We start from the raw sequence: 56,433 nt of genomic DNA, 5'->3' as shown, positions 1-56,433 counted from the left end.
GGCAGGTGCAGGGCACCCACTGGTGCCCGGTCCAGCGGCCGCGCTTGTCGTGGACGTCGCGCCGCAGCTCCGCGTAGCAGGTGTTGGTCTCGGTGTCGTGCTGGCTGAGCGTGTGGCCGCACCCGCACAGCGGCGCGGGCGGTGCCGGCGGCGCGGCCGGCCGGCGGCGGCTGAGCCGGCCACCCAGGAAGCCCACCGCGAGCAGCGCCGCGCCGACCAGCAGGCTGACAGGTTCCACCGGTGCGCTCCTCCCGATCGCGGCCCCTCGACGGTAGCGCGGGAGGGGCGGGGACCGGGTGGCCCACGGCAGGCCCACGTCGCACCGGGTCGAGCCGGCCGGCCGCCGGTGCCGGCGGTTTCCGTTCCGCGCGGCCGGGCACACCCCGCTCGTGCCGTCCTACGCCGTGGGGTCAGCCCGACCGGGCCGCTGGTCGCCGGGCCGACCGGTCGAGCAGAGCCGCCCCTGGCACGCCGTGGAGGCACACCGCCCGGCGGGCGAGCTCGACGGCGAGGTGGAGCTGGCGGTCTGCGGCGTGATCGTCCAGGTGGAGGGGGCGCAGGACTGGGAGCGGGTCGGCGCCGGCCGGACGACGTGCCGCGACTGCCGGCAGCTGACCGCCGCCGGCCGCTCGCTGCACCCCGTGCGCTGAATCCTCCGGTGGCGTCCTCCGGCGGGCGGGGCGCTCCGGCGGGCAGGGCGCTCCGGTCGGCGGGGCGCTCAGGCCCGGGGTCAGCGGCGCTCGGGCCGACGGCCGCTGATCGCGGACAGGCCGGTGATCTCCCGGCCGATGATCAGCGCCTGCACCGAGTCGGTGCCCTCGAAGGTGAAGATCGCCTCCATGTCGGCGTGGTGGCGGGCGACGTGGGAGTCGAGCAGGATCCCGTCGCCGCCGAGGATGTCCCGGGCGTCGGCGACGATCGCCCGGGCCTTCGCGGCGTGGTTCATCTTCGCCAGCGAGGCCATCGCCGCGGTCATCCGCCCGGCGTCGGCCAGCTTCGACAGCCGCCAGCACATCAGCTGCATGGCGGTGATCTCGGCCAGCATCCGCGCCAGCTTGTCCTGCACCAGCTGGTAGCCGGCGATGGGCGCGCCGAACTGCTCGCGGCGCAGCGCGTGCGCCAGCGCCAGCTCGTAGGAGGCGGTGGCCAGCCCGAGCGCCCGCCAGGCGACGGTGTAGCGGGTGCGGTCGAGGACCGTGGAGACGTCCTTGAACGAGCGGCAGTTGGCCAGCTTGTCCTCCGCCGGTACCCGGACGTCGGTCAGCGTGATCTCGGCCTGCCACACCGCCCGCAGCGCGGTCTTGCCGGTCATGACGCGGGCCTGGTAGCCCGGCGTCCCCTTGTCGACGACGTAGCCGCCGACCGCGCCGTCCTCCCCGCGGGCCCAGATGACCACGTGGTCGGCGATGGTGCCGTTGCCGATCCACTTCTTCTGCCCGTTGAGGACGAAGGCGTTGCCGTCCCGGCGGGCGGAGGTCTCGAGGGCGACGGCGTCGGAGCCGTGCCGCGGCTCGGTGAGCCCGAAGGCGCCGATCCGCTCCATGCGGGCCATGGCCGGCAGCCAGCGCTGGCGCTGCTCCTCCGAGCCGAGCAGCGCGATCGACTGCATGGCCAGGAAGCTGTGGACGCCGTTGAAGGTGCCGACGCTGCCGTCGGCGCGGGCGAGCTCCGCGGCGACCAGCCCGGCCGAGACGCTGCTCATCCCCGGGCAGCCGTAGCCGGAGATGGTGCCGCCGGCGATGCCGAGCTCGGCGATCCTGGGTACCAGCTCGACGGGGAACTCGGCGCGCTCCCAGTAGTCGTTGATCCGGGGGGTGACCTCCTTCTCGCCGAAGGCGCGCACCCGGTCGCGGATCTCGACCTCCTCCGGTTCGAGGAGCTCGTCCAGGGCGTAGAAGTCGGGGCTCGGCACGCTCACCGGCCCGACGCTACGGCGGGAGGGCGCCGGCCGCTCGTCGCGCCGTCCTCGTCGGACCGGGCACGGTGCGCCGACGGTCCGGTCCCGCCCGTCCACAGCCCGCCGGCCGGTCCACAGGTGTCCCCTCCCCGGGGCCTGCCGCCGCGGTCGGCCGCCAGGCTCGGTGCATGGACGAGCCCACGCGCCCCGAGGTGCTGATCTCCGACGCCGGCGGGATCGCCGCCGCCCTGCCGCACCTGGTCGGCTTCCACCCGCACGAGTCGCTGCTGCTGGTGGCCCTGGGCGGCCCGAGCGGAGGCCGGGTCGGGCTCACCGTCCGCGCCGACCTCCCGCCTCGGGGGCGGTCCGCGGCCGTCGCGGCGGCGCTCGCCCGCAGCGTCGCCACCGACGACCCCGGCAGGGTGCTCGTCGCGGTCGTCTCCGAGTCGGCCGACGAGTCAGAACCCCTCCCTGGGCAACCGGTCGGGGAGGTCGTCGCCGGGCTCCCGCACCGCGACGTCGTGCACGAGGCGGTCGTCGCCCTCGCGGAGCAGGGCATCCCCGTGCACGACGCGATCCTGGTCCGGGCCGGCCGGTGGTGGTCCTACGACTGCCCGCACCCGTGCTGCGAGCCGGGTGCCGGGGCGCCGCTCCCCGGCGGGGCGAGCGAGCTGGCGGCCGCCTCGGTGGTCAGCGGGGTCGTCGTCGAGCGCGACCGCGCGGCGCTCGAGGCCCGGATCGCCCGCCTCGACGGCCCGGCCGCGGCCGCCATGGAGACGGTCACCTGGCGGCTGGTCGACCACCGCGCGAGGGCCGCGCGGGCCGACCGGGACGCCGAGGCCCGCCGCTCCTGGGACACCGTCGTCCGGAGCGTGCGGCGGTGCCGGCCCGGTGCCGCGGACGCCAGCCGCCTGGCCGACGGGGACGTCGCCGGCGTGCTGTGGGCGCTGGCCGACGTGCGGGTGCGGGACCGCGCGCTCACCCTCGCCCTGGGGGACGACGCCGCCGCGGCCGAGGTGCTGTGGACCGAGTGCACCCGGCGGGCACCGGCTCCGCTCGACGCCGCGCCGGCGACCCTGCTGGCGGTCAGCGCGTGGCTGCGCGGGGACGGCGCCATGGCCAACGTCGCGCTGGATCGGGCGCTGGACAGCCGCCCCACGTACGAACTCGCCCGGCTGCTGGCCCGGGGGCTGGCCGCCTGCCTGCCACCGGGCGAGCTGCGGGCGGTGATCACCGCGTCGGCCGCCGAGCCGGACGCGGTGTGGGCGGCCGGGTGAGCGCGGTCAGAGCAGCTCGGGGCGCTGCCACTCCCGGCCCAGGACGTGCTCGGCAAGATGACCCGGCCACCTCAGAGCAGCTCGGGGCGCTGCCACTCCCGGCCCAGGACGTGCTCGGCCAAGAAGGACAGCACCGTCTCGTACCAGATGCGAGCGTTACCCGGGGTCAACACCCAGTGGTTCTCGTCGGGGAAGTACAGGAACTTCGACTCCACGCCCCGCTTCTGCAGGTCGTACCACAGCCGCAGCGCCTCGCCGATCGGCACGCGGTAGTCGCGGTCGCCGTGGATGACCAGAATCGGCGTGCGGATGGCGTCGGCGAAGCGGTGCGGGGAGTTCTGCTCGTAGCGCTTGGGCCGGGCGAGCGGGTCGCCCCACTCCTTCTCCCAGTAGTAGGCCGCGTCGGTGGTGCCGGTGAAGGAGTCGAGGTCCCACAGGCTGGCGTGGGTGACGATCGCCCGGAACCGGTCGGTCTGGGTCGCCACCCAGTTGGCCATGTAGCCGCCGAAGGAGCCGCCCATCGCCGCGGTGCGGGTGGCGTCGACGTCGGCGCGCCGCTCCACGGCGTCCACGGCGGCCATGAGGTCGGTGTAGGGGGCCTCGCCCCACTGGCCCCAGCCGCGGCGGACGAAGTCCTGGCCGAAGCCCTGCGACAGCGCCGGGTTGGGCAGCAGGACGGCGTAGCCCCGGGCCGCCATGACCCAGGGGCACCACCGCCACGACCACGAGTTCCAGCTCATCAGCGGCCCGCCGTGGATCCACAGCAGCAGCGGCGCCGGGTGCTCCGCCGACGCACCCTCGGGCAGCACCAGCCACGACTGCACCCGGCTGCCGTCGGCGGCGGTGGCCTCGACCTCCTGCAGGGTGCCGGGCAGCGCGCCGAGGGAGCCGGGGTTCGGCAGCGGCTCGGGGTGCTGGCCGGTCGCCTCCGGATCCAGCCGCACCGGCGCCGGCGGCTCGTCGACGGCCGACCGCAGCGCGTAGAGGGCGCTGCCGTCGCGGGCCACCTGCAGGTCGCTGTGGGCGCCGTCCGCGGTCAGCCGCACCGGCGTCCCGCCGTCAGCCGGTACCCGGAAGACCGCGTGCCGCCCGTCGTCGTCGGCGAGGAAGTACACGGCCGCCCCGTCGGCGCTGAACTGCGGCGCGCTGGGCCAGCGGTCGAAGCCGGCGGTGAGCTCGCGGACCGCGCCGGTGGCCACGTCGACGTGCAGGAGGGTGTAGTCCGGCGGCTCGTCGTAGGTCGACATCGCCTCCCGCACGCACACCACGGCGGCGCCGTCGGGGGAGAAGCGGGCGGAGTGGACGTCGGCCAGCGGGTCGTCGACCAGCACCCGCGCCTGGCCGGTGGCGGTCTGCAGGAGGACCAGGCGGTTCCGGCGCCCGGCCGGCCCGTCGGGCACCGTCTCGCTGCGGACCAGCAGCCGGCCGTCGGGGGAGAGGTCGAGGTCGTCGCCGGCGCCGTCGGGGGGCGCGGCGTCGGGGGTGAGGTCGCGCAGCTCGACCGGCGGCGGCTCGGTCCCGGCCGGCGCGTCGGCGGGCAGCCGGCCGACCCAGAACAGGTGCGGCGCCGTGGGGCCCAGGTCGGCGTCCCAGTGCCGCACCGGGTAGGCCTCGTGCAGGATCGCGGTGACCCCGGCCTCCTTGCGCCGCGTGCGGCGTGCGGCGTCCGCCTCGACGTCCGCGGCGCCGGGCACGGCGGAGGCGCGCACCACGACCTCGCCGGTGTCGGCGGCCACGGCCACGCCGCCGATCCCGCCGGGGTGGGTGAGCACCGCGTGGGCCTCGCCGCCCTGGGCGGGCAGGTTCCACAGCGCCGGCTTCGGGTCCTCGGCTCCCTCGCCGGTCCCGGACCCACCCCTGACCGCCGGGTCGGGCCGGGCGGAGGTGAACAGCAGCGAGCCGTCGGGCGCCCACACCGGCGCGGACTCGCCCGGCGCGCTGCGGGTGAGCCGGCGCGCGGGGCGCCGTCCCTCCGGGTCGACCTCCCACAGCGCCGACTGCCACTTCGTCCGCTCGGGGTCGAGCGTCTGCACCGAGACGGCCAGCCGGCGGCCGTCGGCCGACAGCGCCAGGCCGGTGACCCGCGGCAGCGCCACGAACGAGGCGAGGTCGGCGAACGGGGACGCCGGCGGTGCGCTGGAGGCCCCCTCCGGAGGCGCGGCGCCGGGTTCGGGCCGGTCAGGCACAGCGGTCACGCGGGGGCCTCTCCTCGTCGGGGCCTGGCCGAGCCGGGCAGGGCCGTCGGCTCCAGCGCAGTGGCCCCCGTGCAGCGAGAAGGACCCCGTCCTCCCCGCCCCTCACGAGCTCGGTGGAAGGACCGCCTCCTCCCCACCCCTCGCAAGCTCGGGGCGGGACCCGGGAGGCGGCCGGGACGGGGCCTGGCGCGAGCTCGCGAGTGGTGGGGGGCACGGGGGTCCTCTTTCACCGGCGGGGGGCCGCCTCGGCGGGGGTGAGGTCGTCGTCCAAGGCGCTGACGAACACGTACCGGGCGACCCCGGCCGGCAGCGGGTGGCCGTCGAGGCTGACCGAACCGCCCGACAGCTGCGCGACCGCGACCACACCCGGCCGCAGACCGCGCTCGGCCAGCACGCGCATGAGCTCGGCGTCCTCCTGCAGCTGCTCGCTGATCCGCTTGATCTGCACGCGGCACCCCTCGGGCGTGGCCGTGGTCGACAGCAGCGTCAGCGAGTCGAGCCTCGCGGAGGTCTCGCCCCCGAGGGCGTCCAGGCCGGGGATCGGGTTGCCGAACGGCGACTCGGTCGGGTGGCCGAGCAGGGTGAGCAGCTTGCGCTCGACGGCCTCGCTCATGACGTGCTCCCAGCGGCACGCCTCCTCGTGGACGTCGGCGTAGTCCAAGCCGATGACGTCGACCAGCAGGCACTCGGCCAGCCGGTGCTTGCGCATGACCGCCGTGGCCAGCTTGCGGCCGGACTCCGACAGCTGCAGGTGCCGGTCGCCTTCGACGGTCAGCAGCCCGTCCCGCTCCATCCGGGCTACCGTCTGGCTGACCGTGGGGCCGCTCTGGTGCAGCCGCTCGGCGATGCGGGCGCGGAGGGGGACGATCCCCTCCTCCTCCAGCTCGAAGATCGTGCGGAGGTACATCTCGGTGGTGTCGATGAGGTCGTTCACTGGTCTCCTCCGTGTCCTCCCAGATGGTACGGGGGAGGGGGCGGTGTGCCGGGTCGCGCACGGGCTGGTCACGCGCCCCGGAGCCGCGGGCCGGCGGTAGCGTCACCGGGCAAGCGCCGCGTGCGACAGCGAGGAGATCCGGTGAGCGACTCGGTCGCGGTCGTCTGGGACGACGCGCTGCTCGGCTACACGATGGGCGGGGACCACCCGCTGCACCCGGTGCGGCTGGACCTCACGATCCGGCTCGCGGACTCGCTCGGCGTCCTGGCCACCGACCGGCTGGAGGTCTTGCGCCCGACCCCGGCCGGCGTCGAGCTGCTCACCCTCGTGCACGACCCGGCCTACCTCGACGCGGTCGAGCGCGCGCCGACCGACCCGGATGTCGGCCACGGCCTCGGCACCGCGGACAACCCGGTCTTCGAACGCATGTACGACGCTGCTGCGCTCATCACCGGCGGCAGCGTGCTCGCCGCGCAGCAGGTGCACAGCGGCCGCGCCCAGCACGCGGTCAACATCTCCGGCGGACTGCACCACGCCATGCGCGACCGCGCATCGGGGTTCTGCGTCTTCAACGACGCGGCGGTGGCCATCCGGTGGCTGCTCGGGCAGGGGCACCAGCGCATCGCCTACGTCGACCTCGACGTCCACCACGGCGACGGGGTGCAGGCCGCCTTCTACGACGACCCGCGGGTGCTCACCGTCAGCGTCCACCAGACGCCGCTGACCCTCTTCCCCGGCACCGGCTACCCGGAGGAGACCGGTGACCCGCAGCAGGCGCTCGGCAGCGCGGTCAACCTCGCCCTGCCCAACGGCACCGACGACTCCGGCTGGCTGCGTGCCTTCTCCGCCGTCGTCCCGAGCGTCCTCAAGGCGTTCCGGCCGGAGATCCTGGTGACCCAGTGCGGCTGCGACGCCCACCACGAGGACCCTCTCGCCGACCTGGGGCTGACCATCGACGGGCAGCGGGCCAGCTACCGGGCGGTGCACGACCTGGCCCACGAGATCTGCGACGGCCGCTGGATCGCCCTCGGCGGCGGCGGGTACGGCCTGGTGCGCTGCGTGCCGCGGGCCTGGACCCACCTCATCGCCGAGGCCGCCGGCGCGCGGCTGGACCCGGCCACCGAGATCCCCGAGTCCTGGCGGGCCGACGTCGTCCGCCGAGGGCTGCGGGCCCGCCCGCCCACCCACATGACCGAGGGCGGCTACACCGGCTTCGCGCCCTGGGACCCGTTCACCGAGTCCCGCGTCGACCGGGCCATCCTGCGCACCCGCCGCGCCGCGTTCCCCTACTTCGGCCTCGACCCGGACGACCCCCGTGACTGAACCCACCACCCAGGAGCAGAGCACCCAGAGCCCCCCGGCCCTCTCCGACGAGCCCGACGCCCCGCCTCCGCCCCCGGCTCACTGGGAGGCCGACGTCATCGCTGCCGACGGCGGCACGGTGCACCTGCGCCCGATCCGGCCCGACGACGCCGAGCGCCTGGTCGGCCTCGTGGAGCGCAGCTCCGACCAGACCCGCTACTACCGCTTCTTCGGCCCGATGAAGCGGCTCTCGGACCGGGACCTGCACCGCTTCACCCACGTCGACCACGACTCACGGGTGGCGTTCGTGCTCGTGCTGGGCGACCAGGTGATCGGGGTCGGGCGCTACGACCGGTACCCGGGGACGGACGACGCCGAGGTCGCCTTCCTCATCGAGGACGCCCACCAGGGCCGCGGCCTGGGTCCGGTGCTGCTCGAGCACCTGGCCGCCGCGGCGCGCGAGAGGGGCGTCCGCAACTTCGTCGCCGAGGTGCTGACGCAGAACAACCGGATGGTGCGGGTCTTCCTCGACGCCGGCTACACCCCCGAGCGCTCCTACGACGAGGGCGTCGTCCACCTCACCTTCCCGATCGCCCTGACCGAGACCGCGCTCGCGGTCGCCTACGAGCGGGAGCAGCGCAGCGAGTCCCGGTCGATCGCCCGGCTGCTCACCCCGTCGTCGGTCGCGGTGGTCGGCGCCAGCAACGACGAGGAGAAGATCGGCTCCGCCGTCCTGCGGCACCTGCTCGCCTACGGCTTCCGCGGTCCGGTCTACCCGGTCAACCCCGGCACGCGGCACGTGCACGGGGTCCCGGCCTACGCCGGCATCGAGGACATCCCCGACGACGTCGACCTCGCCGTCCTGGCGGTGCCGGCCGACGAGGTGGCCGGCGTGGTGGAGGCGTGCCGGCGCAAGCGGGTCCGCGGGCTGGTGGTCATCTCCGGCGGGTTCGGCGAGTCCGGCCAGGAGGGCCGGGTCGCCGAACGGGAGCTGGTCGCGTCCGCGCGCGCCTCGGGCATGCGGGTGGTCGGGCCCAACTGCCTCGGCATCGTCAACACCGACCCCGCGGTGCGGCTCAACGCCAGCCTGGCGCCGCGGGTCCCCGGCCGCGGGCGGGTCGGCTTCTTCGCGCAGTCCGGTGCGCTCGGCTCGGCGCTGCTGGAGCAGGCGCGCACCCGCAACATCGGCCTGTCCAGCTTCGTCTCCGCCGGCAACCGGGCCGACGTCAGCGGCAACGACCTGCTGCAGTACTGGGCGACCGACCCGGGCACCGAGGTGGTGCTGCTGCACCTGGAGAGCTTCGGCAACCCGCGCAAGTTCGCCCGGCTGGCCCGCCGCGTGGGCCGCACCAAGCCGGTGGCGGCGGTCAAGAGCGGCCGGCACGTGCGGATGACCGCGGGGCTGGCCGGCACCTCGGTGACGGTGCCGGAGGAGTCGGTGGCGGCGCTGTTCGCCTCGGCCGGCGTGATCCGGGTGGAGACGCTGGCGCAGCTGTTCGACGTCGGCACGCTGCTGGCCCACCAGCCGCTGCCGGCCGGCGACCGCATCACGGTCGTCGGCAACTCCACGGCGATGGGGTGGCTGGTCTGCGACGCCGTCCTCGAGGAGGGGCTGCAGCTGGCCCACGAGGCGCCGACCGACATCGGCGCCGGCGGGTCGGCCGAGGCGTTCCGGGCCGCGCTGCAGGAGGCGGTCGACGACGAGGACGTGGACGCCGTGGTCGCGGTGTTCCTGCCCCCGGTGACGCGCCGGTCGGCTCCGGCCGAGTTCGGCGGCGCACTGCGGGAGGTGGCCCGGGGCGCGCGGAAACCGATCGTGGCGACCTTCCTCTCCACCGAGGGCATCCCGCCGGAGCTCGCCGTCCCGGGCGAGGACGGGACGCCGGCCCGCGGCTCGGTCCCCTCCTTCTCCACCCCGGAGCGGGCGGTGATCGCGCTGGCCAAGGTGGCGCAGTACGCCCGCTGGCGGCGCCGTCCGGTCGGCGCGGTGCCGGAGCTGACCGGCGTCGACGAGCCCGCCGCCCGCGACGTCGTCCTGCGCGCGCTGGCCGACGCCCCGGACGGCCGGCCGCTGTCCGACGAGGAGACGATCGCGCTGCTGGCCGCCTACGGCATCCCGCTGCTGGGCACCCACACGGTCACCGAGGTCGAGGCCGCCGTGGCCGCGGCCGAGGAGATCGGCTACCCCGTGGTGCTGAAGTCGACGGCGCCGTGGCTGCGGCACCGCCCCGACCTCGGTGGGGTCCGGCTCGACCTCGGCGACGCCGACGCGGTCCGTGCCGCCTTCGCGGCGATCCCCTCGGGCGACCCGGTGGTCGTCCAGGAGATGGCGGCGCCGGGCGTGGCGACCGCGGTGGAGATCGTCGACGACCCGTCCTTCGGCGCCCTGGTCAGCTTCGGCCTGGGCGGGGTGGCCACCGACCTGCTCGGCGACCGCGCCTACCGGACCCTGCCGCTGACCGACCTGGACGCCGCCGAGCTGGTGCGCGCGCCGCGGGCGTTCCCCCTGCTCAACGGGTACCGCGGGGCCGAGCCGGTCGACCTGGCCGCGCTGGAGGACCTGCTGCTGCGCGTGGCCCGGCTGGCCGACGACCTGCCCGAGGTGCTGCGGCTGACGCTGCAACCGGTGATCGTCGGCTCCGCCGACCCGGAGCACGGCAGACGGTCGCTGGTCGTCGCCGGCGCCACGGTGCGGGTCGGCCGGCCCACCGCCCGCGTCGACCCCGGCCCCCGCCGCATGCGAGCCGCGATGTGATCTGTCGTCCTCCCGACGACACCACTGCCGGGGTCGGTACGCCGTCCTGACTGGCGTTCGTGCCACCTGACCGGTCGTCGACGGCCGGTCAGGTGGCCGGATGACCAGCCCACCCGATCGTCCTCGCCCGGCCCGGGCCACGAACGGGAGGAGCCGGTCACCTCGCGGTGACCGGCTCCCGCCGTGGCCCTCCCGAGCAGCGGCCCTCGCCTGGCGTCGACCTGGTCCAGGGCACGGCCCTCTGGGCGGGACAGGACGGGCTCCTTCTCCGGTGGGGGCAGGGGGCCTTCCTCAGGCGAGATAGTCCCGGAGGGCGTCGGCGCGCTGGGGGTCGCGGAGCTTGGCCATCGTCTCCCGCTCGATCTGGCGGACCCGCTCGCGGGAGAGACCGAACTGCTTGCCGATCTGCTCCAGCGTCCGCGGCTGGCCGCCGTCCAGGCCGAAGCGCAGCACGACCACGTCGCGCTCCCGCTCCTCCAGCGTGGAGAGCACGTTGCGCACGTCGCCCTTCATCATCTGGAAGGCCACGGCGTCCTCGGCCACGGCGGCGTCGGCGTCCTCGATGAAGTCACCGAGGCGGGACTCCTCGTCGGCGCCGACGGTCTGGTCGAGCGACACCAGGTCGCGCGAGTACTCCAGCAGCTCGGCGATCCGCTCGGCGGGCATGTCCAGCTCGAGGCCCAGCTCCTCGGCGGTGGGCTCGCGCTCCAGCTCCTGGTGGATGCGGCGACGGGTGCGCACCACCTTGTTGACCTGCTCGGCCAGGTGCACGGGCAGCCGGATGGTACGGCCGGAGTCGGCCATCGCGCGGGTGATGGCCTGGCGGATCCACCACGTCGCGTACGTGGAGAACTTGAAGCCCTTGGTGTAGTCGAACTTCTCGACCGCGCGGATCAGCCCGACGTTGCCCTCCTGGATGAGGTCCAGGAACGTCATGCCGTGGCCGGTGTAGCGCTTGGCCACCGAGACGACCAGACGCAGGTTGGCCTCGAGCAGGTGCCGCTTGGCGGCCTTGCCGTCGACGGCCAGCGCCTTGTAGTCGCGCTGCAGAGCAGGGGTGAGCTGCCGCTCGGCGAGCAGCCGCTCGGCGTAGAGCCCGGCCTCGATCCGCTTGGCCAGCTCGACCTCCTGCTCGGCGGTGAGCAGCGCCGTCTTGCCGATGGTGTTCAGGTACACCCGCACGAGGTCGGTGGAGACCAGACCGCTCGTGTCCGGCTCGCGACGCGGCGAGCGGACCTCGAGGGCGTCGGTGGGGGAAGACTGCAGCAGCGTCACGATCTGTCTTCGTCCTTGCCTTCGGGTCGGATGCGTCGCGTCGATCGGCGGTGGGCGACAGCGCATCCGGGCGTCGTGGGTGGGGCCCCGCTCAGCCGGCTCGTCCAGCCGAACAGGCTCCGCTCGTGTGTCCGGTGTGGTACGCCCTGTCCAACGGCTCCGACCGGGTCGGGTGTTCCACGGATGCTCGGTTCACAGCAGACGCACAGGACGTGTGATGCGTCACCGGGGCCTACCCGCATCCCGCGCCGCTCAGACCTCCAGCAGCAGGGTCATCGGTCCCTCGTTCACCGACGAGACGAGCATGCGCGCGCCGAAGACCCCGGTGGCCACCGCGTTGCCGCGACGGCGCAGCTCGGCGACGACCTCCTCGACCAGCGGCTCGGCCAGCTCGCCGGGCGCGGCGTCGGCCCAGGAGGGACGGCGGCCCTTGCGGGTGTCGGCGTAGAGCGTGAACTGGCTCACCACCAGCACCGGCAGGCCGAGGTCGCCCACCGACCGGGCGCCGTCGTCGGTGGGGAAGACCCGCAGCTCGTGCACCTTGCGGGCCAGGATCCGCGCGCGGTCGGCGTCGTCGTCCCGACCCACCCCGACCAGCGCCAGCAGCCCTCGGCCGATCTCGCCGACGACCTCGCCGTCCACCGTGACCGTCGCCGTCGCGACCCGGCTCAGCACCGCACGCACCCGGCCATCCTCGCGCTCGGCTCGTGCCGGCCCCGCACCTGACTCCGGAAGGGGGCAGGGGGTACGAGCTCAGGGGAGGGAGATGGGGACGGCAGCGCGGCATCGCGTGTGGCGGGCACCACGGCGCGGTGACCCCCACGGGTCGTCTGGCGGGTCGACCGGTGGAGGTGCCGTGACCGCTCTCCGCGCGGCTGCGCCACCAGATCGAGCTCGACCTCGGCATGGACGTCTCCACCGACCGCGGCGCACGGTGGCTGGCCCAGGTCCGGTCCCTGGCCACCGACCCCGCCGACGAGGACCTCCTCGTCCGCCCGCCGATGGTGGCCGCACCGTTCCCCCACAGCGTGGCGAGCGGTCTGCTGCTGACCGCCCTGCACGAGCACCGCGACGAACTCGCCGCACGGGCGCCCGCCGCCGGCGCCTCGGTCGTGCGTCGGGCGCGCGACCACATCGAGGCCGACGCCGACCGGCGGCTCACCGTCGCCGACACGCCCGCACCTGCGGCGTCGGCGGGCGCTCTGGGGTCTGCTCGCCCGCTGCCGCACCGCCCTGGCCTGAGCTCACCTGGGCTGGCGGGAGGCCGGCGACCGCGGCCAGGAGGGCTCCCGCCGGTCGGGCGCCGGCGTTCCCGACCCCGACCCGCTGGCCCAGATGCAGCAGGTCAGGACGGCGGAGACGCAGGCGGGGAGGGCAACGGCGGGTTGCTGAGGAGTCGCGCCGAGGCGCCTGCACGGCCTCCGATCCGGTGGCACGATGGGCGCCACACCCCGGGCCGTGCCGGGACCCGGACGCCGTCGGGACGCCGGGCTCGGCAGCCTGCGGAGGGTATCCGCCGAGCACCGGTGCGCCCGGTCGGCGGAGGGAAGGAAGCCCGTGGCCTCGAGCCAGCAGCCCGGTCGCTCCCGCCGGTCCCAACCGGTGCTGATCACCGAGGCGCAACCCAGCCTGGCCGAGCAGCACGCCGCCCGGAAGCGGCGCTACGTGCTCACCATGGCCGTCCGCGGCGTCAGCCTGGTCCTGGCCGCGGTCTTCTACCAGACGCTGTGGCTGGCGCTCATCTTCGCCCTGCTGGGCACCGTGCTGCCCTGGATCGCGGTGATGATGGCCAACGACCGGCCGCCGAAGAAGAAGCTCGACGTCAACCGCTACAGCGCACCCCGACCCGACCGGATCCTGGAGAACCCCACCCGCCCGGGCCGGGTCATCGATCACTGAGCGGTCGAGCGCTGAGCGTCAGCGCGCCCCGGCCCGGCCGACCACGGCCGCCGCCCGCGCCAGGCCCGCCTCCAGCGCCGCGACCGGGTCGCCGTCCGGGTCGGCCAGCCAGACCGACAGCAGGCCGGCGGTGAAGGCGTCCCCGGCGCCGGTGGTGTCAACGACGGTCGCCGGGTGCGCCGGCCGGTGCACGAGCAGCTCACCCGAGGCCCACAGCGCACCGTCGGCGCCCAGGGTCACGACGGCGACCGGGTGGCGGGCCGCCAGCGCCCGGGCGGCCGCGGGGGTGTCGGCGCAGCCGGTGAGCAGCCGCGCCTCGGCCTCGTTCGGCAGCACGAGCGTGGCCGCGGCGGTGTCGGCCAGCCAGCGGTCCACCCCGTAGCCGGCCAGCGGGCCGGTCGAGGCCGGGTCCACCGAGACGGTGCACCCGGCCGCCGCCGCGGCCGCCAGCGCGGCCAGCCCCGCGGTCCGCGGCCGCGGGTCGAGCAGCGTGTACCCGGACACGTGCAGGTGCCCGCCGGCGGTCGGCGCGGGGACGTCACCGGGCTGCAGGGCCAGGTTCGCGCCGCGGTCGGCGAGCATGCTGCGCTGGCCGTCCGGCTCGACCAGGCTCACGACCGTCCCGGTCGCCGCGCCGGCCACGGTGCGCACGGCCGGGACCACCCCGGCGGCGCCCAGCTCGGCGACCAGCCCCGTGCCCGCGGCGTCGTCCCCGGCGCAGCCGGCGAACACCACGGGCGTGCCCAGCCGCGCGAGGTGGACGGCGACGTTGGCCCCCGCACCGCCGCCGCGGCCGCGGATGGCCGCCGGCCGGTCCGAGCCCGGCGCCGGCTCCCCGGACAGCACCACCACGACGTCGGTGACCAGGTCGCCGACCACCACGACGGGCGGCCGACCGCCGTCGATCACCGGCAGGTGGTCGGGGTGGACGGCGTGTCGGGCGGCCACGCGCCGATGGTCACGGCGCCGGCCGGCGGGCCAGCGCGGCCAGCGCGGCCGCGATCCGCCCGGCCAGCTCGGCGTTGCGCAGCACCAGCCGCACGTTGACCGCGAGGGTGGCGCCCTCGCTGGCCCGGTGCAGGTGCTCGAGGACGAACGGGGTGACGGCCTTGCCGCGCACCCCGGCCTCCTCCGCCGCGGCCAGCGCGCCGGTGATCACCCGGTCGTGCAGCTCCGGGTCGAGCTGCTCGTCAGCCGGGAGCGGGTTGGCGACGACGACCGCGCCGGGGGACAGGTCGCGGCGGGCGGCGAAGACCGCGGCCGCCTGGGTGGCGTCGTCCACCGACCAGTCGATGGTGCAGCCGGAGTCAGCGACGTAGAAGCCGGGGAAGGTCCTCGTCCGGTAACCGACGACGGTCACCGACAGCGACTCCAGCCGCTCGAGGGTGGCCGGGACGTCGAGGATCGACTTCACCCCGGCGCAGACGACGACCAGCGAGGTGCGGGCCAGGGCCACCAGGTCCGCCGACTCGTCGAAGGTCTCCGTCGACTCCCGGTGCACCCCGCCCAGGCCGCCGGTGGCGAAGACCCCGATGCCGGCCCGGGCGGCCAGCAGGGCGGTGCTGGACACCGTGGTCGCCCCGCTCAGACCCAGGGCGGCAGCGACCGGCAGGTCGCGGACACCCAGCTTGGCCAGGTCGGGGTCGGCGCACACGCGGTCGACCTGCGCCGCGGTCAGCCCGACGTGCGGCACGCCGTCCAGGACGGCGATCGTCGCCGGCACCGCGCCGCCGGCCCGGACGGCGGCCTCCACCCGGTCGGCCGCCGCGCGGTTGTCCGGTCGGGGCAACCCGTGGGCGAGCAGCGTGCTCTCCAGAGCCACGACCGGCCGGCGCTCGGCGAGGGCCGCCTCGACCTCGGGGGACAGTTGGACGGCGAGCGGAGAGGGAGCGACGTGCACCCTGACATCATGGTGGGCGGGGGAGCCGCTCCCGGGGAGCGGCTCCCGGCACCTGTCCCCGCTGACCTCCAGGGAGCACCGCGTGAGCAGCACCGACCTCCTCGAGAAGCCCGACGTCCGCGAGGGCGACACCGGCAACGCCAACGAGGTCTTCCACTACGTGCGCAAGAACCAGATCGCCGAGAGCGCGGTCATGGGCACGCTGGTCGAGGCCCTCTGCGGCGAGGTCTTCCCGGTGACCAAGGCGCCGAAGCCCGGCAGCCCGGTGTGCCCGGCCTGCAAGGAGGTCTACGAGCAGCTCCGCAAGGACTGAGAAAGGACCCCCCGCCCCCCACCGCTCGCACGCTCGCGGCGGGACCCTGCAGGGGGCCGCCCGTCCTCCCCGCCCCTCGCAGGCTCGGTAGAAGGACCCCCCGCCCCCACCACTCGCACGCTCGCGGTGGGGCCCTGCAGGGGGCCGGGGACGGGGCCGGAGCCTTGGGAGGCCACGCTGGGGGAGGCGGCCGCGGAGCCCGGGCAGGGCTCAGCGCGGGTCGGGACGGCTCCCGGCCGCGGTGTCGGCCGGCGAGCCGACCATGTCGGTGCGGGCCCGCTCCAGCTTCGCCGCCCGCCGCAGCTGCCGGCGCCGCTGGTGCCGGCGCGCCGGCGCCGGCCAGCGCTCCTGGATGGTCGCGTTCAGCTCGGCGCCCAGCAGCACCGCCATGCCGAAGAAGAAGCAGAACAGCAGCGCGGCGATCGGGGTGGCCAGCGCCCCGTAGGGCAGCGTGGCGGTGAGGATGTCGGCGGTGTAGGCGCGGGTCCCCACCGCGGCGACGACGAAGAACGCCACCGCCAGCACGGTGCCCGGCAGGTGCCGCCACCAGGGCAGCCGGCGGGGCAGCACCACGGAGTAGAAGCTGGTCAGGGCCAGCCCCAGGCCGATCAGCACCAGCGGCGAGTAGACGGCGTTGACCAGCACCGTCGCGGTGGCCTGCCAGTCGGCCGGCAGCAGCGAGACCAGCAGCCCGCGGCCCAGCACCAGCAGCGGCAGGGTGAGCACCGCGAGCACCATGCCGACGACGAACAGCCACAGCGCCATCAGCCGGGTGCGGATGGGACCGCGCACGTCGCGCTGGTCGTAGGCGATGACGACGGTGTTCATGAACGTCGCCGTCCCCGAGGAGCCGGCCCACAGCGACAGCAGGAAGCCGACGCTCATCACGTCCAGCCGCCCCGAGCCCAGGATGTCGTTGAGCGTCGGCTGCACCAGCGAGTCGACCACGTCCGGCGTGAGGGCCTGCGTCGAGGCGCGGATCAGCTGGTCCTCGATCTGGGCGACCGAGTCCTCGCCGATGAAGGTGCCGAGGTAGCCCAGCGAGCCGAGCAGCCCGATGAGCAGGGGCGGCACGGAGAGGATCTGCCAGAACGCCGCCTCGGCCGACAGCCCCAGGATGCGGTCGTGCCAGGCCTTGGCCACGGTGCGGCCGAGCACCTGCAGCGGCACGCGCAGGAGCGCCGGCCAGCCCGCCAGCCGCGGCGGGGCGGCCGGCGGAGGCACGGCGGTGGCCCCCGAGGGGACGCCGGCACCGTCCGGGTCGCTCCCGGCGCGGGCCGGCGACCCTCCGGGCAGGACGGTGCTCACCGTTCCAGTGTGCACGTCGGGGTCGCCGCGGACCCGGGGCCGGGCCGGCCGCGCTCCGGCGTCCCGCGGTCGGGCGACCGGTCAGGCCGGCGTGCGCCGCCCCGGACGGCGTCCGCCCGGCGCGGAGCCCGGCGCCGGGACGGTGCCCTGGGGGGCGGGCGGCGCTGCGGGGGCGGGCACCGGGACGCAGCGGATCACCGGTTCGGCGGCGTACCGGGTCCGGAAGTCCTCCCGGCGGATCTCCGCGCCGCTGGCCGGGTCGTGGAACACCCGGGTGACGGTGATGTCGAAGCCGTCCGCGCCGGCCTGCGGGGTGCAGCTGCCGTCGTCGGGCTTGTCCTGGACCACCGGCGTGCGCACGTCGTACCGGTCGCTGCTGATCGACTCGACGTCGTAGCGCTTGGTGCCGTAGAAGGAGACGGTGAGCGAGCCGGGCGTCCACTGGGTGTCGACGAGGACGCCGGTGTCGCTGTCGTTGCGCCACTGCAGGTCGATCGAGTCGTAGTAGACCGTCGCCTCGCGGCCGGCCGGGTAGCGGCTGATGTAGTAGCTGTGCGGCTTGTGGTAGACGTCCTGGAGGCCGGCGAAGAAGACGGCGTTGAACATCGTGGTCGCGAACTGGCTGACCCCGCCGCCCACGGCCTCGGTGAACTCGCCGTTGGTGATGACGGCGGCCTCGACGTAGCCCTGCGCCGTGCCGCGGGGGCCGGTGTGGCCGTTGAGGCTGAAGGTCTCCCCGGGGCGGATCAGCGCCCCGTCGACCTCGGCGGCGACCACGCGGATGTTCGTGCCGCTCGCGGCGCTGGTGAAGTTCGTCGTGAAGGTGCTGATCTGCTCGCGGATGCCCAGCGCCTCGGCCTCGGCGGTGGTGAACCCGGGCTGCACCGGCCCCAGCTGCGCGGTGACGGTGCGCGGCGCGGACCGCGGCAGCACCTCCCGCAGCTGGCCGGCCAGTGCGGCCGGGTCGACGCCGGTGCCGTCCACCGCCGGGACGAGGGTGACCGCGCCGCCGGAGACCTCGAAGCGGGCGTCCTGCGCGGGGGTGCCGAACCCGGTGAAGTCCTCGCCCATCGCCGCCTGCAGGGCGGCCGGGTCGACGGCGACGGCGAGCTCCCCGCTCTCCTGCGGGGTGAACACCAGCGAGGCGGCGAGGGCGCTCACCGGGACCTCCACCGAGGTGCCGCCGTCCTGGCTGGTGACGGTCACCGGGGCGGCCAGGCCCGGGGTGACCGTCTCGTCGAGGACCCGCTGGGCCTCCTCGGCGTCCACCGACACCTCGGTCGTCTCGACCGGCAGCTCGATGGGGGTGGCCGGATCGCCGCCGGAGGCCAGCGCCGCGGTCACGGCGTCGGCCGCGCCCGCCCGGTCGAGGGTGCGCCCGGCCACCGGTTCCACGACGTGCGGCGTCGTCCCCTCGACGACGATGGTGGCGTCGACCGGTGCGCGGTCGACCTGCTCGGCGAGAGCATCGATCTGGGCGGTGAGCGCGGTCTCCTCGCCGGTGATGACCGGCGCCACCTCGCGGTCGGCGAACAGCGAGGTCACGCGGGTCCACGGGTCGAGCGGTTGCTGGGCCGCGGCGTCGACGGTGCCGTCGACGTCCAGCGTGGTGCCCGCGGTCGCGGGGGAGAGGGTGGCCTGCACGTCGTCGGCCACCATGACGTGGTCGGCGACGACCCGCGGGGCGAGCTCGGTCTCCAGCCGCTCGGCCGCGGCGGCGGGGGAGAGGCCGCCGACGTCGACGCCGGCCACGACCGTGTTGCGGGGGACGTCGTCGCCGGCCGCGAGCAGGTCGATGCCGTAGGCGGCGGCGAGCACGCCGACGGCGGCGACGGGGGCGAGCACCGCCGGACGGCGCCACCAGCGGCGCCGGGGCGGCCGCGGTCCGGCCGGCGTGGCGCTGCCGCCGGCGTCCGGGCGGGGGGCGGCGGGCCGGGCGTGCGGCTGCTCCGTCGCGACGACGGGAGCCGTCTCCCCGGAGTCGCCGGCGGGAGGCGGTGCCTCGCCGGGGGCGAAGCGGATGTCCCGGGTCTCCCCGTCGTCCTCGTCCGGTTCGGGGATGTCGTCGGCGGGCGCGGTGGGCGCCTCGACGGCGCCGGCACCACCCGCCACCGCGGCCGGGTCGGGGCCCTCGCCGTCCAGCGGGCCACGGTCGTGCGGCACGGGACGGGTGTCGTCGGACAGTGGCGGCGCACCGATCCGGGCGGTCTCGTCCTGCTGGCCGTCGGGCTGGGACATGGGGGGATCTCCGGGTCGCCGTCGACCGGGGGTCCCCGGGAACGACAGAGCCGCCGGCCCCTCGTCCCCGGCAGGCGGGGAGAGACGCCGGCGGCGTCGAGTGAGGGCTTCATCGCTGTGCGCGACGATAGCGCCTCCGTCAGTGGGTGAGGTGCTGCTCGCCGTCGGTCTCGATGATGTCGACGGCGATGTCGCGCAGCTTGCCCTCGTACTCGCGGGCGTGGTGCCCGCAGAAGACGAGGTCGCTGCCGCTGGCGAGGACCACCCGCACCTTGGCCAGCGCACCACAGCGGTCGCAGTGGAAGGGAACGACGAGGTCGTCGGCGGGCGGGGTCGTCGTCAGCGTCTCGGTCATCTGGGTCATCACTCGCTCTCTACCGCACGGACCCGCTCCTCGCGGATCGGCCTCCTGCACAGCGCCAGGATGCACCCCTCTGTTCCCGATCCTGCCGACCGGACGGTGGACTCGCCGGAGCGGTGAGGCCGGGTCGTCGATGCGGGTGGGCGGGTCAGCAGGGACGTCACTGCGTGGTGCTGGTCTGTCGTGTCGGGCTCGTCGTCTTCGTGCGCCGGTCAGTGTCCGGCTCGTGGGTCCGCTGCTGTCTTGACGTCCTCCACGCTACGCCGCTTACCCGGCACGTGACGGCGTACACGGTCCGGCCGGCCCCTGCGGGTGAGATCGTGACCATCCCGAGATGCGACGGCGCCGCCGTCCTCCGCGCGGACGGGGCACTCGGGGACCGAGCCCACCCGCGCACCGCTCGACGACGAGCGTGCGCCCCTCCACGTGGACGCCGACCGCTGATCGCCCCCTGGTGCAGGAGCAGGACGGAGCCGAGCCGGCCGTTGCGGAAGGCTCCGTTTCGAGGCGCGTGGCCGGCGACGGGCGCCCGGGCTGCGGTGCCTCGACTGGCTGGGGTCACGGCTGGCCGCGCAGCCACTCCGGAACGTCCTCGGCACCCCGCGCAGGGCGCGGTCCTCGCCGAGTCGGCAGGGATGGGTCAGCGACGGCAGCGAGCGGACGGCGAGCCCGGCTCACGCCGACGGCGCCCAGCGGTCCGCCAGCGGCCTGCGGTCGCTTTCGCCTGTGCGCGGGCTTCAGCCGGCCGTCCACACGATGTCATCGAGAGCGCGACGCGACCGGGTCAGCAGCTCTGCGGGCTCGGGATCGATGGAAGCGGCGAGGGCCGGGGGAAGGCGGCCGACGGCGGCCATGGTGGTGACCTCCCAGTGGCTGGGAACGGCGAACTCGGCGGCCAGGTCGGCCCGGTCGAAGGCCCGGAACTGCCGTACGTGCAGGCCCAGCGCCTGGGCTTGCACGGTCAGGTGGGCGACGGCTTGGCCGAGGTCGTAGACGGCGAACTCGGAGAACTCCCAGTCGGTGCCCTCGACGAAGCGGTGGGCCAGGTTGGCGATCAGCAGGCTGGCCGTCAGCGCCCAGGCCGCGGAGCTGCCGGCCAGGTGACGGACGAGGCGGCGGTGCGTCCGGTCACCGCGGCGGCCGACGATGAACGCCCACGGCTGGGAGTTGCCCGCCGACGGCGCCCACCGCGCCGCCTCGAGCAGCACCTCGACCTCGGCGGGGGAGGCCTCGTAGGCCGGATCGAAAGTCGTGGGACTCCACCGGCCGGCCAGCAGCGGATGCAGCACCGGGCCCTCGGGCTGGTCGTTCACCAGCTCAGCGTTCCACGGCGCCGAGCGAGACCGCACGGCCGTCGAACCGGGCCGACTGCGCAGGCGTGGCGTCGGCAGCCTGGCGTCGGCAGCCTGGCCTCGGCCGGGCGGTCGGCTGTCGGCGAGCTCGGGGCGGTCGGCCCACGGGGAGCGTGGGTGGGCCAGGCGGGCCAGTGACGCGACCCCGCACCTTCAGGCCTGCTCGCCCTGGTGCTCCGCTGTGGCAGAGCATCGCAGGAGGGCCGTGGCGGCGACTGCTGCTGCGGCCGAGGCGGCCAGCCAGCCGAGGGGTGTTCCCGTCAGGGGCAGCGCTGCGTCCCGGGTGGCTGTGGCGACGAGCAGGATGGCGGCCACGCCGAGGGCGGTGCCGAGTTGGGCGGCGGTGTTGAGAACCCCGGCGGCGGTGCCCTGGAGCGTCGGTGTCGTGTCGGTGCCCAGGGACGTGGCGGCCACCGAGGACAGCCCCATGCCCCGTCCGGAGACGCCCACGGCGGCGGACAGCACCCACGGACCGAGCCCCCACCACGGCGTCAACCCCGGGATGCCCGATCTATCCCCGCATTGAGGAACGCAGCACTAGGCGATCGGCGGGGCCGCGCTCCGCTGCTGCTCCAGGCGCTCGATGTGCTCGGCCAGGGACAGCTGCTGGCCGTGCACCTGCACGGGCGTGTCGAGGGCCGCGGCAACCTCGTCCGCGGCGGGTAGCGCCTGCTGTTCGGCGGGCGGCAGCGTGTCGTAGGTGTAGGTGGACACCGCCATCGGTTGGGCGGTGTTGCCCAGGGAGTACCGCACCACCCGCTCGTTGCGGTCGGCGCACAGCAGCAGCCCGACGGTCGGGTTGTGCTGCGGCTTGGCGATGAGGTCGTCGACGACGCTGACGTAGAAGCCGAGCTTGCCGGCGAACTCGGGTGCGAACTTGCCGACCTTGAGCTCGACGACGACGTAGCGCAGCTGCTCGACGTGGAAGAACAACAGGTCGATGAAGAACTCGTCGCCGTCGACGTCGAGGGGGACCTGCCGGCCGACGAAGGCGAACCCGCGGCCGAGCTCCATGAGGGTGTCCTGTAGCCGGTCCATCAGGGCCTGTTCTAGCTCCCGCTCGGCGACCTCGCCGGTCAGGCCGAGGAAGTCGAAGACGTACGGGTCCCTGGCCAGTTCGCGGGCCAGGTCGGAGTCGGCGGCGGGCAGACGGTCGGCGAAGTTCGACGGGGCTGCGCCGAGCCGCTGGTGGGTGCGGTTCTTGATCTGGTTGATCAGCACGGCCCGCGACCAGCCGTGCTCGGCGGCCGCGGCGGCGTACCAGTCCCGGGTCCGCTGATCATCGATTGCGTCCAGCAGCGTGCGCACATGACCCCACGGAAGTTGTCCCACAGCTTGTGGGACAACTTGAGCCTCCGGCCAAGCCTCAGCGAGAGCCCGCATGTAGTGCAGGTTGCTGCGGGACAGGCCGGTCATGTCGGGGAACTCGGCACGCAGGTCGGCGGCCAGCCGGTCGATGACCTTCGCGCCCCAGCCCTGCTGCTGCTGCCGGTCGAGGATGGTCCGACCGATCGTCCAGTACAGGCTGAGCAGCTCGGTGTTGACGCTCCGTCGTGCCCGCAGGCGGGCGGTGCGGACTTGCTGCTTGAGCTGCTCGAGCAGCGCGGCGTAGTCCTCGGGCAGCTGCAGCTCGGCGCCGGTCACAGGACTCATCGTGCCGTGGCTGTCCGTGGGCCTCCGACGGCGGCGGCGTCCTGATGCCGCTGGACGACTGCGGCTTCAGCCGCCGCTGCGGCTCGGTTCACGACCGCTTCGGTGTCTCATGGCTGGTGAACCTCGCACAGCAGCGAGGAGGAACGGCGAGCTGCGTCCGACCGTTCGCCGTTCATCACGGCTGAATACGACGCGCACGCCATGAGCGAGATGGTTCACCGTTGCCGTATGAGGTCCGGAGCGATGACCGTCCCCACTTCGCTCAAAGTGAGGGCCGTCCGTTTCCTGTAGGGCGCCGCATTCAATCTGGTGCAGGGTGAGGCCGCTGGGGTCAACATCTCGCGAACCGTCCAGTCGCAGTCGGTGAAGGCGATCGTGTCGCCGATGGGCAGCGGCTCGCCGAGCATCCAGTTCAGGGCAGCGAGCTCAGGCCGGTCGACAGCCGGGCGTGGCGGGCAATCTTGGCCGGGGCGAGGACGGAGATGACATCTTTCGCCGGCACGTGGAGTAGGGCCGCGGGAACGGTCAGCTCGGCCTTATCCCCCCGGATGACGCGGCCGTCGTCCAGTGCCAAATGAGCGAGGGCGAGAAGGAAGGTCAGTACAAGTGCTCGGTGCGCCGGCCGTCGCGGGTGCCCAGCGCGTCGGGGTCATCGGCGGCCGGCCCGGGCGACGGCGCGTCGGCCTCGGTGAGCTCGCGCAGGGTGTGGTCGGCGGGCCCGCGGGTTAGGGTGCGCTCGCGGGCCCGGAGCCGCGCGGGCACGGTCTCGGTCGGGTGGCTGAGCAGGTAGGTCCGCGGCGCACCGCCCGAGTCGGACCGTCCGCACCGGATCCGCCGCGGACCGACGGGCCGCGTAGCGGCGCACGGCGCTGCGGCCGAGCAAGTCCTCGGCCTGCGGGTGGGCGTCGGCGCACAGAAGCTCGCGGACCGCGGCGAGGTGGGCGGCGAGCTGAAGGGCGGTGCGTGCGCGGTACGACAGCCCCAGCATGGTCCAAGGCACGGACAGGATCCCGACGAGCGACCCGCAGTCGGCCCGGGCGCGGCACCCATCCTTCGTACGCTCAATGACTTGAGGTGCCATGGGGAGGTTCGTCGGGATGACACGCAGCATGTCGCGCAGGGCCAAGGAGCAGCGCCGCCGGCGCGTCCAGGCCCACCAGTAGCAGGCGAAGCGCCGCCGCCAGCGGCTCGAGGAGATCGCGCAGCTCGCTGCGGCAACCACCGCCGAGGACTACGAGCGGATGATTGGCCAGGTCGTCGGAGCGCCGCTGACCGCCGAGGAGGAGGCCGGTCCCGCCTCCATCGGCATCGTGCGGGGCATGTGGCGCAACTCGCCGGTCGAGAACGCGCACACCGGCAGCGAGCTGAACCGGATCTCCGACGGTGAGATATTCGCCGCGAACGTCGCCCTGACCCGGCTCTCCCTCGAGCGCTACCGCCCGACCGGCGGCACCGACTGGCAGGCGCTGTTCGACGCCGTGACCGACCCTGACCGGGTCCGCGCCGGGAACCGGACCACCGGCGACCTGGTCGATGAGCTGTACGAGGAGTGGTACGAGCACGCCGCGCGGGCTACCGACGGGCTGTGGTCGGCCGAGGAGCGCTACGGCGCCCGCCAAGCGCACCTGATGCTGGTCCTCGGCGGCGTCGGCGAGCAGTGGCGGGGCGCCCCGTGGTGGCCCGACTGCGTCGCCGAGTTCGCCCGCGAGCATCCCAGCCAATTCACCGTCGAGGAACTGCGGCTGCTGGTGGAGGCCCCGGACGCGCTGGGACCGGAGACGCTGGAGCGCGCGGTTGACGCCGGGATCGGGTTCACCCGCGGGTTCGACGTGTGGCGCAGCCGCCGGGGCTGAGCCCCCGGACGGTGTGCACGGTGCGGGCAGGCGGTCAGACCAGAGCCGACTCCCGGACCCCGGAGGTGCGGGTCTCGGCGAGGGAGTCGACGAGGTCGGCCTCGGTGTGCATCACGATCTGGTGGCCCTTCCCCCGCCAGCGCCGCGCCGACAGCGTCGAAGCCGGTTGAGGCCTACCTCGCACGTGCTAGGCGTGCCGCGTCCGTCGCCGGCCGTGAGGTCCGTTCAGCGCCGCTGCCGACTGTAGTGCTCCCACCGATACGGGGCTGCCGGAGGCTCGCCGACGTAGGTGCGCCAGACGTCGCCGTCGACGCGGGCCTCACGGGGCTCGCGGTGGGTGTTGCAGGAGGCGCACAGCAGCCCCCGGACAAGGCCGGTGGTCCAGTCGTGATCGACGTGTTCCGGCTGCCGCAGCAGCCTGACCGGGAGCGGGCCGCCGAAGGTGTGCACCCAGTGGTGCCAGCGTATCGAGCACATCGCGCAGCGCCCGGCCTGCCGGGCGTAGAGGATCGCCCACACCACCTCCCGTGGCGGTTGCGTCCCCGGCGGCGGGACGGTGACGTCGGCCGGGGCCGGCAGCGGGGTCAGTGACGGGTGCACCCACCGCCATCCGCTGCCGGCCGGGGGGTCAGGCTGCAGCGACCCCGCGTTAGCCAACCACGGCGCGGCGTAGGTCACCCACGTCGCCCACGCCGCGTCGTCCGACGGTTCAGACGTCCACGTGCGGCGCAGCCGGGGCAGGGTCAAGTCCGGGGCCAACGCCGACCCGCCGAAGAACCGGCGCTGGTCATCGGGCACGTCCATGGCGGCGGCGCTGTACCCGCAGACACCGAACCCGCTGGTGGCCAGCCGCGGCATGACGGCAAGCCCTGCGGCCACCATGTTTCGGATGAAGTCGGCCTCCGACCAGGCGTCCCCCGCCGCCGCGCGCACCCGCAGCTCGACACAGTGCCGCTGAATCTGATCCCAGCCCATCCGCCTGGCGATCTCCAGCTCCCTGCGGGTGCCGCTGCGGCGGGCCGGTGCCGACGTCGGGCTCCGCGGCAGCACCGGCTCCAGCGGCTGATTGAGCCAGTCGGACACCGCGGCGGCCCGGAGGTAGAACGCGTCGATCACCGCGTGTGCGACGTCCTCGCCAGGGGAGCGGAGGAGCAGCAATGCCGTCAGGACACGCTCCACCTGACCGTCGTCGTCCTCCAAGCCTTCGGCCAGCACGTCCACGACGCCGAGCAGCAGGTGGCGCTCCTCCTCGATCAGCAGGCCGTGCTCGACCAACGTGCCCAACCCCAGGTCCCACCCCGTCCACTCATCCAGCCCGAAGCGGAAGGTGTTGCGCACCCGGTCGGCGAGCATCAGCACCCGCAGACCGCAGGCGGCGCAGAGCAGGGGGGTGTCCCGGTGCGGGCAGATGCCGAGGGCAACGGTAATGAGCAGCGCCCGCAGCATGCCATCGACGCACTCGACGAACCCGGGATAGCAGGTGCCGCAGCACGCGTGCTTGACCGGCGACAGTGCGCCCGGCGGCCGGGCCGGGTCATCGAGGTCTCCCAACCACACCCGTTCCTGAGGCTGCGCCATGGCCGCTGCTGACGCCGGCGGAGTTCCTGCGCCGGGTCGTCTGCGGCCGTCGGTGGTCATGGACCGGGACGCTAGAGGCAGCTACCGACACGAGCGGGGCTACGGCCCGTCCCGGGGCAGCCGCCCGCGCCTGGCCGGTAGCCGGCCCCAGCCGTGCCGGTGGCCGCTCTCGAGGGTGACCTCGGCAGACGGGGACGATGGCCGCGCCGTACGCGACGAGCCGAACTCAAGCTGGCGTCGACGTCGCGGTCGGAGCATGGCCAGAGCTGGACCCACCCACTCAGACGGTAGCCGGTGTCGTCACAGGCAAAGGACCGACTCCACCTCATCCGGCAAAGGCACAACGAGAGCGACTGGCGGGCGCGATGGTCGCGCTCGGCAGCCCAGCCAGACATCTGGACCAGCACCGGTGTGCATGCACCACTGCGGCTGACGATCCGGCAACCGCCCGGTCCCCGTGCACGAACTCGGCGAATCCATGCGTGGTCCCGCCTACGACCTGCATGTACAGGTCAGAAGGCGGCCAGCGATCAATCGAGGTAGTCGCGCAGCACCTGGGAGCGGCTCGGGTGGCGCAGCTTCGACATGGTCTTGGACTCGATCTGCCGGATCCGCTCCCGGGTGACCCCGTAGACCTGGCCGATCTCGTCCAGGGTGCGCGGCTGACCGTCGGTGAGGCCGAAGCGCAGCCGGACGACGCCCGCCTCCCGCTCGGAGAGGGTCTGCAGCACGCTGGTCAGCTGGTCCTGCATGAGGGTGAAGCTGACCGCGTCGACCGCGACGACCGCCTCGGAGTCCTCGATGAAGTCGCCGAGCTGACTGTCGCCCTCGTCGCCGATGGTCTGGTCGAGGCTGATCGGCTCCCGGGCGTACTGCTGGATCTCCAGCACCTTGTCCGGGGTGATGTCCATCTCCTTGGCCAGCTCCTCCGGAGTCGGCTCGCGGCCGAGGTCCTGGAGCAGCTCGCGCTGGATGCGGCCGAGCTTGTTGATGACCTCGACCATGTGCACCGGGATGCGGATGGTGCGGGCCTGGTCGGCCATCGCGCGGGTGATCGCCTGGCGGATCCACCAGGTGGCGTAGGTGGAGAACTTGTAGCCCTTGGTGTAGTCGAACTTCTCCACCGCGCGGATCAGGCCGAGGTTGCCCTCCTGGATGAGGTCCAGGAACGCCATGCCGCGGCCGGTGTAGCGCTTGGCCAGGGAGACCACCAGGCGGAGGTTGGCCTCCAGCAGGTGGTTCTTGGCCCGCTCGCCGTCCCGGACGATCCAGTTGAGGTCGCGGCGTACCTGCGGGGAGAGCTTCTGGCTCTCCTCGTCGGCCTGGCGCAGCCGCTCGGCGCCGTAGAGACCGGCCTCGATCCGCTTGGCGAGGTCGACCTCCTCCTCCGCGTTGAGCAGCGCGACCTTGCCGATCTGCTTGAGGTACGCGCGGACGGAGTCGGCCGAGGCGGTGAGCTCGGCGTCCTTGCGGGCCTGGCGGAGGGCCTCGGACTCCTCCTCGTCGTCCCACTCGAAGTCGCCGGCCTCGGCCTCGTCGACGCCGGGCTCGGCGTCGGCGACGCCGTCGGGGCCGGCCACCACCGTCTCGTCGAGCTTGAGCCCCTCGCCTCCGGCGTCGATCACCGCGAGCGCGGAGTCGTCGGTGGCGACGGCGCTCAGCACGGCGCCCTCGCTGCTGCCCGGCGACGGGGTGATGCTCGGCTTGGCGCGGGTGCCCTCGACGGCGGTGGTCTTCGCCGCGCTCTTGGCTCCGGCCTTCGTGCGGGCGGGGGCCTTGGCCGGTGCTGGCTGGTCGGCGGGCACTCAGGTTCCTTCCCGTGCGGGGTCCGTTCCCCGGGGACGTCGGGTCTCCGGGCAGCGGCCTCGGCCGACGTCCGGAGCGACGGGTCCCGACCGGCAGACCGGGTTTGACCGGTGTGGATGCGGGGGATCCCTGTCAGCTGGGAGCGACGGAGCGAGGCATTCCCATTGTAACGACGCGTCTGCGCGAATCCACCGGTCAGCGGCGGTCGGGTCCACCCGCGGGGGACGGGACGCCCGATCCAGGAGCGTTCTCACTCTCCGTGGCGAACCGGCCGCGCGGACGTACCGGGGACGGCGGGTGACCGCGGGCCGTCACTGACCGATGCGCTCCGCTGCCGCCAGGGCCGCGCCGACGATGCCGGCGTCGTTGAGCAGCTGCGCGGGGACGACGGGGGTGCGGGTGGACAGCAGCGGCACCCACTTGTCCGCCTTCTTGCTCACCCCGCCGCCGACGATGATCAGGTCGAGCCACAGCCCGGCCTCGAGGACGTCGAGATAGCGGTCCACCCGCTTGGCCCACTTGGGGTAGCTGAGCTCCTCGCGCTCCCGAGCGGCGGCCGAGGCCTTCTTCTCGCCGTCGTGGCCGTCGACCTGGATGTGCCCGAACTCGGTGTTGGGCACGAGGACACCGTCGGTGAACAGGGCGCTGCCGATGCCGGTGCCGAAGGTCAGCATGAGCACCACGCCCCGCTGGTCCCGGCCGGCGCCGTAGCGCATCTCGGCCAGGCCCGCGGCGTCGGCGTCGTTGAGGGTCTGCACGCCGTCCGGGACGTGCTTCTCCAGCCCCTGCGCGACGTCGGTGCCCAGCCAGCTCTTGTCCACGTTGGCCGCGGTGTGCGCGACCCCGCCCTTGAGCACGCCGGGGAAGGTGACGCCGATGCGCCCCTCCCACTCGAAGTGCCGCACGATCTGCGCCACCACCTCGTAGACCGGTTCGGGGACCGCGGGCTGAGGCGTCTCGATGCGCAGCCGCTCCCCGTGCAGTTCGCCCTTGTCGAGATCGACCAGGCAGCCCTTGATCCCGCTACCACCGATGTCCACTCCGAAGCCGAGCACGCGGCCAGGGTAGTGACCTGAGCAGCTCGCGCCAGACCCGTTCGTGCAGGATCGCGACGTGACCGCCGCTCCGGACCCCGCCGCTCTGCTCGACCTCGCCGTCACCACCGCGCGGGAGGCCGCGGACCTGGTGGCGCGCGGCCGCGCCTCGGCCGGCGACCGGGTGGACGTGAAGTCCAGCCCGGTCGACCTGGTCACCGCCGTGGACCGGGCCTGCGAGGAGCTCGTCGTCTCCCGGCTCCTGGGCGCCCGGCCGGACGACGGGCTGCTGGGGGAGGAGGGCGGCGAGCGCGGCGGGACCAGCGGGGTGCGCTGGGTCGTCGACCCGATCGACGGCACCACCAACTTCGTCTACGGCCTGCCCGCCTACGCGGTCTCCATCGCCGCCGAGGTGGACGGGCAGGTGGTGGCCGGCGTCGTGCTCAACGCCGCCACCGGCGAGCTCTGGTCGGCGACGGCCGGCGGGGGCGCGCACCTGACCGTCCTCGGCGCCGACCCGGTCCGGCTCACCGGCAGCTGTCCCGCGTCGCTGGGGCAGTCGCTGGTCGCGACCGGCTTCGGCTACCGGGCCGAGCAGCGCCGCGCCCAGGCCGCCGTGGTCGCCGAGCTCCTGCCCGTCGTCCGGGACATCCGGCGGTACGGCTCGGCCGCCCTCGACCTGTGCACCGTGGCGGCGGGGCGGGTGGACGCGTACTACGAGCTGCACCTGAACCGGTGGGACTTCGCCGCGGGTGCGCTGGTGGCCGCCGAGGCGGGGACCGTGGTCACCGGTCTGCCGGGCCGGCCGTTCGCCGAGCCGATGGCGATCGCGGCCGCGCCGTCGGTCGCCGACGAGCTCGTCGCGCTGCTGGACCGGCTGCACACCCGCTGATCCGGATTCCGCGCAGCGGTGCTCACCAGGAGTGCGGCCCCCTCCAGGGCCTCCCCGGGCACGGCCCCTCCCTGGCATCCTGAGTCCGGCCCCGCCCCGGGTCCCACCGGCCCCCTGCAGGTAGGAGGACCCCGTCCCCCTCACCCCCCACTGCTCGCAGGCTCGCAGCGGGACCCTGCAGAGGGGCCGGCGGTACCCGGGAGGGGGGCTGGAGCGGGGGTAGGGGTCCTCTTCTCCGAAGGGTGGGGGGAAGGACGGGGTCCCTTCCTCAGCAGGCGGCTGCGGCGCTGGAGACCGTGCTGAGCGCGGCGGAGACCTGCTCCGGGGTGGAGAGGCTGTCGGGGAAGACGAAGTCCGGGCCGATCGCCAGGTCGACCTGGGCGGTCGCGCGGGTGTCGAGGTAGTCCCCGGCGCCGCGGACGAACAGGCCGAGGTAGGCGGCGGCAGCGTTGCCGCGCGGGCCGTGCCGGATCTCGCCGACCCCGGTGACGTCGCGGTCGGTGGGGTCGTTGGCGATCTCCTCGACGACGAAGCCGCGGTTCTGCAGCTCGGCGGCGACCGTCTGGGCCAGGCCGGCGGTGTCGGTGGCGTTGAAGACCCGCACCGACAGGGTGCTCGGGTCCAGCGACGGCGGAGCCGCCGACGCGGTGGTGCACGCCGCCTCCTGCGCCGCGTCGTGCCGCTGCTCGTCCTGGAGCACGTTCCACCACACGGCGAGCGCGGCCAGGGCCAGGACCAGCAGGAAGATCAGCGGTGGGATGGGCCGCCGGCCGCTGCGCGGACGCACCGCGGGACGGTCGGTGGGCGGCGCGCTCACGGGCTGGTCCCCCTCGGTCGCTGGCGGTCGGGCGGAGTCTAGGGCGGCACCGCAGCGCTAGATCGCACCGTCGTCCAGGGCGGCGCGTCCCAGCTCCACGCACGGGTCGATACGCTCGGCATAGCCGGAGGTGTCCTTGCCCGCCATCGCGCCGGCCGCCGACCGGGCCACGATGCCGGCGACGATCGCGGCGAACTTGAAGTAGGCGAACCCGACGTACCAGGGCAGGTCGGACAGGTCAAGCCGGCTGCGCGCCGCGTAGCGCTCGGCGACCTCGGCCCGGGTCGGGAACCCGGGCAGCGTGGTCACCGGGCTGAGCGCGACCGGGTTGTCCTCCCCGGCCTGCGGCCAGTAGACGAAGAGCATCCCGAGGTCGGCCAGCGGGTCGCCGAGCGTCGACATCTCCCAGTCCAGCACGGCCCGGACCCGGCCGGGGGTGTCGGGGTCGAGCAGGCAGTTGTCCAGCCGGAAGTCGCCGTGCACGACCGCGTCGCGCTGGGTCTGCGGCACCGTCTCGGCCAGCCGGGCGGCCAGCGCGTCGAGGCCCGGCCGGTCGCGGTCGCGGGTGGCGTCCCACTGCTGGGTCCAGCGGCGCACCTGCCGGGCCATGAACCCCGCGGGCCGGCCGAAGTCGCCCAGGCCGACCGCCGGGTAGTCGACCGAGTGCAGGTCGGCCAGGACGTCGACCAGCCCCTCGCCGATCCGCCGCCGCTGGGTCGGTTCGTCGGCGTACCCCGGCGGGATGCGGTCCACCACGTGCAGCCCCACCACGCGCTCCATCACGTAGAACGGGGCGCCGAGCACCGACGGGTCGGTGCACAGGTGCAGCGTCCGCGGCACCGGGACCGGCGTCGACCCCAGCGCGGAGATGACCCGGTGCTCGCGGGCCATGTCGTGCGCCGTGGCCAGCACCGCACCGGTCGGCGGGCGTCGCAGGATCACCGGGTCGCCGCCGTGCTCCGGGGTGACGACGTAGGTGAGGTTGGACATGCCCGCGGCGATGAGCTCGACGCGCACCGAGCGCCAGCGGTCGTCACCGAGGACGGAGGCCAGGTAGGGGCCGACGACGGTCGGATCAGCACCCACGGGAGTCGACACGGGCGCAGGGTAACCTCTGGCGCTCCGCACCCCGACCTCCCCGATGCGGCACCGATGTGTTCGTCCCGCCGCGGCGGGCACAAACGGGGACCGCGCGACGTTGGGGGGTCCGCCGGTCAGACCGCGCCGGGAGCCCCGCCGTCCGCCGGTGGGTCGGTCGGTGCGGCCGAACGGCACCGGCCGGTGCCCGCGCAGGCGGGTCGCCGGCCCCCCGACCACGGTCGCCCCGGTGACCGGTCAGGACGGCGACCCCCGGTGCCGCCGACAGACGATGCGGGCCCGGCGCCCGCGTGAACCCCGGAGGAGGGGCACACCCCATGGCCACCGACTACGACGCCCCACGCCGCAACGAAGCCGACGAGCTCGGCGAGGACTCGCTCGAGGAGCTCAAGGCGCGGCGGGCCGAGGCCCAGTCCTCGTCGGTCGACGTCGACGAGACCGACTTCAACGAGAACCTCGAGCTGCCCGGCGCGGACCTGTCCAACGAGGAGCTGACCGTCCGCGTGCTGCCCAAGCAGGAGGACGAGTTCACCTGCTCGCGCTGCTTCCTCGTGCAGCACCGCAGCCGGCTCGCCACCACCCGCGGCGACCAGCTGTTCTGCCGCGACTGCGCCGCCTGAAGAAGGACCCCGTCCTCCCCACCCTTCGCAAGCTCAGGGCGGGGCCCGGGACGGGGCCGATTGAGCGCCCTCAACGGAGGAGGAGTCGATGACCGAGCACCCGCAGCGCACCGGCCCGGCGCGGGAGGTCCCGACGCCGCGGCCGGTGCTGTCCGGCACGGCCGGTGAGCGCACCACCGCCGCGGCCGACGAGAGCCCGCTCGGGCGCGCCGGCCGGCTGCTCGCGGACGCCGTGTCCGGGCTGCTGGGCGGGCCCGCGGGTGGTCCCGCCGGTCCGGCCTCCGACGAGGGACGCCGGTCGGCCGCCGCGACGCTGCGCGACGTGGTCACGGCGCTCGCAGCGGCGGCCGGGTCCCGCACCCCCCGGGGAGCCGACCGTCGGCGCGGCTCTGCCGTCGACGACCCGGGCCGCACACCGGGCGCCCTGCTGGGCGACCTGCTCACCGCCGCCGCACCCCGGCTGCCGATCCGGGACGCGCGGCGGCTGCGCGCGGCGTACCCCGGCGCTGCCGACGAGGAGATCGCCGACGCCCTGGTCGCCCGGGCCGGCCGGCTCACCGCCGGCATCGGCGCGGCGGCCGGCGGGCTGTCGGCCGCCTCCTGGTTCGCCCCGCCGTCGCTGCTGGCGCTGCCCCTGGAGCTCGGCGCGGAGACGGTGCTCACCGCCGCGGTCGAGGTCGTCCTGCTCGGCGAGCTGCACGAACTCTGGGGGCGGCCGGCTCCGGGTGACGCCCGCGACCGCGCGCTGGCCTACCTGTCCAGCTGGTCGACGCAGCGGGCGGTCGACGGCTCGGTCTCCCCGGGCCTCGGCGCGCTGCTGAGCACCGCGGGACTGCGCGCCCTGCGCCGCCGGGTGACCCGGCGCATGGCCCGCAGCGTCCCGGTGGCCGCGCCGTTCCTCGTCGGGGCGGCCCTGGGCGGGCGCACCAACCGCAGGGCCACCGAGGCGCTGGCCGCCCGCGTCCTCGACGACCTGCGCGGGCGGCGCACCTGAGGGACCGTCCTGGTAGGAGGACGAGGCCCAGGAGGGGGTCAGGCTCGGGGACGCCGAGGAGGGGGCCGGGTCCGGCGCGGCTAGGGTCGCCGACGTGCCCGACTCCATGCCCGACGCGCCCGCCGTCCCCGAGGTCCCCGGCGCCGAGGTGGACGTGCCGGTGCTGCTGACCTCCGCGCAGGACGCCGTCCCCGCCTATGCCCTCCCCGGCGACGCCGGGGCGGACCTCCGCACCGCCGAGGACGTCGAGCTGGCCCCGTTCCAGCGGGCGCTGGTGGGCACCGGCGTGGCCGTGGCCATCCCGGAGGGCTACGCCGGCTTCGTCCACCCGCGCTCGGGCCTGGCGCACCGGCTCGGGCTGGGCATGGTCAACGCGCCGGGCACGATCGACGCCGGCTACCGGGGCGAGATCAAGGTCAACCTGGTCAACCTCGACCCGACGACCCCGCTCGTCCTGCGGCGCGGCGACCGGGTCGCCCAGCTGGTCGTGCAGCCGGTCGTGCGCGCCCGGTTCGTCCCGGTCGGGGAACTGCCCGGCAGCGTACGAGGGGCCGCCGGCCACGGCTCGACCGGCGGGCACGCCAGCGCACGGGCGAGGGAGCTGAGCTGAGATGCCGTTCGGACGGCGACGCAACCGCATCGACCGCAGCCTGCGCGAGCGCGGGGTGCCCCCGGAGGCGCAGCACAAGGAGCGCGAGATCGAGCAGACCGTCGGCCCGTGGGACGCCGCCGACGCGCCCGACGACGGCACCCCCCGCATCGACCTGGGCTCGCTGCGGCTGCCCGCCGTCCCCGGCACCGAGCTGCGGGTCGACGTCAACGCCCAGCAGAAGGTGGTCGGCGCGACGCTGCGCCTGGGGGAGTCGCTGCTGCAGCTGTCGGCGTTCGCCGCACCGCGGGCCGCCGGCATCTGGGACGACGTCCGCGCCGACCTGGCCCGCAGCGCGTCGGGTCAGGGCGGGCGGCTCCAGGAGGTCGAGGGTCCCTTCGGTCCCGAGCTGGCGGGGTACGTGCTGGCCACCCCGCCGGGGGCGCCCGGCCAGCCGGCTCCGAGCCCGGTGCGCCGCGCAGCCCGCTTCGTCGGCGTCGACGGCCCCCGCTGGTTCCTGCGCGGCATGATCAGCGGCCCCGCGGTGGAGAGCCCGGAGGCGGCCGCTGCGCTGGAGGAGGCGTTCCGGCAGGTCGTCGTCGTCCGCGGGAGCGAGCCGATGCCGGTCCGTGAGCAGCTGCCGCTCACCCTGCCGCCCCAGGCGGCGGCGCAGCTGGCCGCCCAGCAGGCCGCCGGCGGGTCCGCGGGACGCCACCGGCCACCCTCCGGCACCGGCGGATGAGGACCACCACCACGGCCTACGGGCCGCACCCCGACCAGTTCCTCGAGCTGACCCTGCCGGCCGGCGAGGCGCCGGCTCCCGTCGTCGTCGTGCTGCACGGCGGGTTCTGGCGCGCGCCGTACGGCGTCGAGCTGGCCCGCCCGCTGGCCGCCGACCTGGCCGCCTGGGCCACCGGCCGCGCCCGGTTGCCCGACCCGGCGCCCGGCGCGCGGCCGCGGGTGCCGGTGGCCGGCGTCGACCTGCTGTGCGTGCACGGCACCGACGACGACGTCCTCCCCGCCGAGCAGAGCGCCCGCGCCGCCGCCGTCCGCGGCCGATCTACCCTGGCACCGTGACACAGATCCGTTCGGGCGGTTGGTTCGCGCGGACCCTGCACCGGCTGACCGCCGACGACTCGACCCTCGACGCGCAGGAGCTGCGTGCGGGGGCGGCCAACGCCGGCTGCGAGCCGGTCAGCGCCTGTCGCAAGGGCGACGTCGTCACCGTCACCGGGCGGCTGAAGTCCGTCGTCTACACCCCGCGGGAGACGGTGCCCACCCTGGAGGCCGAGCTGTTCGACGGCTCGGGGTCGGTCACCCTCGTCTGGCTGGGCCGGCGGCGGATCCCCGGCATCGAACCCGGCCGCACCCTCACCGCGCACGGGCGCTTCGCCGCCTTCGACGGGCGGCAGGTCATCTACAACCCCCGGTACGAGCTGAGCGCCGGGTGACGGCTGCCCCTGAGGGAGAGGGCCGGTCGCGCGCGGTCGGCGGCTCGGCGGACGAGCCGGCCGGGTCGCGCACCGTGGCCTTCGACCGGCACCTGGTGCTGGACTCGCTGGGCGGCTGGCGCGGCATGCTCGACGCGTCGCTGCCCACGGTGGCCTTCATCGTGGCCAACTCCCTCGGCGGGCTACGGGTCGGCATCTGGTCGGCGATGGGCGCCGCCGTGCTGCTCTTCGGCCTGCGCCTGGCGCGCCGGGAGAGCGTGCAGCAGGCGTTCAGCGGGCTGGTCGGCGTCGCGCTCGCGGTCGCCATCGCCGCCGCCTCCGGGCAGGCCCGCGACTTCTTCGTGCCGGGGCTCATCCGCAACGCCGTCCTCGGCGTGGTGCTGCTCGGCTCGATCCTCGTGCGCTGGCCGCTGGTCGGCGTGGTCGCCGAGTTCCTCGCGCCCAGCCACCTCGGGGCGATGGCCTCGCACTCACTACCTGGGCTGCGGCGCCGGTTCGACCGGGTGAACGCGACGCTGCACCACCGCACCACCCCGGACCCGCGCACCGGCGTCCGCCCGCCCGACCCCGAGCCCGAGCGGCACTGGCGCGACGACCCGCGGATGGTGCGTGCCTACTCCTGGCTGACGGTGCTCTGGGGCGGGGTGTTCCTGCTGCGGGTGCTCGTCCAGTACGTGCTCTACCGGGCAGACGAGGTCGAGCTGCTCGGCACCGCCTCGGTGGTGCTGGGGCTGCCGGTCACCGCCGTGGAGGTCCTGGTGACCCTGTGGGTGGTCGCCCGGCTGCACCGGCACCGGGTCCAGGACGTCGAGGGCACGACCGGCGAGGAGCCCGGCCCCGGGGAACGGCGCCCGGCCGCCTGAAGCAGCAGCAAGGACCCCCACACCCCGAGCCCTCCGCAGGCCCAGGGCACGCTGGGAGGGGCCGCGCCCGGGAGGGGGTCGGGCCGGTGGGCACCGCCTGGGGTCTACCGGGCGTGCGTGGGGGAGAGCACCCGCTGCAGCTGCTCCTCGACGTCGGCGTGGGTGACGAACAGCAGCTCGTCGCCGGCCTCGAGCGGCTCGTCGGGGCTCGGGGTGATCACCCGGTCACCGCGCAGCACGGCGGTCAGCACCGTCTCCCGCGGCAGCGGCACCTCGCGCAGCGGCTTGCCGACCCACGGGGTGTCCTCGCCGAGGGTGATCTCGACCAGGTTGGCCGCGCCCTTGCGGAAGCTGATCAGCCGGACGACGTCGCCGACGGTCACCGCCTCCTCGACCAGGGCGGCCAGCACCCGCGGGGTGGAGACGGCGACGTCGACGCCCCAGGCCTCGGTGTAGAGCCACTCGTTGCGCGGGTCCTTGACGCGGGCGACGACGCGGTTGACCGCGAACTCGGTCTTGGCCAGCAGCGAGACGACCAGGTTGGCCTTGTCGTCGCCGGTGGCCGCCACGACGACGTCGCAGGTGGCCAGCTGCGCCTCCTCGAGGGAGGAGACCTCGCACGCGTCGGCCTGCACCCACTCGGCGCCGGGCACCGCGCGGGTGCGGACCTTGCGGCCGTCCTTCTCGATGAGCATCACGGTGTGCCCGTTGTTGAGCAGCTCGCCGGCGATCGAGCGGCCGACGGCGCCGGCGCCCACGATGGCCACCCTCATCGGGGTCCCCCTCCCTCGGGGCCGTGCGCGACGACCTCGTGCACCCGCGGGCTGATCTCGTCGGTGGCGGCCACGACCAGCTGGTCGCCGTCCTGCAGCACGGTGGACGGCGTCGGCAGCTGGGCCTCGCCGTAGCGGACCAGCCAGGCGGCGCGGGCACCGGAGACCGCCTCGAGGTCGGCCAGCCGCCGGCCCACCCAGGGCTCGGTGACGGTGACGCGCATGAGCAGCACCTGCCCGGTCGGCTCGCGCCACAGCTCGCTGACCTTGACCGACAGCAGCTCGCGCAGCAGCCGGTTCACCGTCCACGGCACGGTGGCCACGCTGGGGATGCCCATCCGCTCGTAGACCTCGGCGCGCTTGGAGTCGTAGATGCGGGCCACCACGTGCTGGACGCCGAAGGTCTCGCGGGCCACCCGCGCGCTGATGATGTTGGAGTTGTCGCCGCTGCTGACCGCGGCGAACGCCCCGGCCGAGTCGATGCCGGCGTCGAGCAGGGTCTGCCGGTCGAAGCCGAGCCCGGTCACCTGGCGGCCGGTGAACTCCGGCCCCAGCCGGCGGAAGGCCTCCGGGTCCTGGTCGATGACGGCCACGCTGTGGCCGATCTCCTCGAGCCGGCGGGCGATCGCCGACCCGACGCGGCCGCAGCCCATCACGACCACGTGCACTGAGTCTCTCCCGATGGCAGGTCCGGTGCGCCGGCGCCGTCCGCCCGCGCGCTGTCCGGCCGCGAAGCTACACCCGGCCGCGGCGCGGGCCGCCGTCCGCAGCGCCGCGACTCACCCTCCGGCGGGCGGCGCGGGCGTCCTCGTCGTCCGTACCATCGCCGCCGTGCCCAGCGTGTCCGACCTCGGACAACTCCCCAAGCGCCTGGTCCTCGGCCGTCCCGTCCGCAGCGACCGAGCGGGCGAGTCCTTGCTGCCCAAGCGCCTCGCACTGCCGATCTTCGCCAGCGACGCGCTCTCCTCGGTGGCCTATGCCACGCAGGAGATCCTCATCGTCCTGACCCTCGGCGGGACGGCGTACCTCTACCTGGCCCCGTGGCTGGCCACCGCGGTCGTCCTCCTGCTGGTCACCGTGGTGCTCTCCTACCGGCAGGTGGTGCACGCCTACCCCTCGGGCGGCGGCGACTACGAGGTGGCGATGAGGAACCACGGGCAGTTCGCCGCCCTCGTGGTCGCCAGCGCGCTGCTGGTCGACTACGTGCTCACCGTCGCCGTGTCGGTGTCCTCGGGCACCGACAACATCATCTCGGCCTTCCCGTCGCTCCACGAACACCGCGTGCTCATCGCCGTCGCGATCGTCGCGGTCGTGGCGGCGGCCAACCTGCGCGGCGTCCGCGAGTCCGGCAAGGCGTTCGCCGTCCCGACGTACGCCTTCATGGCCGGCATCCTGGTCATGATCGGGACCGGGCTGCTGCGGGAGGTCGCAGGCAGCCCGATCGTCGCGGAGACCTCCCGGTACCAGATCGAGCCGGACGCCGCGCACACCGGCGTCACCGGCCTGGCCCTGCTGTTCTTCGCGCTGCGCGCCTTCGCCTCCGGGACGACCGCGCTGACCGGCATCGAGGCCGTCGCCAACGGCGTGCCCGCCTTCAAGCCCCCGAAGAGCCGCAACGCGGCGATCACCCTGTCCATGCTCGGCGCCATCGCGGCGACGATGTTCGCCGGCGTGACCGCGCTGGCCCTGCTGGCCCAGGTCCGCTACGTCGACCCGATCGACGCCTGCCGGCTGGTCGGCTTCCCCGACTGCCAGACCGCGCCGCAGCGCACGGTCATCGCCCAGCTGGCCGCGGCCACCTTCGGCGGCGACACGTCGGTGGGCTTCTTCTACGTGCAGGCCACCACGGCGCTGGTCCTGGTGCTGGCTGCCAACACCGCGTTCAACGGGTTCCCGCTGCTGGGCTCGGTGCTCGCCCAGGACCGGTTCCTGCCCCGCCAGCTGCACACCCGCGGCGACAAGCTGGTCTACAGCAACGGCATCCTGCTGCTCGCCGGCTTCGCCGCACTGCTCATCGTCGTCTTCGACGCCGACGTCACCCGGCTGATCCAGCTCTACATCATCGGGGTGTTCACCAGCTTCACCATCGGCCAGTGGGGCATGGTGCGGCACTGGAACCGGGAGCTGCGCTCCGAGACCGACCTCCTGGCCCGCCGCCGCATCCGCCGCTCGCAGGTCATCAACACCGTCGGTGGGTCGCTCACCAGCATCGTCCTCGTGATCATCGTGATCACGAAGTTCGTCCACGGCGCCTGGCTGGTCCTCCTCGCGATGCCGGTGCTGTTCGGCCTGATGAAGGCGATCAACCGGCACTACTCGAACGTCGCGCGCCAGCTGGTGCCCGACACCGACGCCCGGCTGCTGCCCAGCAAGGTGCACGCCATCGTGCTGGTCTCCAAGGTGCACAAACCGACGCTGCGCGCGCTGGCCTTCGCCCGGGCCACCCGCCCGGACCACCTGACCGCGCTGACGGTCAACGTGGACGACGCCGAGACGCGGGGGCTGCAGGCCCAGTGGGAGCGCTACGACATCCCGGTGCCGCTGACCGTGCTGGAGTCCCCGTACCGGGAGATCACCCGGCCGGTCGTCGACTTCGTCAAGCGCATCCGCCGGGACAGCCCGCGCGAGCTGGTCGTCGTCTTCGTCCCCCAGTACGTGGTGGGTCACTGGTGGGAGAACGTGCTGCACAACCAGAGCGCGCTGCGGCTGCGCGCCCGGCTGCAGTTCCAGCCCGGCGTCATGATCACCACGGTGCCGTGGCAGCTGGAGAGCTCGATCGGCCGGGACGACGACCGCGGCTCCGGGCCCGCGCCCGGCGACCTGCGTCGCGGCATCGCCGACCAGCCCGAGGCCACCCCCTATGGCTGAGCGAGGCCGGCGATGAGGGCGAGAGGCAGCCGCTGTGGCTGAGGAAGTCGAAGGACCCCGTCCTCCTCACCCCTCGCGAGCTCGGGGCGAGCCTCGGGACGGGGCCTCACCCCCACGCCTCGCAGGCTCGGCGCGGGACCCTGGAGGGGGGCCGCCTCCACCCCAGCCTCCGCGAGCTCAGGCCGGGGCCCGGGACGGGGCCGATCGGGCTCGGGGCGGTGCCCGGGAGGAGGCCGCGCCCGGCAGACGGACACGACGGCCGCAGCGGCCCGACCGCGGCGGCGGCTGGACCGGCCGGCAGTTCGAGGTCACCGTCGGCCCGGTCGCCCACGGCGGGCACTGCGTGGCCCGGCACGAGGGCCGGGTGGTGTTCGTCCGGCACGCCCTGCCCGGCGAGCGGGCCGTCGTCCGGGTCACCGAGGACCGCCAGCCCGGCTTCTGCCGCGCCGACGCCGTCACGGTGCTCGAGCCCTCTCCCGAGCGGGTGCAGCGGCCCTGCCCGCACAGCGGCCCGGGGCGCTGCGGCGGCTGCGACTGGCAGCACGCCACCCCCGCCGAGCAGCGCCGGCTGAAAGCGGCCGTCGTCCGCGAGCAGCTGGCGCGGCTGGCCGGGCTCGACGTCGAGGTGGTGGTGGAGGAGCTGCCCGGCGGGCCGCTGCGCTGGCGGACCCGGGCGCGCTTCGCCGTCGACCGCTCCGGAGCGCCCGGGCTGCGCCGGCACCGCTCGCACGACCTGGTCCTGCTCGACGACTGCCCGATCACCGTCGAGCCGGCCGCCCGCGCCGTGCTCGACCGCCGCTGGCCGGGTGCCGGGGCGGTCGACGTCGCCGTCGACTCGGTCGGCACGGTGACCACCACCCGCCTCGACCGGCGCGGCAAGCCGCAGTCGACGCGGGTGCTGCGATCCGCCCGGCCCATCCCCGGTGAGGACGCCCCCGCCGAGCCGGCCGGGCGCACCGCCCGGCACGCCGCCGGGCGGGACTGGGAGGTCGAGGGCACCGGGTTCTGGCAGGTGCACCCGGCCGCGGCCGACGCGCTGGTGGCCGCGGTGGGCGAGCACGCGGCCGTGCGGCCGGGGGAGACCGTGCTCGACCTCTACGCCGGCGCCGGCCTCTTCGGCGGCGCGCTCGCGCCCGCGGCCGGCGCGGACGGCCGGGTGGTCTGCGTGGAGGCCGACCCGGCCGCCTGCGCCGCCGCCGAGGCCAACCTGGCCGGCCTGCCGCAGGCGGAGGTGTGGCAGGGCGAGGTGGACGCCGAGGGCCTGACCGGGCTGCTCGAGGAGCTGGGCACCGCTCCCGACGTCGTCGTCCTCGACCCGCCCCGCGCCGGCGCCGGGCCCGCGGTCAGCCGGGTGCTGGCCGCCGCCGGGCCGCGCGCGGTGGTCTACGTCGCCTGCGACCCGGCGTCCCTCGCCCGCGACGTCGCGGTGTTCGGGGAGTCGGGCCACCGGTTGGCGGCGCTGCGCGGGTTCGACGCCTTCCCGATGACCAGCCACGTGGAGTGCGTCGCGCTCCTCGTCCCGGCCTGAAGGGCCCCGTTCCCCCCACCCCTCGCAGGCTCGGGGCGGTGCCCTGAACGGGGCCGGGCGGGTTTACCGGCCGCCGGGGTCGCGCTCCCGCGGCGCGGTGCCCGAGCCGGGGGCCGCGCCGTCGGAGGACGGGGTGGCCGGGGTCGTCGGGGTGGTGAGGGTCGTCGTCACGGCAGAGGTCGTGGCGGCCGAGGTGCCCGGGGCCGGCGCGGCTGATCCGGTCGGGGCCGGCGTCGGGCCGGGCCTGGGCGTCGGGCTCGGCGTCGGGCCGGGCCTGGGCGTCGGGCTCGGCGTCGGGGTCGCCGCGGCGGTCCGGGCCGCCGTCCCCGTCGGCGCCGGAGCCGGGACGCCGCCCGCGGTGGTCGCTGGTCGGGGCCCGGTCACCGGCGCGGCGGCCGCGGCCGACGACGCGGGGACCGGCGTGCCCGCCGGAGCAGGGACCGGCGTGCCGGCCGGGGTGGGCGTCGCCGGCGGGACCCCGACCGGCCCCGGCTCGGGAGACGCGTCCCCGGCCGTGGTAGCCCGCCCGGCCGCCGACCGGTCCGGGGCGAGGGTGGCCGACGCCGGGGAGTCCGCCGTGCCGGGAGCCGCGGCGACCGGAGCCTCGGGCGAGGTGCCGGCCGCGGAGGGGCCGGCGGAGAAGGCGTCGCCGATCTCGCCGGTCCGGGCGGCGTCCCCGATGCCGCTGGCGGGGACGGCGGCCGAGTGTGTCGACGTGTCGGCCGCGGGGGCCACCTGGGCGGTCCCCGACCCGGACGCCCCGCCGTCGTCCGCCGCCACCGCCCCGAGCGCAGCGGACGACCCGACGAAGGCCAGCACGCCGAGGACGGTGGCCGCGGTCCGGGAGGAGCGCCGGCTCTCGGGCCGGGCGGTGAGGCGGGTCATGCGCAGTCCCCTCGGCGCGGGTGGCGGGTGGGCGGCGCCGCGGGCCGGTGAGCCGAGCGACCGGAACTCGGCGGAGTAGACTCATAGCGCACAGTGACCGTAACCGGACGGAGGGCATGACGGAAGGGTCGGGGACCCCGACGGCCCGCCCGGCGGCGCCGGGGCGACCGGCTACCGTCGTCCTCCGTGACCACCTGGGAGTACGCCTCGGTCATCACGGCCAACGACGCCGAGACGCAGCGCGCCGGGGTGAGCGTCAAGCTCCCCGGCGGGGCGCTGGAGCGCCAGAGCGGCGACACCAGTTCGGTGCTCAACCGGCTCGGCAGCGAGGGGTGGGAACTGGTGAGCTACCACTCCAGCGGCGCCGGCACGTGGGGCTTCGAGCAGTTCTGGCTGAAGCGGCCCACCTCCTGACCGTCACCGCAGGAGGCGTCCGGCAGCTCCGCGGCGAGACGCACGACGTCGTGGCCACCGGTGCCCGCGGGTGCGCAGGTCTTGACGTACCCCGACCAACGGGCTGCGCACGTCGTCGAACACGTGTTCGGTGCGTGCGGCAGACTGGTGCGGTGGACGCGACGCTGCCGCCGGGCTGGCCGGATCCGGTACGACCGCCCGGGGCACCGGACTGGGAGCAGACCGCCGTCACCTGGCTGTTCGACCTCGTCCCGCCCGACTACCGCGCCCACGAGGTGCTGCGCCGCTACCCGGTGCTGCTGGCCCGCTTCGCGCGCGACCACGTGACCGCCGGGCTGGAGGCGGCCCGGGCGGGCTGGCGCACGGTGCGCGTGGAGCTGGTCGACGAGCTGCCGGCCGATGCGATGGAGGCCGCGATCGCCGCCTACGAGCGGGAGGGCGCTCGGCTGGCGGCCGCCGCGCGGGGGGTCGAGGTGGTGGCGGGGGCGCTGCGCGGGCAGCGGTGGGTACCGCGGCTGTAGCGGCCGCACCCGGACCCGGCTCTCGACCGGAAGAGCCGGGCGCACGCGGCTACAGTTGATCGGCGGCCGTCACGACGCCGTGCACCTGCCGCAGACAGAGAGGACGCTGCCCCCTCGTGTCGCTCCTGCGATCGCTCCGCGCCCCCGCCGACCTCAAGGCGCTCCCGGCCGACGAGCTGCCGGCACTGGCCGCCGAGATCCGCGACGCGCTGGTCACCAGCGTCGCCCGGACCGGCGGGCACCTCGGTCCCAATCTCGGCACGGTCGAGCTCACCATCGCCCTGCACCGGGTCTTCGACTCCCCGCGGGAGCCGATCGTCTTCGACACCGGCCACCAGAGCTACGTGCACAAGATGCTCACCGGCCGGGTGGAGGGCTTCTCCCGGCTGCGCCAGCGCGGCGGCCTCTCCGGCTACCCGAGCCGAGCGGAGAGCGAGCACGACTGGGTGGAGAACAGCCACGCCTCCACCGCGCTGTCCTACGCCGACGGGCTGGCCAAGGCCCTCGCCGTCCGCGGCGAGAAGCGGCCGGTGGTCGCGGTCATCGGCGACGGCGCCCTCACCGGCGGCATGGCCTGGGAGGCGCTGAACAACATCGCCGCGGCCCAGGACCGCCCGATCGTCATCGTGGTCAACGACAACGGCCGCTCCTACTCGCCGACCATCGGCGGGGTCGCCGACGCGCTGGCCACCCTGCGGCTGCGGCCCGGCTACGAGCACGCGCTGCTGCAGGTGCGCCAGGCGCTGCACCGGGCCCCGGTGGTCGGCTCGGCGCTCTACGACGCGCTGCACGCCATCAAGAAGGGCCTCAAGGACGTCCTGTCGCCGCAGGGCATGTTCGAGGACCTCGGGCTGAAGTACATCGGCCCGGTCGACGGCCATGACGTGCGGGCCGTGGAGTCGGCGCTCAAGCGGGCACGCTCGTTCGGCGGGCCGGTGATCGTGCACGCCGTCACGACCAAGGGCTTCGGCTACCCGCCGGCCGAGACCGACCAGATCGACGCCTGGCACGCGACCGGCGTGTTCGACCCCGACAGCGGCACCAGCGCCGCCGTCGCCCGGGACTGGACGGCAGCCTTCTCCGACGAGCTGGTGCGCATCGGCAGCGAGCGCTCCGACGTCGTGGCGATCACCGCGGCGATGCTGCACCCCACCGGCCTGGCCGCGTTCGCCGAGCGGTTCCCGGAGCGGACGTACGACGTGGGCATCGCCGAGCAGCACGCGCTGACCTCCGCCGCCGGCCTGGCGATGGGCGGGCTGCACCCGGTGGTCGCCGTCTACTCGACGTTCCTCAACCGGGCGTTCGACCAGCTGCTCATGGACGTCGCGCTGCACCGCCAGCCGGTGACCGTCGTCCTGGACCGGGCCGGGGTGACCGGCACCGACGGCCCCTCGCACAACGGCATGTGGGACATGTCGGTCCTCTCCGTCGTCCCCGGGCTGCAGCTGGCCGCACCGCGCGACGAACCGACCCTGCGCGAGGCGCTGCGCGAGGCGGTGGCGGTGACCGACGGGCCGACCGTCGTCCGCTTCCCGAAGGGCGCCCCGCCGGTGGACGTCCCGGCGCTGGAGCGGCGCGGGCCGGTCGACGTCCTGCGCCGCGGGGCGGCCGAGGAGGTCCTGCTGGTCGCCGTCGGGTCGATGGTGCCGGTGTGCCTGGCCGCGGCCGAGCGCGCCGCCGACCACGGCATCGAGGTCACCGTCGTCGACCCGCGCTGGGTGCTGCCGGTCCCGGCCGAGCTGGTCGACCTCGCCACCCGGCACCGGCTGGTCGTCACCGTCGAGGACGGCGGTCGCGCGGGTGGGGTCGGCGCCACGTTGACCCGGGCGCTGCAGGACCGCGGCTGCGACGTCCCGGTGCGGACCCTCGGGCTGCCGCAGGAGTTCCTCGAGCACGGCAGCGTCGGCCAGGTCCTCGCCGACGCCGGCCTCACCGAGCAGGACGTCGCCCGCCGGATCGCCGAGTGGGCCGCGGTGCTCGCCGAGCGGGCCGAGGGCAGCGTGCCGCAGGCGGTCGAGGGGGCCCCGTGAACGCCGAGATCCGGTGAGAGGACCCCGTCCCTCTCCCCCTTCGCAGGCTCAGGGCGAGCCTCCGGACGGGGCCGCGATCGCCATCATCCGGGACTCCGGGCTGCGGTACGAGGTCGGTGCCCTGGGGACGACCCCCGAGGGGGACGACGACCAGGTGTGGGCCACCCTGTGCGCCGCGCACGAGGCGATTGCTGGCCGCCGGCGCGACCAGCGGCTCTCGCACATCGAGGTCGCGTCGCTGGACCGGACGATCGAGAGCCTGACCCACGAGTTCCGCTGAACACCGGCAGCGTGTTCCGCTGACGCGGCCGGAGCCGCCCCGCGCCCGCCGGAGCCGCGGTACAGGGCGGCTCCCGGATGCAGGCCGGCTCCAGCGCGTTACGAGAGACAGCACGACGGCCGGGGGTCCCCGCGGGGGCATGGGAAGCGATACCTGCGTGGGCGCGGCCAAGACGCAGGTATCGCTTCCCATGCCCGGGGTCTCGGGGCTCAAGCCCGGTTGACCGCGTCGGTGAGCAGGTCGCAGGTGAGCTCGACCTGCCACTCGCGGGCGCCGCCGGCCCGCAGCGCCTCGGCGACCGCCTCGGCGGTGCGCGGCTCGGGCGGGCTCCACGCCAGCCGGCGCACCAGGTCGGGGGAGAGCAGGTTCTCCACCGGCAGCGTGTGCCGGGCGGCCAGCTCGGCCAGGCCGGCGCGGGCCGCTTGCAGCCGGGTGGCGGCGGCCGGGTCGCGATCGGCCCAGCGGTTCACCGGCGGCGGGCCGTCACCCGTACGGGCGTGCAGCGGCAGCTCGGACTCCGGCAGCTGGCGGCCCCGGGCCAGCGCACCGAACCAGGTGCCCACCAGCTTGCGGTTGGCCCGGCCGCGGAACACCGGCAGCTCCAGCAGCGCGCCCTCCGACCGCGGGTCGGCCTGGACGGCGGAGACCATGGCCGCGTCGGGCAGCACCCGCCCCGGGGCGACGTCGCGGCGGCGGGCCAGCTCGTCGCGGGCCTGCCACAGCGCGCGCAGCATGCCCAGCTGCCGCCGGTTGCGCAGCCCGTGCACGCCGGAGGTGCGCCGCCACGGATCGGGCTTGGGCGCCGGCGGCCCGGCGGCGAGGATCGCCGCGAACTCCTGCCGGGCCCACTCGGTCTTGCCCTGCTCCTCGAGGACGGCGGCCAGGGCGTCGCGCAGGTCGACCAGCACCTCGACGTCCAGCGCGGCGTAGACCAGCCACTCCGCGGGCAGCGGCCGGGTGCTCCAGTCGGCGGCGGAGTGCCCCTTCTGCAGCGACCAGCCCAGCAGCTGCTCGACGACCGCGCCGAGCCCGGCGCGGGGCAGGCCGGCCAGCCGCGCGGCCAGCTCGGTGTCGAAGACGCGGCTGGGGACCAGCCCGACCTCGGCCAGGCAGGGGAGGTCCTGGTTGGCCGCGTGCAGCACCCACTCGGCGTCGGTGATCGCGTCCTGGACGACCGCGAGGTCCGGCAGTGCGATCGGGTCGATCAGCCCGGTGCCCGCTCCGGCGCGGCGCAGCTGGACGAGGTAGGCCCGCTGGCCGTAGCGGTAGCCGGAGGCGCGTTCGGCGTCGACCGCGACCGGGCCGGTACCGGCCGCGAGCGCGTCGGCGTAGGCGGCCAGCGCGGGAGGGGTCTCGATGATCGGGGGCAGCCCGTCACGGGGGGCCAGGAGCGGGACCGGCTGGGGAGCGGCCGGCTCGTCGTCCGGCGTCGGGAGGGGCTCGGTGCTCAGCGCTGGTCCACCCTCTCGCCCGTCTCGTCAGCGGATGCGGCGCCGGCAGCACACAGCTCCGCGGCAGGCGACCGCAGGAGGCCGGGAGGGGCAGCCGGCGCGGGGGTGCCGGGCACCCCGGGACACCGATGTTAGAGAGTCCCGTCCGCCGGGGTGCCGGAGGGACCCAGTAGCCGGACGCCGGGCGGCGGCAGCCCGGCCGCGGTGCCCAGCACCTCGAGCCAGGCGGTGAGGTGGCGGTCGAGGCGGGGGTCCTCCGCCGTCCAGGAGGCGCGGATCTCCACGTCGACGGAGTGCTCGGGCCCGGCGAGCTCGCCGAAGCGGGTCGAGGCGGTGCGGGTGACCGTGCCGCCGATGGCGTGGTGCGTGGCGCCGGCGGCGTCCAGCGCGTCGGTCAGCCAGCTCCAGGCCACCTCGGAGAACATCGCGTCGTCCACCATGTGCCCGTCGGTGGCCGCCGAGAGGTAGCCGACGCAGCGGGTGGTGCCGGCCCAGGCCTCGTGGCCGGCCGGGTCGTGCAGCACGATGAACCGCCCGCTGGCGACCTCGACCTCCTCGTCGCCGTCGGACTCGGTCACCAGCGCGCCCACCGCGTGGGCGTGGGGCGCGAGCCGCTGCGGGGCGGGGATGTGCTCGAGGGTGATCTCGGGCCGGGCCGTGACGGCGGACAGCGCCTCGAGGGCGGCGCGGAACTCCTCGGGGACGGCGTCGCCGGTCCGGTCGCCGTGCCCGGCTCCGGCCAGGCTCGAAGGCTCCACGTTCGCAGGGTAGGACCCCGGACCGGCCCGTGCCTCCGACGCGCCGCACCGTTCTGGGAGGATCGGGTGTCGTGACCCCCGTTGGCGCGGCCGACCCCGGCTCCTCCACCCCCGCCGGTGCGACCTCCCCCGGCTCCTCCACCCCCGCCGACCCGACCGCTCCCGCCGACTCGGACCTCGTCCGGGCCGCCCGTGGCCTGCCGGTGCGCCGGACCCCCGTGTGGTTCATGCGCCAGGCCGGCCGCTCGCTGCCGGAGTACCGGGCCCTGCGCGCCGGCACCCGCATGCTGGAGGCCTGCCAGGACCCGGACCTGGTCACCGAGATCACCCTGCAGCCGGTCCGCCGGCACGGCGTCGACGCCGCGATCCTCTTCTCCGACATCGTGCTGCCGCTGGTGGTGGCCGGCGTCGACATCGAGATCAAGCCCGGCGTGGGCCCGGTGGTGGCCCAGCCGGTCCGCTCGGTCGCCGACGTCGACGCCCTGCCGGCCCTCGAGCCCGAGCGGCTGGAGTTCCTCGCCACCGCGGTGCGCTCCCTCGTCGCCGAGCTCGGTGCCACGCCGCTGATCGGCTTCGCCGGCGCGCCGTTCACCCTGGCCACCTACCTGATCGAGGGCGGGCCGTCCAAGGAGCACGCCCGCACCAAGGCGTTCATGTACGCCGAGCCGGAGGCCTGGCGCCGGCTGCTCGACCGGCTGGCGGTCTCGGCGGCGACCTTCCTGCGCGTGCAGGCGGACGCCGGTGCCTCCGCCGTGCAGCTGTTCGACTCCTGGGCCGGGGTGCTGTCGGCCGCCGACTACGCCGAGCGGGTGCTGCCGCACTCGCGAGCGGTGTTCGAGGGGCTCGGCGACCGCGACGTCCCACGCATCCACTTCGGAGTCGGCACCGGGGAGCTGCTGGCCCTGATCGGGGACGCCGGCGCCGACGTCGTGGGCGTCGACTGGCGGGTGCCGCTGGACGAGGCCGCCCGCCGGGTCGGGCCGGGCCGGTCGCTGCAGGGCAACCTCGACCCCGCCGTCCTGCTCGCCGACCGGGCGACGGTCGACCGCGAGGTGCGCCGGGTGGTCGAGCAGGGCCGGGCCGCCCGCGGGCACGTGTTCAACCTCGGCCACGGCGTGCTGCCCGAGACCGACCCGGACGTGCTCACCGCCGTCGTCGAGCTGGTCCACGAGCTGACCGCGAGATGAGGGTCGCGGTCGTCGGCGCCGGGATCACCGGCCTGGCCGCGGCGTTCGAGTGGCGCCGGTGGCGTCCGGACGACGAGGTCGTCGTCCTCGAGGCCGCCGACCGGGTCGGTGGCAAGCTGCACCGCGCCCGCCTGGCCGGGCACTGGTACGACACCGGGCCGGAGGCGGTGCTCGCCCGCGTGCCCGAGGCGGTGCAGCTGGTCGAGCGGCTCGGGCTGGCCGACCGGCTGGTCGCCCCCGCCACCACGCAGGCGCAGGTGGTGCTGCCCGACGGCCGGCACCCGCTGCCGGCCGGCACCGTCCTCGGCGTCCCCGCCTCGGCGGAGGGGCTGGACGGCGTCCTGACGCCCGGCGGCGTCGCCCGGGTGGCCGCCGAGGCCGAGCTGCCGCCGCTGACCCTCGACGGCGACCCCACCCGGGACGACGTCGCGGTCGGCGCCCTGCTGCGGGAGCGGCTCGGCGACGAGGTGGTCGACCGGCTGGTGGAGCCGCTGCTCGGGGGCGTCTACGCCGGCCGGGCCGACGAGCTGTCGCTGCAGGCCACCATGCCCGCGCTGGCCGCGCACCTGCCGGCCGCCCGCTCGGTCCTGGGGGCGGCGGCCGCCGCCCGCGACGCCGGGGCGCGCAGCCGGTTCGACGCCGACGGGCCGGTCTTCGTCACCGTCGACGAGGGGATCGGCGCGCTGCCGCAGGCCCTGGTCACCGCCTCCGGCGCCGACGTCCGGCTGCGCACCCCGGTGCACGCGCTGGCGCGCACGGCCGGCGGCTTCGAGCTGTCGGTCGGCCCGGCCGCCGCTCCGGAGACGCTGACCGCCGACGCCGTGATCGTCACCGCCCCGGCTCCGAAGGCCGCGCGGCTGCTGACCGGGGTCGCGCCGGCCGCGGTCGGGCCGCTGGCGGGCATCCCGTACGCGTCGATGGCCGTGGTCGCCATGGCCTTTCCCGCCCAGGAGGTCGACGCCGGGTCGGGCCTGCTCGTCCCGCCGGTGGCCGGCCGGCTGGTCAAGGGCGTGACCGTCTCGTCGGCGAAGTGGCCGCACCTCGCCGGGGACCACCTGTTGGTCCGCTCGTCGGTCGGCCGGTTCCGCGGCGAGCGCGAGCTGCAGCGCACCGACGAGGACCTCACCGCCGCCGTGGTGGCCGACGTCGCCGACCTGCTCGGGCTGTCCCGGCCGCAGCCGGTGGCCACCCGCGTCGTCCGCTGGGGCGGGGGGCTGCCCCAGTACCTGGTCGGTCACCCGGCGCGGGTGGCCGCGGTGCGCGCCGCGGTCGCCGAGGTGCCGGGGCTGGCGGTCGCCGGTGCGGCGTTCGGGGGTGTCGGCGTCCCGGCGTGCATCCGCGACGCGTACTCCGCGGTCGACGCGCTGCGGTGAGCCGTGGCGGAGACCACGGCCGGCCGGGCACGTCGGCCGGCATGTCGGCCGGGCCGCGGCTGTTGAGCATCCAGTGAGATCCGTGCACCACTCGAACGGCCCGATCCGATCCGACACCCGGCCCGCCCGCTGCCTGCGCCACCACGTGTGGATGGCCGCCTGCGACGACTGCCACGAGGCCCACGCCGCGCTGCTCGCCCGCGGACGATCGACCTCCCCCCGGCCCGTCGACCAGGCCGCCTGAAAGAGGGCCTCCCTGCCCCCCGACGCTCGCCGGCTCGCGGCGGGACCCTGCAGGGAGGCCGTCGTCCCCGGCCGGGAGGCGGCCCAGCCGCGGGGGACAATGGGCGCATGAGCGAGCAGACCGACCAGACCGACCAGCAGCCTCGGGAGCGCAGCACCGGCAAGCGGGCGAACGAGTTGAACGCCACCATCCGCTACACGATGTGGTCGGTGTTCCGGCTGGCCCGCCCGCTCGGCGACGACCAGCGCGCGACGACGGCCGACGAGGTGCAGGGCCTGCTCGACGAGCTGGCCGGCAAGGACGTCGTCGTCCGCGGGGTCTACGACGTCGCCGGGCTGCGGGCCGACGCCGACCTCATGGTCTGGTGGCACGCCCCGGACGCCGAGGCGCTGCAGGAGGCCTACACCCGGCTGCGCCGCACCGCGCTCGGCCGGCACCTGGAACCGGTGTGGTCGCAGCTGGCCCTGCACCGGCCGGCGGAGTTCAACCGCAGCCACATCCCGGCGTTCCTCGCCGACGAGCAGCCCCGCCGCTACGTCTGCGTGTACCCGTTCGTGCGCTCCTACGAGTGGTACCTGCTGCCCGACGAGGAGCGGCGGGCGATGCTGGCCGAGCACGGCCGGATGGCGCGCGGGTACCCCGACGTCCGGGCCAACACCGTCGCCTCGTTCGCCCTCGGCGACTACGAGTGGATGTTGGCCTTCGAGGCCGACGAGCTGCACCGCATCGTCGACCTCATGCGCGACCTGCGGGCCTCCACGGCCCGGCGGCACGTCCGCGAGGAGGTGCCCTTCTACACCGGCGTCCGCAAGCCGGTCGCCGAGCTCGTCGCCGACCTGCCGTAGCGAGCACGGCGCCCCGCCTCGTGGGAGCCGGAGGCCTCCCGGCGCGGGACGCGCGGCGGCTCAGCGCCGCCGGGGGACGGCTGCTGGCCGCGGTGGAACCCGGAGGGTCACGAAGGGAGCAGCCGGATCGACACCGAGTTGATGCAGTAGCGGTCGCCGGTGGGGGTCTGGGGGGCGTCGGCGAAGACGTGGCCGAGGTGGCTGTGGCAGGTGCCGCAGAGCACCTCGGTGCGGATCATGCCGTGGCTGCGGTCCTCGCGGAGGACGACGTTGTCGGCGGACGTCGGCTCGTAGAACGACGGCCAGCCGCAGTGCGAGTCGAACTTCGTCTCCGAGCGGAACAGCTCCGCGCCGCACGCCCGGCAGGTGTAGACGCCCTGCGTCTTGGCGTCGACGTACTCCCCGGTCCAGGGCCGCTCGGTGCCGGCCTGGCGCAGCACCCGGTACTCCTCCGGGGACAGCTGCGCCCGCCACTCCTCGTCGCTCCTGGTGACCTCGGGCTGGTTCTGCGCGGACGTCGTCATGACCCCACGGTACGGCGCGACCGCCACTCGACCCGGGTGGTGGGACACCGGGGCCCGCGGCAGAGACTGGGCAGGTGACCTCGCTCGACCTGCCCCTGCCCGACGCCTGGTTCACCCGCGACCTGCCGGTGCTGCGGGCGATCGCCCGGCTGGTGGACGAGCCCAGGTACGGCGGCGCGCCGTACCTGGGGCAGGTCGTGCCGGCCAGCGGACTGCCGAAGCCGCAGGTGGCCGCCGCGGCGCGGGCGCTGGTGTCGGCGGGGTACGTCGAGGCGCTGACCAACTACGCCGGCGACATCGTCCGCTTCACCGGCATCTCGCCCGAGGCCCGTCGGCTGGCCGGGCTCTGGCCGACGCCGCAGGGGGAGTGGGAGAGGCTGCTCGAACAGCTCACCGCCCGGGCGGAGAACGCGCCGACCGACGGAGAGCGCGGACGCTGGCGCGCCCTCGCCGACGCCGCGGCCGCCGTCGGCCCGGACGACGGCGCGCTGCTCATGTCCGCGCTGATCGGCGGGTACGTGCCGCGGGCCCGCTAGGCACGACAGCGCCCCCGTCCGGAGGGCCGGACGGGGGCGCTGTCGCCGAGCGACGGATCAGAGGGGGTGGACGTTCGCCGCCTGCGGGCCCTTCTGGCCCTGCTCGACGTCGAACGAGATCCGCTGGCCTTCGTCGAGCGAGCGATACCCGCTGGTCTGGATGGCCGAGTAGTGGACGAAGACGTCCGGTCCGCCACCGTCAGGGGTGGCGAAGCCGAACCCCTTCTCCGCGTTGAACCACTTCACTGTTCCTTCGGGCATTGCTCGCTCCTAGCTGTGGTGGTGCATCGGGGTCCTGCCAGAGCGCAGGGCCTTCCCGACGCCGACGACCATAGCGGCCGGACGGTGCGGACGAGCACGGCGGTCCGGCGCGGTCTTGCGCAGATCCTGCGGCTCCCGCACGGGAGGCCTGCGGTGCGGCTCGGAGAGTCCTGCCTGTCGGGACGGACCCGGCAGCACCCGAGGAACGGACTCCCGCCATGACCGCCACCCCCGGCCCCGCTCGTCCTGGTCGACGTCGACGACCTCGCCGAGGCCGACCTCGAGGCCGACCTGGCCGAGCGGCTCGAGGATGCGGGCGCTCCGGTGGTGCGTGCCGACGGTGCGGGCTCGGCGTCCGGGGCGGCCGAGGCGTCGGCGCTGGCCCGGGCCGTCGCGCGGGGCGGTGCGGCCGCGGTGGCGGCACACCGGCTGGGCCTCCGGGCAGCGCTCCTCGCCGAGTGAGACCGCGCCGGACGACCCGGTGTGCCGGGTCAGAGCAGCCGGCCGGGCTCCTCCGGGAAGGAGCGACCGCACGCGGCGTGCTCGCCGCCTGGAGGTGGTGTCCACGGCGCGCCCGCCGGCAGGGCCAGCGGCGCCGGCCGCCACGACGGGACGGCGATCAGCGGCTGCTCCTCCCCGTGGTGCTCGGCCAGCCGGGCCTGCTCCTCCCGCCACGCCTGCGCCGCGCGGCGCCACCGCCGACCGCCCACGTCCACCCCCACGAGGACGGCGACGCCCACGGCCACGACCAGGCAGGCGTTCGCCACCGCGGTCGCGACGTCCAGCGCGGTGAGCTGCGGCCAGCCGATCGCCTCGATCTGGGCGCCGACGATCTCGACGACGACGTAGAGGACGCCGTACACCCAGAACGAGACCCGCACCGTGCACCTCCGTCGTGGACCGCTCGCCGTCCCAACGACAGGTCCCGCGCCCGGGGACAGCCGACCGCGCCGCCCTCCACCCCGGCGGGTGAGGCCTCAGGGCTGCAGGACCTCGTTCCACGGCCGCACCGACCACTCGGCGACGACGCCGTGGACGACGAACGGGTCACCGGCGACGAACTCCTCGGCCGACTCCCGGGTGGTGAACACGCCCAACGCCTCCCCGTTCGCCGGCTCGTCGAAGGTGCCGACCATCAGCAGCACCCCGCGGTCGTGGAACTCGTGCAGCCGGGCGGCGTGCGCCGGGCCGTGCTGCCGGGCCAGGGGCAGGAAGTCCTCGACGGCGCGGTAGGTCATCACGTACTTCACGGCCGGCATCCTGGCCCCCGCCGCTGACAGGCGCGGTCGGATCACCCGTCCTCCTGGTCCGGGGTCGGCCGCGTGCACTCCTCCAGGGGCTGTTGGGCGTTGTGCGAGTGAGATCCAGCGCGCCATTCGCCGGCCAGATGAGGTCACGCGCGAGGTCCTCCTGCCGTTGGTCGCCACACTCGAGCCCGAGACGGCCCGCAAGATGGACGCGCGCGAGGAGGCTCCCAGCCCGGGGGAGCTGGCGGACTGGCTGTGCTCACGAGCACCCGCGTCGCTGACGGCCGGCCAGCTGCTGGCCGCTGCGGCGGACGGGCTCGACGCCGCCCGCAACCTCCTGCGCATCTCGCTCAGCGACCTCAACGAGGGCATCCGCTCGATACCCACGTCAAGGACCGCGACCTCAACGGCCTCGTCCCCGACCCGGGGTGGCGCCGGAGTGCGGCCGCCCCAGTTCCACGGACTGGAACGGCGCCGTATGCCAGTCGCCCGGTCACCGGTGAGGGTGGGAACACACCCCCGGCAACCCATGAGGACACGATGACCCGATTGACCGTTCCACCGGACGTCGCGCGAAGCAGGAGCTCGGCCGCGACCGCAGCCGTCGAGCGCCTCGAGCGGGCCGCGCGCACACGCGTGCCCTGCGAGGCGGTGCGCGACCTCATCGGCGCCGACGACATCGAACTCGCCTACGACGTGCAGCGGCAGCTCACCGAGCGGCGGCTGGCCGAGGGCGGCCGCGTCGTCGGCCGGAAGATCGGCCTCACCTCCCCGGCGGTGCAGCGCCAGCTGGGCGTGGACCGCCCCGACTTCGGCGTGCTGTTCGCCGACATGGACGTCAGCGACCTCCCCGAAGTGCCCTCGGAGCGGCTGCTGCAGCCCAAGACCGAGGCCGAGGTCGCCTTCGTCCTGCGCGAGGACCTCACCGACGGACCGCTGGACGTGGCGCAGGTGCGCGCGGCGGTGGCGTACGCGACCGCGGCGCTGGAGATCGTGGACAGCCGGATCGCCGGGTGGGACATCACCTTCGGCGACACCGTCGCCGACAACGCCTCCAGCGGCCTGTTCGTGCTCGGCGAGCGGCGCCTGACGCTGGCGGAGTTCGAGCCGGTCGACGTCCCGATGACCCTGCAGCTCGACGGCGAGCAGGTGTCCAGCGGCAGCGGCGCGGCCTGCCTGGGCGACCCGCTGATCGCGCTGTCCTGGCTGGCCCGCACCGCTGCCGAGCTCGGCGACCCGCTCCGCGCCGGGCAGGTGGTGCTCTCCGGCGCCCTCGGCCCGATGGTCGCCACCCCGCCCGGGTCGAGCGTCTCCGCCGACCTCGGCCCGCTGGGCACCGTGTCCGCCACCTTCTCCAGGAAGGACCGCTCATGAGCAGGACCAAGGTCGCGATCATCGGATCGGGCAACATCGGCACCGACCTGATGATCAAGGTCATCCGCTACTCCGACGTCCTCGAGATGGGGGCCATGGTCGGGATCGACCCGGCGTCCGACGGCCTGGCCCGCGCCCGGCGGATGGAGGTCCCGACGACGGCCGACGGCGTCGACGGGCTCATCGCCATGGACGGCTTCGACGACATCGAGATCGTCTTCGACGCCACCTCGGCCAAGGCGCACATCGCCAACGCCGGCAAGCTCGCACCGCACGGCAAGAGGCTGGTCGACCTCACCCCGGCGGCGATCGGCCCCTACGTGGTGCCGCCGGTGAACCTCGACCAGCACCTCGCCGAGGACGCCACCGACGTGAACATGGTGACCTGCGGCGGCCAGGCGACCATCCCGATGGTGGCCGCGATCGCGCGGATCACCCCGGTGCCCTACGCCGAGATCGTCGCCTCCATCGCGTCGAGGTCGGCCGGCCCGGGGACGCGGGCCAACATCGACGAGTTCACCGAGACCACCGCGCACGCGATCGAGGCGGTCGGCGGCGCCGGCCGGGGCAAGGCGATCATCGTGCTCAACCCCGCCGAGCCGCCGCTGATCATGCGGGACACGGTGCTGTGCCTGATCGGCGACGCCGACCACGACGCGATCCGCGCCTCGGTCGCGGAGATGGCGGAGGCGGTCGCCGAGTACGTGCCGGGCTATCGCCTCAAGCAGCAGGTGCAGTTCACGCCGGTCCCGGACGGCGAACCGGTGCACACCCTGCTGCCCGAGGGCGCCGGACCGGTGACCACCAAGGTGACGGTGTTCCTCGAGGTGGAGGGCGCCGCGCACTACCTGCCCGCCTACGCGGGCAACCTGGACATCATGACCTCGGCGGCCCTGCGGGTCGGCGAGAGCCTCGCCACGAATCCTGCCCGGCGCGTCCCGGCGGAGGTGACCGCGTGAGAAGCCCTGTGTCAAGCCGCCTGCCGTTGATCTTGGTTGAGGATGCGTTGCAGGGCGTTGTGTCGGGCGGGGTCGTAGGCTTCGCCGGCTTGCCAGCAGTGCCAGATCACGTAGAGCCAGG

59 protein-coding genes (1 of these 59 only partly in view) are annotated in these 56,433 nt (G+C 75.1%); 30 read left to right on the top strand and 29 right to left on the bottom strand.

The window, feature by feature from the left end; translation table 11 throughout:
• Window positions 1-238, bottom strand: the 5' portion of a protein-coding gene (locus tag DQ238_RS00290; protein ID WP_113779315.1) for a hypothetical protein. 71 nt of this gene lie to the left of the window's left edge; the window shows 238 of its 309 coding nt (coding positions 1-238); the start codon lies at window positions 236-238; its stop codon lies beyond the left edge, outside the window.
• A gap of 151 nt (window positions 239-389) precedes the next feature.
• Here DQ238_RS00290 and DQ238_RS00285 point away from each other — a divergent pair, with 151 nt between their 5' ends.
• Window positions 390-650, top strand: a complete 261-nt coding sequence (locus DQ238_RS00285; protein WP_113779614.1) for a hypothetical protein — start codon at window positions 390-392, stop codon at window positions 648-650.
• 80 nt (window positions 651-730) lie between these two features.
• Here DQ238_RS00285 and DQ238_RS00280 read toward each other — a convergent pair whose 3' ends face one another.
• Window positions 731-1,918: an acyl-CoA dehydrogenase family protein gene (locus tag DQ238_RS00280; RefSeq protein WP_113779314.1), complete on the bottom strand. Its 1,188-nt coding sequence runs from the start codon at window positions 1,916-1,918 to the stop codon at window positions 731-733.
• Between the two features lie 167 nt (window positions 1,919-2,085).
• Between DQ238_RS00280 and DQ238_RS00275 the strand changes: the two genes are divergently transcribed.
• Window positions 2,086-3,174 carry a DUF4192 domain-containing protein gene (locus DQ238_RS00275; RefSeq protein WP_113779313.1) on the top strand — a complete coding sequence of 363 codons (1,089 nt, stop codon included), beginning with the start codon at window positions 2,086-2,088 and terminating at the stop codon, window positions 3,172-3,174.
• A gap of 71 nt (window positions 3,175-3,245) precedes the next feature.
• Here DQ238_RS00275 and DQ238_RS00270 read toward each other — a convergent pair whose 3' ends face one another.
• Both DQ238_RS00270 and DQ238_RS00265 read right to left on the bottom strand, forming a co-directional pair.
• Window positions 3,246-5,369, bottom strand: coding sequence for a S9 family peptidase (locus tag DQ238_RS00270; RefSeq protein WP_233495596.1), 2,124 nt, complete (start codon window positions 5,367-5,369; stop codon window positions 3,246-3,248).
• Between the two features lie 226 nt (window positions 5,370-5,595).
• Complete coding sequence (locus DQ238_RS00265) at window positions 5,596-6,303, bottom strand: metal-dependent transcriptional regulator (protein WP_113779311.1); 708 nt, start codon at window positions 6,301-6,303, stop codon at window positions 5,596-5,598.
• 141 nt (window positions 6,304-6,444) lie between these two features.
• Here DQ238_RS00265 and DQ238_RS00260 point away from each other — a divergent pair, with 141 nt between their 5' ends.
• Window positions 6,445-7,626, top strand: a complete 1,182-nt coding sequence (locus DQ238_RS00260) for an acetoin utilization protein AcuC (protein WP_113779310.1) — start codon at window positions 6,445-6,447, stop codon at window positions 7,624-7,626.
• Window positions 7,619-10,360 (top strand): GNAT family N-acetyltransferase, encoded by a 2,742-nt coding sequence (locus DQ238_RS00255; RefSeq protein ID WP_113779309.1) that lies wholly within the window; start codon window positions 7,619-7,621, stop codon window positions 10,358-10,360. Before DQ238_RS00260 ends, DQ238_RS00255 begins: the two co-directional genes overlap by 8 nt.
• 291 nt (window positions 10,361-10,651) lie before the next feature.
• Here DQ238_RS00255 and sigB read toward each other — a convergent pair whose 3' ends face one another.
• Window positions 10,652-11,635: an RNA polymerase sigma factor SigB gene (sigB, locus tag DQ238_RS00250; protein ID WP_113779308.1), complete on the bottom strand. Its 984-nt coding sequence runs from the start codon at window positions 11,633-11,635 to the stop codon at window positions 10,652-10,654.
• Window positions 11,636-11,887: 252 nt separating this feature from the next.
• A complete protein-coding gene (gene dtd, locus DQ238_RS00245; RefSeq protein ID WP_113779307.1) occupies window positions 11,888-12,319 on the bottom strand; it encodes a D-aminoacyl-tRNA deacylase in 432 nt (143 codons plus the stop codon).
• An 873-nt stretch (window positions 12,320-13,192) separates the two neighbouring features.
• Between dtd and DQ238_RS00235 the strand changes: the two genes are divergently transcribed.
• The gene (locus DQ238_RS00235; RefSeq protein WP_113779305.1) at window positions 13,193-13,534 is read left to right on the top strand and encodes a DUF3099 domain-containing protein; all 342 of its coding nucleotides are present in this window, start codon (window positions 13,193-13,195) and stop codon (window positions 13,532-13,534) included.
• An 18-nt stretch (window positions 13,535-13,552) separates the two neighbouring features.
• Here the strand turns inward: DQ238_RS00235 and DQ238_RS00230 are convergent, their stop codons facing one another.
• Together DQ238_RS00230 and DQ238_RS00225 are read right to left on the bottom strand one after the other, a co-directional pair.
• A complete protein-coding gene (locus DQ238_RS00230; RefSeq protein WP_233495595.1) occupies window positions 13,553-14,482 on the bottom strand; it encodes a carbohydrate kinase family protein in 930 nt (309 codons plus the stop codon).
• A 10-nt stretch (window positions 14,483-14,492) separates the two neighbouring features.
• Complete coding sequence (locus DQ238_RS00225; RefSeq protein ID WP_199506036.1) at window positions 14,493-15,434, bottom strand: pseudouridine-5'-phosphate glycosidase; 942 nt, start codon at window positions 15,432-15,434, stop codon at window positions 14,493-14,495.
• A gap of 82 nt (window positions 15,435-15,516) precedes the next feature.
• Here DQ238_RS00225 and DQ238_RS00220 point away from each other — a divergent pair, with 82 nt between their 5' ends.
• Window positions 15,517-15,747, top strand: coding sequence for a DUF3039 domain-containing protein (locus DQ238_RS00220; RefSeq protein ID WP_113779304.1), 231 nt, complete (start codon window positions 15,517-15,519; stop codon window positions 15,745-15,747).
• A 210-nt stretch (window positions 15,748-15,957) separates the two neighbouring features.
• On the opposite strand, the gene DQ238_RS00210 is transcribed toward DQ238_RS00220, so the two are convergent.
• The 7 genes from DQ238_RS00210 to DQ238_RS22610 all read right to left on the bottom strand — a co-directional run bounded on the left by DQ238_RS00210 (window position 15,958) and on the right by DQ238_RS22610 (window position 23,421).
• Window positions 15,958-17,055 (bottom strand): YihY/virulence factor BrkB family protein, encoded by a 1,098-nt coding sequence (locus tag DQ238_RS00210; protein ID WP_113779303.1) that lies wholly within the window; start codon window positions 17,053-17,055, stop codon window positions 15,958-15,960.
• 81 nt (window positions 17,056-17,136) lie between these two features.
• On the bottom strand, window positions 17,137-19,293 hold the full coding sequence (locus tag DQ238_RS00205; RefSeq protein ID WP_113779302.1) for a VanW family protein: 2,157 nt from the start codon (window positions 19,291-19,293) through the stop codon (window positions 17,137-17,139).
• Window positions 19,294-19,432: 139 nt separating this feature from the next.
• The gene (locus DQ238_RS00200) at window positions 19,433-19,657 is read right to left on the bottom strand and encodes a hypothetical protein (RefSeq protein WP_113779301.1); all 225 of its coding nucleotides are present in this window, start codon (window positions 19,655-19,657) and stop codon (window positions 19,433-19,435) included.
• A 734-nt stretch (window positions 19,658-20,391) separates the two neighbouring features.
• Complete coding sequence (locus DQ238_RS00195; protein WP_113779300.1) at window positions 20,392-20,967, bottom strand: nitroreductase family protein; 576 nt, start codon at window positions 20,965-20,967, stop codon at window positions 20,392-20,394.
• A gap of 192 nt (window positions 20,968-21,159) precedes the next feature.
• The gene (locus tag DQ238_RS00190; RefSeq protein ID WP_113779299.1) at window positions 21,160-21,471 is read right to left on the bottom strand and encodes a hypothetical protein; all 312 of its coding nucleotides are present in this window, start codon (window positions 21,469-21,471) and stop codon (window positions 21,160-21,162) included.
• A gap of 72 nt (window positions 21,472-21,543) precedes the next feature.
• Window positions 21,544-22,659 carry a YhcG family protein gene (locus DQ238_RS00185; protein WP_113779298.1) on the bottom strand — a complete coding sequence of 372 codons (1,116 nt, stop codon included), beginning with the start codon at window positions 22,657-22,659 and terminating at the stop codon, window positions 21,544-21,546.
• 597 nt (window positions 22,660-23,256) lie between these two features.
• Window positions 23,257-23,421, bottom strand: a complete 165-nt coding sequence (locus DQ238_RS22610; protein WP_158550663.1) for a hypothetical protein — start codon at window positions 23,419-23,421, stop codon at window positions 23,257-23,259.
• A gap of 479 nt (window positions 23,422-23,900) precedes the next feature.
• On the opposite strand from DQ238_RS22610, the gene DQ238_RS00175 reads away from it, so the two are divergent.
• Entirely contained in the window at window positions 23,901-24,512 is a 612-nt protein-coding gene (locus tag DQ238_RS00175; protein ID WP_113779296.1) for a hypothetical protein, read from the top strand.
• A gap of 34 nt (window positions 24,513-24,546) precedes the next feature.
• On the opposite strand, the gene DQ238_RS22605 is transcribed toward DQ238_RS00175, so the two are convergent.
• From DQ238_RS22605 to ppgK, 4 genes are all read right to left on the bottom strand, one after another.
• Window positions 24,547-24,696 (bottom strand): hypothetical protein, encoded by a 150-nt coding sequence (locus DQ238_RS22605; RefSeq protein WP_158550662.1) that lies wholly within the window; start codon window positions 24,694-24,696, stop codon window positions 24,547-24,549.
• A 41-nt stretch (window positions 24,697-24,737) separates the two neighbouring features.
• Window positions 24,738-26,090 (bottom strand): endonuclease domain-containing protein, encoded by a 1,353-nt coding sequence (locus tag DQ238_RS00170; RefSeq protein ID WP_113779295.1) that lies wholly within the window; start codon window positions 26,088-26,090, stop codon window positions 24,738-24,740.
• 530 nt (window positions 26,091-26,620) lie between these two features.
• Window positions 26,621-27,895, bottom strand: coding sequence for an RNA polymerase sigma factor (locus DQ238_RS00165; protein ID WP_113779294.1), 1,275 nt, complete (start codon window positions 27,893-27,895; stop codon window positions 26,621-26,623).
• A gap of 312 nt (window positions 27,896-28,207) precedes the next feature.
• Window positions 28,208-28,951: a polyphosphate--glucose phosphotransferase gene (gene ppgK / locus DQ238_RS00160; RefSeq protein ID WP_113779293.1), complete on the bottom strand. Its 744-nt coding sequence runs from the start codon at window positions 28,949-28,951 to the stop codon at window positions 28,208-28,210.
• Between the two features lie 58 nt (window positions 28,952-29,009).
• Here ppgK and DQ238_RS00155 point away from each other — a divergent pair, with 58 nt between their 5' ends.
• On the top strand, window positions 29,010-29,822 hold the full coding sequence (locus DQ238_RS00155; RefSeq protein WP_113779292.1) for an inositol monophosphatase family protein: 813 nt from the start codon (window positions 29,010-29,012) through the stop codon (window positions 29,820-29,822).
• Between the two features lie 268 nt (window positions 29,823-30,090).
• On the opposite strand, the gene DQ238_RS00150 is transcribed toward DQ238_RS00155, so the two are convergent.
• Both DQ238_RS00150 and DQ238_RS00145 read right to left on the bottom strand, forming a co-directional pair.
• On the bottom strand, window positions 30,091-30,639 hold the full coding sequence (locus DQ238_RS00150) for a LytR C-terminal domain-containing protein (protein WP_113779291.1): 549 nt from the start codon (window positions 30,637-30,639) through the stop codon (window positions 30,091-30,093).
• A gap of 57 nt (window positions 30,640-30,696) precedes the next feature.
• Complete coding sequence (locus tag DQ238_RS00145) at window positions 30,697-31,737, bottom strand: phosphotransferase family protein (protein WP_113779290.1); 1,041 nt, start codon at window positions 31,735-31,737, stop codon at window positions 30,697-30,699.
• Window positions 31,738-32,054: 317 nt separating this feature from the next.
• Here DQ238_RS00145 and DQ238_RS00140 point away from each other — a divergent pair, with 317 nt between their 5' ends.
• From DQ238_RS00140 to DQ238_RS00110, 7 genes are all read left to right on the top strand, one after another.
• On the top strand, window positions 32,055-32,357 hold the full coding sequence (locus tag DQ238_RS00140; RefSeq protein ID WP_113779289.1) for a DUF4193 domain-containing protein: 303 nt from the start codon (window positions 32,055-32,057) through the stop codon (window positions 32,355-32,357).
• 88 nt (window positions 32,358-32,445) lie between these two features.
• Entirely contained in the window at window positions 32,446-33,351 is a 906-nt protein-coding gene (locus DQ238_RS00135) for a hypothetical protein (RefSeq protein WP_113779288.1), read from the top strand.
• Window positions 33,352-33,445: 94 nt separating this feature from the next.
• Entirely contained in the window at window positions 33,446-33,961 is a 516-nt protein-coding gene (dut, locus tag DQ238_RS00130) for a dUTP diphosphatase (protein WP_233495593.1), read from the top strand.
• 1 nt (window position 33,962) lies between these two features.
• Window positions 33,963-34,682 carry a DUF3710 domain-containing protein gene (locus DQ238_RS00125; RefSeq protein ID WP_113779287.1) on the top strand — a complete coding sequence of 240 codons (720 nt, stop codon included), beginning with the start codon at window positions 33,963-33,965 and terminating at the stop codon, window positions 34,680-34,682.
• Window positions 34,679-35,017 carry a hypothetical protein gene (locus DQ238_RS00120; protein ID WP_233495592.1) on the top strand — a complete coding sequence of 113 codons (339 nt, stop codon included), beginning with the start codon at window positions 34,679-34,681 and terminating at the stop codon, window positions 35,015-35,017. The genes DQ238_RS00125 and DQ238_RS00120 overlap by 4 nt, the downstream gene beginning before the upstream one ends.
• The gene (locus DQ238_RS00115; RefSeq protein ID WP_113779286.1) at window positions 35,014-35,391 is read left to right on the top strand and encodes an OB-fold nucleic acid binding domain-containing protein; all 378 of its coding nucleotides are present in this window, start codon (window positions 35,014-35,016) and stop codon (window positions 35,389-35,391) included. Before DQ238_RS00120 ends, DQ238_RS00115 begins: the two co-directional genes overlap by 4 nt.
• The gene (locus DQ238_RS00110) at window positions 35,388-36,254 is read left to right on the top strand and encodes a DUF3159 domain-containing protein (RefSeq protein ID WP_233495590.1); all 867 of its coding nucleotides are present in this window, start codon (window positions 35,388-35,390) and stop codon (window positions 36,252-36,254) included. The genes DQ238_RS00115 and DQ238_RS00110 overlap by 4 nt, the downstream gene beginning before the upstream one ends.
• Before the next feature lie 104 nt (window positions 36,255-36,358).
• Here the strand turns inward: DQ238_RS00110 and DQ238_RS00105 are convergent, their stop codons facing one another.
• Together DQ238_RS00105 and DQ238_RS00100 are read right to left on the bottom strand one after the other, a co-directional pair.
• On the bottom strand, window positions 36,359-37,027 hold the full coding sequence (locus DQ238_RS00105) for a TrkA family potassium uptake protein (RefSeq protein ID WP_113779285.1): 669 nt from the start codon (window positions 37,025-37,027) through the stop codon (window positions 36,359-36,361).
• The gene (locus DQ238_RS00100; protein ID WP_113779284.1) at window positions 37,024-37,695 is read right to left on the bottom strand and encodes a TrkA family potassium uptake protein; all 672 of its coding nucleotides are present in this window, start codon (window positions 37,693-37,695) and stop codon (window positions 37,024-37,026) included. Before DQ238_RS00100 ends, DQ238_RS00105 begins: the two co-directional genes overlap by 4 nt.
• Window positions 37,696-37,858: 163 nt before the next feature.
• Between DQ238_RS00100 and DQ238_RS00095 the strand changes: the two genes are divergently transcribed.
• The 7 genes from DQ238_RS00095 (at window position 37,859) to DQ238_RS00065 (ending at window position 45,553) form a co-directional block, all read left to right on the top strand.
• Window positions 37,859-39,895, top strand: coding sequence for an APC family permease (locus DQ238_RS00095; protein ID WP_113779609.1), 2,037 nt, complete (start codon window positions 37,859-37,861; stop codon window positions 39,893-39,895).
• Window positions 39,896-39,929: 34 nt separating this feature from the next.
• A complete protein-coding gene (locus tag DQ238_RS00090) occupies window positions 39,930-41,423 on the top strand; it encodes a class I SAM-dependent RNA methyltransferase (protein ID WP_255417989.1) in 1,494 nt (497 codons plus the stop codon).
• A gap of 97 nt (window positions 41,424-41,520) precedes the next feature.
• Window positions 41,521-42,387, top strand: coding sequence for a hypothetical protein (locus DQ238_RS22600; RefSeq protein ID WP_158550661.1), 867 nt, complete (start codon window positions 41,521-41,523; stop codon window positions 42,385-42,387).
• 107 nt (window positions 42,388-42,494) lie between these two features.
• On the top strand, window positions 42,495-42,722 hold the full coding sequence (locus tag DQ238_RS00080; protein ID WP_113779282.1) for a DUF4177 domain-containing protein: 228 nt from the start codon (window positions 42,495-42,497) through the stop codon (window positions 42,720-42,722).
• Window positions 42,723-42,874: 152 nt separating this feature from the next.
• A complete protein-coding gene (locus DQ238_RS00075; RefSeq protein ID WP_113779281.1) occupies window positions 42,875-43,243 on the top strand; it encodes a hypothetical protein in 369 nt (122 codons plus the stop codon).
• Between the two features lie 116 nt (window positions 43,244-43,359).
• A complete protein-coding gene (gene dxs, locus DQ238_RS00070) occupies window positions 43,360-45,273 on the top strand; it encodes a 1-deoxy-D-xylulose-5-phosphate synthase (protein ID WP_113779280.1) in 1,914 nt (637 codons plus the stop codon).
• A 13-nt stretch (window positions 45,274-45,286) separates the two neighbouring features.
• Entirely contained in the window at window positions 45,287-45,553 is a 267-nt protein-coding gene (locus DQ238_RS00065) for a thiamine-binding protein (RefSeq protein ID WP_113779279.1), read from the top strand.
• 209 nt (window positions 45,554-45,762) lie between these two features.
• Here DQ238_RS00065 and DQ238_RS00060 read toward each other — a convergent pair whose 3' ends face one another.
• Window positions 45,763-46,911 (bottom strand): ribonuclease D, encoded by a 1,149-nt coding sequence (locus tag DQ238_RS00060; RefSeq protein WP_255417997.1) that lies wholly within the window; start codon window positions 46,909-46,911, stop codon window positions 45,763-45,765.
• A 224-nt stretch (window positions 46,912-47,135) separates the two neighbouring features.
• Entirely contained in the window at window positions 47,136-47,762 is a 627-nt protein-coding gene (locus DQ238_RS00055; RefSeq protein WP_113779277.1) for a DUF3000 domain-containing protein, read from the bottom strand.
• A gap of 71 nt (window positions 47,763-47,833) precedes the next feature.
• On the opposite strand from DQ238_RS00055, the gene hemE reads away from it, so the two are divergent.
• From hemE to hemQ, 4 genes are all read left to right on the top strand, one after another.
• Window positions 47,834-48,949, top strand: coding sequence for a uroporphyrinogen decarboxylase (gene hemE / locus DQ238_RS00050; RefSeq protein ID WP_113779276.1), 1,116 nt, complete (start codon window positions 47,834-47,836; stop codon window positions 48,947-48,949).
• Window positions 48,946-50,322: a protoporphyrinogen oxidase gene (gene hemG, locus DQ238_RS00045; RefSeq protein ID WP_113779275.1), complete on the top strand. Its 1,377-nt coding sequence runs from the start codon at window positions 48,946-48,948 to the stop codon at window positions 50,320-50,322. The genes hemE and hemG overlap by 4 nt, the downstream gene beginning before the upstream one ends.
• Window positions 50,323-50,404: 82 nt before the next feature.
• On the top strand, window positions 50,405-50,566 hold the full coding sequence (locus DQ238_RS22595) for a hypothetical protein (RefSeq protein WP_158550660.1): 162 nt from the start codon (window positions 50,405-50,407) through the stop codon (window positions 50,564-50,566).
• A 107-nt stretch (window positions 50,567-50,673) separates the two neighbouring features.
• Entirely contained in the window at window positions 50,674-51,411 is a 738-nt protein-coding gene (gene hemQ, locus DQ238_RS00040) for a hydrogen peroxide-dependent heme synthase (protein WP_113779274.1), read from the top strand.
• 107 nt (window positions 51,412-51,518) lie between these two features.
• Here the strand turns inward: hemQ and msrB are convergent, their stop codons facing one another.
• Window positions 51,519-51,935, bottom strand: coding sequence for a peptide-methionine (R)-S-oxide reductase MsrB (gene msrB, locus DQ238_RS00035; protein ID WP_113779273.1), 417 nt, complete (start codon window positions 51,933-51,935; stop codon window positions 51,519-51,521).
• A 74-nt stretch (window positions 51,936-52,009) separates the two neighbouring features.
• Here msrB and DQ238_RS00030 point away from each other — a divergent pair, with 74 nt between their 5' ends.
• On the top strand, window positions 52,010-52,471 hold the full coding sequence (locus DQ238_RS00030) for a hypothetical protein (RefSeq protein ID WP_233495586.1): 462 nt from the start codon (window positions 52,010-52,012) through the stop codon (window positions 52,469-52,471).
• 57 nt (window positions 52,472-52,528) lie between these two features.
• Here DQ238_RS00030 and DQ238_RS00025 read toward each other — a convergent pair whose 3' ends face one another.
• Window positions 52,529-52,732 (bottom strand): cold-shock protein, encoded by a 204-nt coding sequence (locus tag DQ238_RS00025; RefSeq protein ID WP_113779272.1) that lies wholly within the window; start codon window positions 52,730-52,732, stop codon window positions 52,529-52,531.
• A 324-nt stretch (window positions 52,733-53,056) separates the two neighbouring features.
• Here DQ238_RS00025 and DQ238_RS22590 point away from each other — a divergent pair, with 324 nt between their 5' ends.
• Window positions 53,057-53,194, top strand: a complete 138-nt coding sequence (locus DQ238_RS22590) for a hypothetical protein (RefSeq protein WP_158550659.1) — start codon at window positions 53,057-53,059, stop codon at window positions 53,192-53,194.
• Window positions 53,195-53,223: 29 nt separating this feature from the next.
• On the opposite strand, the gene DQ238_RS00020 is transcribed toward DQ238_RS22590, so the two are convergent.
• Both DQ238_RS00020 and DQ238_RS00015 read right to left on the bottom strand, forming a co-directional pair.
• The gene (locus DQ238_RS00020) at window positions 53,224-53,613 is read right to left on the bottom strand and encodes a hypothetical protein (RefSeq protein ID WP_113779271.1); all 390 of its coding nucleotides are present in this window, start codon (window positions 53,611-53,613) and stop codon (window positions 53,224-53,226) included.
• Between the two features lie 96 nt (window positions 53,614-53,709).
• On the bottom strand, window positions 53,710-53,991 hold the full coding sequence (locus DQ238_RS00015) for a YciI family protein (RefSeq protein ID WP_233495631.1): 282 nt from the start codon (window positions 53,989-53,991) through the stop codon (window positions 53,710-53,712).
• A 639-nt stretch (window positions 53,992-54,630) separates the two neighbouring features.
• On the opposite strand from DQ238_RS00015, the gene DQ238_RS00010 reads away from it, so the two are divergent.
• Window positions 54,631-55,353, top strand: a complete 723-nt coding sequence (locus DQ238_RS00010) for a 2-keto-4-pentenoate hydratase (RefSeq protein ID WP_199506035.1) — start codon at window positions 54,631-54,633, stop codon at window positions 55,351-55,353.
• Window positions 55,350-56,312: an acetaldehyde dehydrogenase (acetylating) gene (locus DQ238_RS00005; protein ID WP_113779269.1), complete on the top strand. Its 963-nt coding sequence runs from the start codon at window positions 55,350-55,352 to the stop codon at window positions 56,310-56,312. The genes DQ238_RS00010 and DQ238_RS00005 overlap by 4 nt, the downstream gene beginning before the upstream one ends.
• Window positions 56,313-56,433 lie beyond the last annotated feature (121 nt).

Source organism: Geodermatophilus sp. TF02-6 (assembly GCF_003319115.1).
Classification (GTDB): Bacteria; Actinomycetota; Actinomycetes; order Mycobacteriales; family Geodermatophilaceae; genus Geodermatophilus.
The sequence above is the reverse complement of the archived record's forward strand: the minus strand, read 5'-3'. Positions and strand labels throughout refer to the sequence as shown.

Bases quoted from the DNA above. Each gene is read 5' to 3' on its own strand.
- DQ238_RS00275 (WP_113779313.1), top strand. From the start codon at position 2,086: ATGGACGAGCCCACGCGCCCCGAGGTGCTGATCTCCGACGCCGGCGGG.
- DQ238_RS00205 (WP_113779302.1), bottom strand. From the start codon at position 19,293: ATGTCCCAGCCCGACGGCCAGCAGGACGAGACCGCCCGGATCGGTGCG.
- DQ238_RS00200 (WP_113779301.1), bottom strand. From the start codon at position 19,657: ATGACCCAGATGACCGAGACGCTGACGACGACCCCGCCCGCCGACGAC.
- DQ238_RS00185 (WP_113779298.1), bottom strand. From the start codon at position 22,659: ATGAGTCCTGTGACCGGCGCCGAGCTGCAGCTGCCCGAGGACTACGCC.
- DQ238_RS00175 (WP_113779296.1), top strand. From the start codon at position 23,901: ATGATTGGCCAGGTCGTCGGAGCGCCGCTGACCGCCGAGGAGGAGGCC.
- DQ238_RS00170 (WP_113779295.1), bottom strand. From the start codon at position 26,090: ATGGCGCAGCCTCAGGAACGGGTGTGGTTGGGAGACCTCGATGACCCG.
- DQ238_RS00140 (WP_113779289.1), top strand. From the start codon at position 32,055: ATGGCCACCGACTACGACGCCCCACGCCGCAACGAAGCCGACGAGCTC.
- DQ238_RS00135 (WP_113779288.1), top strand. From the start codon at position 32,446: ATGACCGAGCACCCGCAGCGCACCGGCCCGGCGCGGGAGGTCCCGACG.
- DQ238_RS00125 (WP_113779287.1), top strand. From the start codon at position 33,963: ATGCCGTTCGGACGGCGACGCAACCGCATCGACCGCAGCCTGCGCGAG.
- DQ238_RS00120 (WP_233495592.1), top strand. From the start codon at position 34,679: ATGAGGACCACCACCACGGCCTACGGGCCGCACCCCGACCAGTTCCTC.
- DQ238_RS00105 (WP_113779285.1), bottom strand. From the start codon at position 37,027: ATGAGGGTGGCCATCGTGGGCGCCGGCGCCGTCGGCCGCTCGATCGCC.
- hemG (WP_113779275.1), top strand. From the start codon at position 48,946: ATGAGGGTCGCGGTCGTCGGCGCCGGGATCACCGGCCTGGCCGCGGCG.
- hemQ (WP_113779274.1), top strand. From the start codon at position 50,674: ATGAGCGAGCAGACCGACCAGACCGACCAGCAGCCTCGGGAGCGCAGC.
- msrB (WP_113779273.1), bottom strand. From the start codon at position 51,935: ATGACGACGTCCGCGCAGAACCAGCCCGAGGTCACCAGGAGCGACGAG.
- DQ238_RS00025 (WP_113779272.1), bottom strand. From the start codon at position 52,732: ATGCCCGAAGGAACAGTGAAGTGGTTCAACGCGGAGAAGGGGTTCGGC.
- DQ238_RS00015 (WP_233495631.1), bottom strand. From the start codon at position 53,991: ATGCCGGCCGTGAAGTACGTGATGACCTACCGCGCCGTCGAGGACTTC.
- DQ238_RS00005 (WP_113779269.1), top strand. From the start codon at position 55,350: ATGAGCAGGACCAAGGTCGCGATCATCGGATCGGGCAACATCGGCACC.